Raw genomic sequence first — 52,087 nt, 5'->3', positions numbered from 1 at the left:
AGCCGCCCCCGGTCGTCGGACGAGCCTGTCACCTCGGTCGGACGGGCACGAGATCGATCGAGTTGTTCCGCAACCGTCATCGGATGGAGCTTGGGCATGGACATGAAGGAAGCCGCGGCAATGACGGAAGCCTCCGGGCTGACGGACGATCAGGGCGGCATGGAGCGGACTTCAGGCCCGCGGCCGGGTTCCGGAGAGCAAGGAGGAGCTTTTGCTCCGCAGGCCCGCACGCCGTCGCCAGAGCCGGCGAAGCGATGGGCCGACCAGTTGCGCGAGGTGACAGTGAAGGCGCCGTTACGGTCCTTGCTCGTCGCTTTCCTGGCCGGAGCATGGATCGCTCGCCGCCGCTAGGAACTGTGACAAGAAGCAGCGGTTTCAGGCGCTGGCATAGGAAAGGGTGGACGATGAGGGTTCTGGTTTTGATGGCGACTGTCCTTCTGGGCACCATCTCGTTTTCCATGGCGCAAAGCTCAGGAGGCGGTTCAGGAGGTGCTTCCTCCGCTGGAGGGGCGGGCGCAACCGGTTCGGGCGGCGCTGGTGGCTCGACGCTCTCGAACGGGACGACGCTGAGCGGAACCGGCGGTTCGCCGGGGCCTAACACGCTCAATGCAAAAGGGCAGGGAACGACGGGCCAGAGACTCGGCGTGACCCCGTCCGGTCAGGAAGCCGGCGGATCTCGACCGTCTTACAACACGCCAGCCGCCGACGCCGCCATCCAGCAGCTTGGAAACACCAACACGGGTATCCTTAAGAAGTAGCGGTGATCAAGGCGGCGTGCCCACTCGCTGTGGCGGCGCTTTGGTCGACGTTCCCTCGCAGTGGACCAGGAGCAGGCATCTGTGTTGATCGGCCGCAAGGGCTGCTCACCTGCATTGCAACTCGAGCCTTTTGAATCGGCCTGTGCAATTTCGGGCCTAATTGAGAAGGTGTTGGCTTCGCAGGAAGCCAATCGCGCTTGCGACGCCGTCTTCGACGCGGATCGCTTCGCCAAGGCGGTTCGCTCGCTGCTGAATCAACGGATTTCCGGTGGCCTCTGCGATCGCGGCGGCCAGCCAATCGGCTGAAAGGTTCCTCACTCCTCTTGATCTTGGTCCGACGCCCAGATCATCGATCCGCCTTCCCCAGAATGGCTGGTCGCCAAAGAAGGGACAAATGATATTCGGCTTGCCAGCTCGAAGCGCAGCCCCCGTAGTGCCGGCCCCGCCGTGATGGACGCAGGCCGACATCAGCGGGAACAACTGCGCATGCGGTGCGCCTTGGATGAAATGGGCGTGACTGGCTCCGAGATCGCCTCGAAGAGCACCGCCGCCGACCGCTAGAACGCCGCGTTTCCCAGCCTTGGCCAATGCCTCCAGTACGAGTTTCGTCAGGGACGTCGGGTCGACACCTGGCATGCTGCCAAAGCCCACATAAACAGGCCGCTCATCGCCCTCTACGAAGCGCTGGAGTTGCGGGTCAGGCAGCCAAACGTCGTCGCCTCCCAGGAACCAGTACCCAGTCACCGCGACAGTATTCGGCCAGTCCGGCGGAACGGGCACGACATGCGGACTATAGGCGTAGAGCGTCGCGCGAGGCCGCGGCTTCTTCTCCGGCATGTTTGCGAGGTGGAGTTCGGTGGCCCGCCATTCCCCGATCATCCCGCGAAAGAGGGCGTAGGCGCTGTGAGCCATCGCGCTGTGCGTAAGTCTGTTGAGGGGGCCAAGCGAGCGGAACGGCACGAGCGGGCTCGCGAACGCTGCTGTCGGTGTGAAGCCAGGCAGGGGAGAAGCCAGAACGGCAGGGCAGGATAACTTTTCTGCGATATGCGCCGCGGCGATGGCCTTCGGGTGATAGATGATCAGTTCTGGACGAAATCGTCGGGCGGCTTGCCATTCGGCGCTGAGCTGTTTGCGGCCGATCGGCCTGAACTCCTTCAGCATCCTGAAGCCAGCCATAAATCCCGCACCGCCCGCCATTGCCGCCTTGGCTTCCGGGGTTTCCAGGAGGGCGAGATATTCACTCGGAAGATGCGCGAAAGCGATGCCGCGGCTCACGACGAACGATTCGAACTGCGAGGGCGCGGCGATCAGCACTTCGTGCCCGGCCTGCTTCAGACCGAGCGCCAAGGCGAGATAGGGTTGCACGTCGCCGCGGGTGCCTAGTGTATGGATTGCGACTCGCATGTTTCTGACCATTGAGAAATGGATTGGGACGACAACCGCTGCTCAGACAAGCCGCTTCTGATGAAGCTTTGATCTCCCGGAAGGATCAAACTTGCTGGCGGCTCGATAGTTGTTTGTCCCTCCCCAGTTCACTGACCACACCCCACCCATGTGTCGCAATCGGGCGCGAGCTTCTGCTCACTGGTCAGACGCTCGGGTTTCGGGAGATCGAGAGATCGGCCGATAGTGTGACGGCCCGCCAGGCTTTATGTTTGAGCCTCATCGTTCAGCGACGCCAATGAGTGCGGTCGAGCTTATCGGCAGCACCGGACGACCATCGGCTCTGGCCCGCACCTCGGCAATCACCGCAGCCTTTTCGATGTCGTCCAGGCTGGTCCAGTCGGGCGACATGCCAAAGAGCGTGTCAGGCGCGTCGAGCGCCGCCACGTCGAGCAGATAATCATGAGTCACCGTGTCGATCCGGGGATTGCGATAGCCGGCAGCGACGAGGGCGCGGGCGAAATCGTCCGGATCGCTCAGGGCCTGAACGGCTTCAGGCATTGCCATGCCCGGCCGATCAGGGAACAGCTTTTGCCGCACTTCGCCCAACAGGAGGAAGGTCGCCGCGCCGCGATCCTGCCAGGTCGCAACCACGCCATGCCCCCCGGGTCGCGTCACCCGTCGCATCTCGGCCAAACCCTTGCGCCAATCGGGGAACATGATGACACCGAAGATCGAAAAGACGGCATCGAAATGCGCGTCAGGCAGGTCCAGCGCCTGTCCGTCCATGACCCGCGCCTCCACATTGGGCAGACCAGCAGCTGCGATGCATCCCACCATGCCGGGCGAGAAGTCGGTCGCCAGGACTCGTGCGCCGGTGCGCGCGGCTGCGAGGGCGAGCGCGCCGGTGCCGGCTGCCACATCGAGAACATGACTCTGAGGCGTCAGGGTTACGCGCGCCAGCGCCGCCTCCGCAAACAGGGCGGTGAAGGGGTGCGCGGTCTCTCGATAATGCCTGGCTGCGCTGTCCCAGTGGTCTGGATCCTCAAACTGTTGCACGTCGGATACCTCACGAGTCATGTAACTTTATATGTATCATGACTGCGTGCCCTTGCCAATGATGGGGTGCATGCGAAAGATCAGCCGATGCGAAACGACAGCCGCCTTTCCCGAATGCTGCATGTGCTGCTCCACATGGCGCGACATGACGGCCCCATGACCTCGGAGGCGATCGGCACGATGCTGGGGACCAATCCGGTCGTCGTTCGCCGCACATTGGCGGGGCTGCGCGATGCGGGCTATGTCCGGTCGGACAAAGGGCATGGCGGCGGCTGGGTCATCGCGTGCGACCTCGAGCGCGTGTCACTTCTCGATGTCTATCGTGCGGTGGGTGGTCCCCGGCTATTTGCAATCGGGAACGAGCATTCCAATCCAGACTGTGCGATCGAGCAACTCGTCAACGCAGCGGTGGACGATGTCCTTCGCGATGCCGAAGCATTGCTGGTCGAACGGTTGGGCGCGGTGAGCCTCGCAGACTTGAGCAAAGGTCTCGACGCGCGCTGCGCAGGCGATCCCAGGTGGCAGCTCGAACGGGTTGGCCGCTAAAGCTCTCTTCTTGTCGTAATTCCGGCTGCTCCGGCCAATGCCGAGAAGTGAAGCGTCTTCTTGCCATGGGGCATTCAGCGAGGCGCGCCGTTCGTCCGCAGGGATCGCACGAAATCGATCACGGCCAGCACCACGACGCAGACAACGATGATGATGAGCGGAATGGCCTTGATCCAGACCAGCAGGATTCCAAGAAATGCGATCATGAGCGCGAGGCCGATGAGTCCGGTGATCAGATTGGTCATCGCACTTTCCTTTTCTCCGCGCCCGGAGCCGAGTTCGATCCGGCGCTCGGGGCGTTGCGCCGACCGCTACCACGCATGCGCCCGATGCTCTTGATCAGCCAGTGCGCCGTGCGCAAGAGGCGGGCGTCGTTGCCGCGGCGGCCGACGAGCTGGACGCCCAGCGGGAGGCCCGTTTCCGCGCGCATCAAGGGCAGGCTGATGGCGGGGACGCCGAGATAGGTCCAGAGCGAGCAGAAGACCGGGTTGCCCGTCGTTTCGATTCCGGGCGCCGCGCCCGGTGCCGCGGGCGTCAGGATGGCGTCGTATTCATCGAAAACGTGGTCCAGGGCCTGGTTGAGCGGCGCAATCCCGGCCAGAGCGTTGCAATAATCCGCCGCAAGATGCGCGCGGCCGCGCGCGATCGCCTCACGCAGGCGCGTGCTCAGCCTGTCGCCGCCGCGCTGGTCATCGCGCCGCAGATTGTGCGCCATATCAACTTCCATGATGATGCGGTGCATATCGACGGCCCCGTCGAAGCTCGGCCCAAGCTCGACTTCGCTGCACGCTTCGCCCAAAGCGTCGACGAGCTCGGCAAAGGCTTCACGCATCTCCGGCTCGGCCTGATCCCAGACCGGAGAGCGCACGAAGGCAAATCGCGGCGGCAACGGCGGCTCGCTCGCCGCGACCGCAGAGAATGGCGGGCGCGCAACAGGCCGGGTGTCCGGATCCTCCGGGTCGAAGTCGACCATGACCTCCGCCAGCAGGGCCGCGTCCTCGACGCTGCGCCCGAACACGCCGACATGATCGAGCGTGCGCGACAATTGGAGCGCGCCGCTGCGTGGAATGAGGCCGTGCGTGGGCTTGAAGCCGACCACGCCGCAGAAGGCGGCAGGGCGGATCACCGAACCGTTGGTCTGCGAGCCGATGGCTCCCGGCACCATCAGCGCCGCGACGGCCGCGGCGGAGCCCGAGGACGATCCGCCGGGGGTGTGATTTGGGTTGTGCGGATTTCGGGTCTTGCCCGGATTGTAGTACGCGTACTCCGTGGTCACCGTCTTGCCGAGGATCACCGCTCCAGCCGCCCGCAGACGCGCCACGGCCGTCGCATCGCGCCGCGGCGTGCGTCCGGCCCACAGCTCTGATCCGAATTCCGTCGGCATGTCGCCGGTGTCGAAGATATCCTTGATGCCCACGGGCACGCCATGCAGCGGGCCTGTGGCCTTGCCGTGCTTGCGATGATCGTCGGCCGCCTCGGCCTGCCGCATCGCGTGGTCGCGATCGAGAAACGCCCACGCCTGGATATCGCGGTCGACCTCATCGATGCGCCTGAGGCAGTCGCCGACGAGCTCCACCGAGCTGAGCCGGCCGTCGCGGATGCCGGCCGCGGCGTCCGCGAGGCCGAGCGCGTTGAGACTCATGCGCAGCCTCTCGTCGGTTTGCCGGGTCCGCTCATCGCGCCCCATAGAGATAGCTCGGCAGCCACAATGCGATCCCCGGGAAGATGTAGACCAGTGCCATGGTGAGGAAGACCAGGCCGACGAACGGAAGCGCGCCGGAGAAGATGTCGGTCAGCTTCACCTCAGGCGGCGCCACGCCCTTCAGATAGAAGGCGGCCATCGCGACCGGCGGCGTGTTGAAGGCCGTCTGCGTGTTCAGTGCGACCAGGATGCCGAAGAAGATCGGATCGATGCCGTATTGCGGAAGCAGCGGCAGGAAGATCGGCACAAAGATGATGATGATCTCGGTCCATTCCAGCGGCCAGCCGAGCAGAAAGATGATGATCTGGGTCAGCAGCAGGAACTGGATCGGCGAAAGGTTCATCGAAGTGAAGAACTGCTCGACCACCGATTGTCCGCCAAGGACGGCAAACACCGCCGAAAACGTCCAGGATCCAATGAAGAGGTAGCAGACCATCGCCGTGGCGCGCACGGTCAGGTACACGGATTCGCGTATCATCTCGTAGTTGAGCGAACGATAGGCAGCCGCCAGCACGATGCTCATGAGGGCTCCCACCGCGGCCGCTTCCGAGGGCGTCGCCAGCCCAAACAGGATCGCGCCGAGCACCGAAACGATCAGCAACGCGAGCGGCAGGAACGACGTGGCAAGCGCCCAGATGACCTTCGAGGTCGGCACGTCGGTCTGCTCGCGCGGCAGCTTCGGCGCGAGCGCGGGATTGATGATCGCGCGCGTCATCGCATAGAGGACATACAAGCCGGCCAGCATGAACCCCGGAAAGAACGCCGCCGCGTAAAGCTTGACCGCCGAGACGCCGGCAGTCGCCGCATAGACGATCAGGAGAATGCTCGGCGGAATCAGGATGCCGAGGCAGCCACCGGCGCAGACGACGCCCGCCGACAGCTTGGCGTCATAGCCGGCTCGCAGCATCGCCGGCAATGCCAGCAGCCCCATCAGCGTGACGACGGCACCGACGATGCCGGTGGCGGTCGCGAACATGGCGCAGGTGATCAGCGTGGCCACGGCAAGTGCGCCCGGCACGTTCTTCATCGACAGCTGCAGCGAGTAGAACAGGCGATCGAGGATGTTCGCGCGCTCGATCAAATAACCCATGAACAGGAATAGCGGAACTGCCACCAGCACGTCGCTGGATGTGACCTCGAACGTCTTCTGCACCAGAAGCGTGAAGATGCGGTTCTGGAAGAAGTCCTGACCGGGGGTGTAGTAGGCATAGTAGCCGAACGAGACGCCCATCGCCATCAGCGTGAAGGCGATCGGGAAGCCGAGCATGATGATGAAGATGAAGAGGCCCAGCATCAGCATGCCGAGTTGAGGATCGGTCATGCGCCTGGTCCCTTCTCGCTCTGCGGCTCAGCCGCGTGCTGCTGATGTTCGCGGATGACGAGGCTCTCGGTCTCCTCCACGTCGTGCAGACGTTGCGGCCATCGGCCGGTGCGGATGCACAGCACACAGCGGATGATCTCGGCGACCCCTTGCAGGAACAGAAGGAAGCCGGTGAGCGGGATCAGCGCCTTCAGCGGAAACACCGGAACGCCGGCCGGACTGAAGATGCTGACTTCGCGGAAGCGCACCGACATCTGGGCGTAGTTCCAGCCCGAATACATCAGCGCCGCGATCGCCGGCAGAAAGAAGAGGATATACAGGACGAGGTCCATCGTCGCCTGGGTGCGCGGCGACCAGAGGCGGTAGACCACGTCGGCGCGGACATGGCCGTTTCGCGAGAGCGTGTACGCGCCGGCCATCAGGAACATCGCGCCATAGGTGATGTAGCTGATGTCGAAAGCCCAGGTGGTCGGCGCACGCAGCACGTAGCGCACGAACACCTCGTAGCTGACTCCCAGGGTGAGGACGAGGATCAGCCAGGCGAACGCCTTGCCCACCCACGTGCTGAGCTCATCGATGAAGAACAGGAATTTCGTCATGCGAGCTGAACTCGCTGCGAGCAGTCCATCCGGATGTCCCCCTCCAACTCGTGGGCGGCGCTTCAATTGCGCCGCCCTCGCGATAAGACCTGACGCGATCCCCCGCGACAGCCGTCAGACCTTGAGCACGCCCGGGAAGTGATGCTCGAAGGCGCCGCGGTAGTCCGTCGCGTTGTTCATGTTGTAGTAAACCACGCGGCGCACCCATTCCTTCTGCGAATCCATCACCTTCTTCATGAACGGATCCGAGCCGAGCTGGGCGATCAGACCGTCCCACGCCTTGATCTGCGCGTCGAACACCGACTTCGGCGTCCGCTGGACGTTGACCTTGTCCTTGTTGATCAGCTCCTGCAGGTCCTTCGAATAATAATCCATGGCCTTCCATTCGTTGGCGGAGGACACGGCTTCGGCGGCGTATTGCAGGATCGCCTGCTGTTCCTTCGGCAGCGCGTTGAATTTCGTCCGGTTGAACATGATCTCGAAATATTCCGTCGCCTGATGATGGCTGCCCATCATGTAGTTCTTGGCGACATCCTGCGCGCCGAAGCGCCGGTCCGAGGTCGGATTGTTGAACTCGAACCCGTCGATCACGCCGCGCTCCATCGCGGGTACGATCTCGCCGCCGGGCAGCTGCGCGACCGATGCGCCCATCGCCTGGAAGAGATCGGCGGCCAGACCCACCGTGCGATATTTCAAGCCCTTGAGATCGGCGTCGCTGGTGATCGGCTTCTTGAACCAGCCGAGCGGCTGGGTCGGCATCGGCATGGCGAAGAAGCTCTTGATGTTGACGTTCATGATCTTGGTCTGGAGCTCCTCGAACAGCTCCTTGCCGCCGCCGTTGTGGATCCAGCCAAGGCCTTCGTTGGCGTTGAAGCCGAACACCGGGCCGGTGCCGAACAGCGAGGCGGCCTTGTGCTTGCCGTACCAGTACACCGTCACCGTGTGTGCCGCGTCGATCTGGCCGCCATGAACGCCGTCGAAGACCTGGAACGGATGCACGACCGAGCCGCCGACCAGATAGTCAATGCGCAGCCGGCCTCCGGCCATATCGTTGACGCGCTTCACATAATCTTCGGCCATCTCGTTGAAGACATCGGCCTTGCCCCACGAGCCCTGCATCTTCAGGGTCGCTGTCTGCGCCCGGCTGACTTGCGGCATGGCGATGGTGGCAGCGCCGGCCGCGCCGGCGGTCAGCAGGAATTTGCGACGAGTTGTTCTGGTCTTCTCGGACTTTGCAGTCATGGACGTCCTCCCTGGCGGCCTGATTGTTCGAACGCGTTTCGACGCGCTTGTCGTTGTGAACCGCTGGAGGTATGCCGCATTCCAGCGACTTTGATCACACTTTGGACGCATTGCCGGCATCCGACAAGCCCCGGTGTCGCATTATTGGTCTTAGACGTTCGACTCCAAGCAGCCGGATATTCACGCGCATGTCGCGGCGCAGCAAAGATGCAGCCGGACTTCTGCCAGTGGTGCCCGCCCGATGCGATTCTGGAAAATTTCGCGGCTCCTCAGGGCTCGCGTGCCGTCATAGGATCGGATCATCCGGGCTTCATTTCCAAGCCCGTTCGTTGTGAACTCGACCTTGGCGGCGGAAGCAGATCTGGACATCCAGCCCGGCCGTTGCCGCGAACAAAAGCACAGAGGGGCGATCATCATGCCTGCGTTGTCACGCCGCGATTTCCTGGCACTCTCGACGGCGGCCGCCGCCGTCGGCCTCGCCGCGCCCGCGCGCGGGGCGATGGGGCCGAACGACAAGTACGATCTGGTGATCCGCGGCGGCGAGGTGCTCGACCCCAGCCAGTCGCTGCGCGCCAGGCGCGATGTCGGCATCCGCTGGGGCACGATCGAGGCGGTCCAGGAGGCGATCCCGGCGGAGCGCGCGCTGAAGAGCATCGACGCCTCGGGCAAGCTGGTGATGCCCGGCCTGATCGATCTGCATTGTCACGTCTATCCCTACGGCTCGGCCATCGGCATTCCCGCCGACGAGCTGGTCCAGTTCCAGGGCACGACGACCGTCGTCTCGGCGGGCGATGCCGGCGTCAACAATCTGGCGGCGTTGCGCCGCTTCATCGTGGCCCAGACGCGAACGCGGATGTACGCCTTCGTCCACATCGCCAATAACGGCCTGTCGGCGTTCCCGGTCGCCGAGCTCCACAACATCGATACAGCGCAGACCGAAGCCTGCGCCATGGCACTGGCCGAGAATTCGGACTTCCTGCTCGGGGTCAAGGTGCGCATGTCGGAAAACGTCATCTTCAAGCATGGGCTCGAGCCGCTCAAGCGCGGCATCCAGGCGTGCGAGATGTGCGGCTGGCCGGCGAAGATGATGGTACATATCGGCGGCGTCGAATCCAAGGAGCTGATGTCGCAAATCCTCGACCTGATGCGCCCGGGCGACGTGCTGACGCATGCCTATTCGGGCGCCCCGAACATGTCGAGCGTGTTCACGAATATCGTTCAGGACGGCAAGCTGCTGCCTGCGGCTCTCGCGGCCAAGCAGCGCGGCGTCATGTTCGACGTCGGGCATGGCGGCGGCAGCTTCGATTTCACCGTGGCGGAAGTGGCGATCCCCGGCGGATGCGCTCCTGATACCATCTCTTCGGATATCCACGTCTTCTCCGGCAATTCGCCGGGGATTCCCTTCCTGCCCAACGTCATGAGCAAGTTCATGACGCTCGGTTTCACGCTGGAGCAGGTGGTCGCAATGGCAACGACCGCGCCGGCGAAGATCATCAGCCGCGCGCCGAAGATCGGCACGCTGCAGGTAGGTGCGCCCGCCGACGTCGCGATCATGGAGCTGGTGGAGGGACCGGTCAGCTTCGTCGACACGCGCAACAACAGGAGGGAAGGGAAAGCGCACCTCAAGCCGATCCAGACCGTCATCAACGGCGTGCCGTTCGGGCGGCCGTATCAGGCGCCGTTCTCAGTAAGATAGAGAGGCGGCGCCGGTCTCAGGTCTCTTCGAGATTCGGCGAAAAGTTCTTACAGGCCGAGCGTTGATCTCCGGGCCTTCGACCCAGCCGATGGAAAAGCCGACATATCCGGCAAGCGAAGCATAGATGCCCGTGCCGGACGCAGTTAGCCCGACCCATTTGCCCGTAGGCCCCGCACCGAGCGGTCACGAGCGAATGGGCTGAATCCCGGCCTGTCCCGGGCTTCCCCTCACGCCCCGCATGGCCTATGACGCTGCAACGCAAAAATCCCCCAAAAGACACGCATGATCCGCCTCGACAACGTCAGCAAGCAAGCCGGCCACCAGATCCTGTTCATCGAAGCCTCCGCGGCCCTCAACAAGGGGGAGAAGATCGGCCTTGTCGGGCCGAACGGCGCCGGCAAGAGCACGCTGTTCCGGATGATCGCCGGCGAGGAACTGCCCGACGAGGGCCAGGTCTCGACCGATCGCGGCATCACCATCGGCTATTTCAACCAGGACGTCGGCGAGATGTCTGGCCGCAGCGCGGTGGCCGAGGTGATGAACGGCGCGGGGCCCGTCAGCGAGGTCGCGGCCGAATTGCGCGAGCTCGAGGCCGCCATGGCCGACCCCGACAAGGCCGACCAGATGGACGAGATCATCGCCCGCTATGGCGAGGTGCAGCACCGGTTCGAGGAGCTCGACGGCTATGCGCTCGACGGCCGCGCGCGCGAGGCGCTCTCCGGCCTCGGCTTCAGCCAGGAGATGATGGACGGGGATGTCGGCAAGCTGTCCGGCGGCTGGAAGATGCGTGTGGCGCTGGCGCGCATTCTCCTGATGCGCCCCGACGTCATGCTGCTCGACGAGCCGAGCAACCATCTCGATTTGGAAAGCCTGATCTGGCTGGAAAAATTCCTGCACGATTACGAAGGCACGCTTCTGATGACCTCGCACGACCGCGAGTTCATCAACCGCGTGATCTCCAAGGTGATCGAGATCGATTCCGGCTCGCTCACCACCTACACCGGCGATTACGAATTCTACGAGCAGCAGCGGGCGCAGAACGAGAAGCAGCAGCAGGCGCAGTTCGAGCGCCAGCAGGCCATGCTCGCCAAGGAGATCAAGTTCATCGAGCGCTTCAAGGCGCGCGCCTCGCATGCGGCCCAGGTGCAGAGCCGAGTCAAGAAGCTCGACAAGATCGAGCGAGTCGAGCCGCCGCGGCGCCGCCAGAGCGTGGCGTTCGACTTCCTGCCGGCGCCGCGCTCGGGCGAGGACGTCGTCGCACTCAAGAACGTGCACAAGGGCTATGGCTCAAAGCGCATCTATGACGGGCTGGACTTCATGATCCGCCGTAAGGAGCGCTGGTGCGTGATGGGCGTCAACGGCGCCGGCAAGTCGACGCTGCTCAAGCTGGTTGCCGGTGCGAGCGAGCCGGACGAGGGCACCGTGGCGCTCGGAGGCAGCGTCAAGATGGGCTATTTCGCCCAGCATGCGATGGATCTGCTCGACGGCGAGCGCACCGTGTTCCAGTCGCTGGAGGACGCGTTTCCGACGGCGGGGCAGGGCTCCTTGCGCGCGCTCGCCGGCTGCTTCGGCTTCTCCGGCGACGACGTCGAGAAGCGCTGCCGCGTGCTCTCGGGCGGCGAGAAGGCGCGCCTCGTCATGGCCAAGATGCTGTTCGACCCGCCGAACTTCCTGGTGCTGGACGAGCCCACCAACCATCTCGACCTCGCCACCAAGGAAATGCTGATCAATGCGCTGTCGGATTTCGAGGGCACCATGCTGTTTGTCTCGCACGACCGGCATTTCTTGGCGACGCTGTCGAACCGCGTGCTGGAGCTGACGCCTGATGGCATCCACCAATATGGCGGCGGCTACACCGAATATGTCGCGCGCACCGGCCAGGAGGCGCCGGGGTTGCGGAGCTAGTGGTGGGCGGTAGCCCGGATGGAGCGAAGCGCAATCCGGGATCAGTGTGCGACGTCGGCGCTCGTGTCGTGCCGCGGGACCATCCCTGGATTGCGCTGCGCTCCATCCAGGCTACGGGCGGCCGTGATGGACCGGTAGCCCGGATGGAGCGTAAGCGTAATCCGGGATCAGTCTCCGCGTTCACCAAAGCTGCCGCTTATCTCGCCGGCGCCTCCCCAATCGGGAGGTAGAATACCAGCGCGAACGTAGTGATGGAGCGAGCTGTAGGGCCACTCAATCGCCGCTGCAACGAGCCCGTGCTTGACCGGATTGTAGTGAATGTAATCGGCGCAGCGCTCGAAATCCGCATCGTTACGAATTGTGTGTTCCCAAAATCGCCGCTGCCAGAGCGCGTACTCGCCGCGATGATTGCGGCAGATCGGTGCGCCGGAAGCTGCCAGCCGGTGTGTGAAGGCACTCTTGATGCGCTTCCAACGACCCGAGAAGTCCGAGTCACTATCGGGGAGCCTCATAATGACATGCAGGTGATCAGGTAGGATCACGATCGCATCGATCTCGAATGGTCGTTCGGCACGCGTTACGCGAAATGCGCTGCGGAGCTCGTCGACATCATCAACCAGCACGGATGACATTCGATCGTCCAGCGTGACGGTGAAGAAGAACATCCCGCCGGGTACGAAATTTCGCCGATAGCGAACCATGCGAGGGACTTTCCCGGATTGCGCTTCAGTCGGGCGAAGGATGGGCCGAAGCCCGGATGCCGCGCAGGGCAATCCGGGGAGTGCTACAGGGACAGTCGTGCCGGTGCTTGGTCTGCCCCGGATTACGCTGCGCTTCATCCGGGCTACAACTAGGGCGGCCCTCCGGGTCCGGATCATGCTCTAATAGGCGTAGAACATCCGCTGAATGTCCTTGGTGTCGGTCGTCTTGGTCAACGCCAGCATCAGCAAGATGCGCGCCTTCTGGGGATTGAGCGTATCCGAGACGACGAAGTCGTGCTCATCGTCCTTGGCCTCGCCATTGCGCGCGACGATGCCGTTGCCGACACGGCTGCTGCGAAGGATCACCACGCCCTTCTTGCGGGCATCGTCGAGCGCCGGCTCGACCGCCGGGCGGGCGAGGCTGCCGTCGCCTACGCCGGCATGCACGATCCCCTTGGCGCCGGCGGCGACAAAGGCGTCGATCGCGACCCGGTTCATGTTGGCGTAGCCGTAGACGATGTCGACCTGCGGCAGGACATCGAGCTTGGATACGTCGAATTCGGAATCCGCCGTGTGCCGGCGGGTCGTTTGGCGATAGAAATACGGCTTGTTGCCCTGCATGTAGCCGAGAAAGCCGAGTTCAGGCGTGCGAAAGGTGTCTGCCGTGGACGTGTTGTTCTTGGTGACGTCGCGTGCCGCGTTGATCTGATCGTTGAGGGCGACGAGCACGCCCTTGCCGACGGCCTCTTCACTGCCTGCGAGGATCACCGCATTGAAGAGGTTGATCGGGCCGTCCGCGCTGATCGCGGTCGACGGCCGCATCGCACCGACGACGACCACGGGCTTCTTGCTCTTGACGACCAGATTGAGGAAATAGCTGGTTTCCTCGATCGTGTCGGTCCCGTGCGTGATCACGATCCCGTCGACGTCGTCCTGCGCTAGGAGCGTATTGACGCGCTTGGCGAGCTTCAGCCAATAGTCATTGTTCATATTCTCGCTGGCGATCTGGAAGACCTGCTCGCCCTTGACGTTGGCCACCGTCTTCAACTCGGGGACGGCGTTCAAGAGGGTCTCGATGCCCACCGTGGCTGCGGTATACCCGATGACGGTGGTGCTGCTCGCCCCGCTGCCGGCGATCGTGCCGCCGGTTGCGAGAACCATGACGTTGGGCAGGCCGGGGCCTCTTGCGTTGGCAACGTCAACAATCATGAGCAGCGTAAAGAGCACGCCCATTATCGCCATCATGTGATCACGCACGCGGAACTGCAACATCTCGTCCATCCTTTGCTGGAAGCCTCGTTGATGCGCCCCGGTTCGCTCAGCGTCGCATCATCTGTCAGCCGCTGCGTTCTGTCTAGGGTCGCGGCGCGTTTGCTTTACGCGCTCGGCGCGTGTCGGAAACTGGCGGCGGGGAGGCACAAAAAGCAAATGGCCGGGACATTCTCGCGCGAAGACGCGCTTCTGCCCGGCCATGACGGCATTTCGCTTGTGGCTTCGCTGAAAAAGCCGGGAACGGACTGCGCGTTTACGCGCTGGTCTCGCACTTCTTCATGAAGCTGTTCTTGGCGGCGCCGGCGAGCGGCTTGCCGTCGGCGCTGACGGCCTTGGGCGCGCAGGCGTCTTCCTTGCACTTCTTCAGAAACGAGGTCTTGGCGGCGCCGGCCAGCGGCTTGCCGTCCTTGCCGACGGCCTTGCTCTCGCAGGTTTCTTGCGCAAGGGCCGAGCCCGCTGCGAAGGTGGCAACGATCGCAGCGAGGAAAATCCGTTTCATCATGGGGGTCTCCTGAACCAGAAATGGCCGGGAGAGTGGAGCCGGGAATCGTGGCGCAATCAAGCAGGATGAGCACTGGGCCGCCCGGTCGCCCGTTGATTTTTGCGCGCCAGCTCGGAACATGTCGCCTCTCTTGCAGTGCTCGCTGACCGCATCGGGCGATCCTGCTAGCGTCGGTCCCTTGAGATGGAGAGGAAGCATCGTGATGGACGCCGCGATCCCGCACGACCAGGCAGCCGATCGGCATTCCCACCTGGTTCGACCCCAAGACATGGATTGGCAGAAGACGCGCTTTCCGGGCTGCGAGGCCAAGACGCTACTGTTCGATCGCCGTACGGGGCTGATGACCGCCTTGATGCGTTTTGCGCCAGGATCGGTGCTGCCCGATCACGAACATGTCGGCATCGAGCAGAGCTGGGTGATCGAAGGCGCGCTCGTCGACAAGGAGGGTCCGGCCAAGGGCATTGCCTGCAAGGCCGGCGAATTCATCTGGCGCGAGGCGGGGAGCCGGCATGCCGCCTGGTGCCCCGACGGCGCGTTGATCCTGGCGATCTTCCAGGTGCCGAACAAGTTTTTCGAGGCCGACGGCCGCGTGGTCGATGCCGCTGGCCAGGACTGGGATGAGACCTGGGGGCACACCGCGGCGCAGCGGGCGCAGAGCGCCTGATCGCCTTCACGCGCCGCGCATCAGCAGCGCCTTGAAGTCGGCCCGCGCGCGCTGCGCCTCAGTGCGCGCGACGTCGGAGGCGTCGCCCATGCCGAAATAGCCATGGATCAGGCCGGGACCCTCATGATGCTTGACGCGGACGCCGGCGGCCTCCAGCGCGCGCACATAGGCGGCGCCTTCGTCGCGTAGGGGATCGAACCAGGCGGTGGTCACGACCGCGGGCGCGAGGCCGGCCAAGGAGGCAGCCCGCAGCGGCGAGACGCGCCAGTCGCCGGCGTGTGCGGGATCGGCGAGATAATGGCCGCAAAACCATTCCATCGTCGCCCGCGTGAGGAAGTAGCCCTCGGCGTTCTCGCTGCGCGAGGGATAGCGCGCGTTCTCGCGCGCATCGGCATAAGCGCCGACGACGTCGGTGACCGGATAGACCAGCAGTTGCGCGGCGAGCTTGATGCCGGCCTCCCGGCAGGCGATCGCGCTCGTCGCTGCGAGATTGCCGCCGGCGCTGTCGCCGGCAACGCCGAAGCGCGTTGCGTCACCGCCAAATTCCGCGACGCGGCCAAACACGTCGCTGACCGCGGCGAAAGCATCCTCGAAGGCGCCGGGAAAGCGCGTCTCGGGCGGGCGGCGATAGTCGACGGAGACGACGACCGCGCCGGTCTCGATCGCAAGGTTGCGCGCCTGCCGGTCGTGGGTTTCGAGATCGCCCGCAACCCAGCCGCCGCCATGGAAGAACACCACCGTCGGTGCCGGCGCGGCGCCGACCCGATAGACCCGTGCGGGAAGCAGACCGGCGCCGCCTTTCACCCTGATATCCTCGACGCTATCGACCGGCGGCGGCGGAATGGCGGCACGCGAGGCAGCGAGTGCGCGCAAGGAATCGCGGGCGCTCTGTGGCGTCATGACCGTGGGATCGCGCATCGGCATGAGCGGAATGATCTGGGCGATGACGGGATCGAGCGGTGCGGCCATGGGCTTTCCTCACAGGGTTCTTGGTCTTGCTTGGTCATTAGCATAGGTTTTGCGGGCCGCATCGGCAACCGGCGTGCGTCGCAAGGCCGGACGAACGGGCAGGGAGGTTCACGAGGTGGAATTCGAGACGCTGGTCCAGTCGCGCCGCAGCGTGCGTGGCTTCAAGAACGAGCCGGTGCCGCGCGCGGTGATCGAGGCGATCATCGAGAGCGCCAAGCGCGCGCCCTCGTCGATGAACACCCAGCCCTGGCATGTCCATGTGCTCACGGGTCATCCGCTGGAGGAGGTGCGTCGCCGCAACATGGCGGAGATGGCCGGCGGCGCCAAGGTCAAGCGCGACATCATCAGCCATGGCGAATACCAGGGCGTGCATCGTACCCGGCAGGTCGACATCGCCAAGAAGCTGTTCGGCGCGATGGGAATCGCGCGCGACGACAAGCCGATGCGGCAGGACTGGGTGCTGCGCGGCTTCCGCCAGTTCGACGCGCCGGTCTCGCTGGTGCTGACCTATGACCGCGTGCTCGATCCCGGCGCGGTCTGCCACTTCGATCTCGGCGCGCTCTGCTACGGCATCGTGCTCGCGGCGTGGGACCGCGGGCTCGGCTCGGTCATCAACGGGCAGGGCATCATGCGCTCCGACATCGTGCGCGAGGTCGCCGAGATTCCGGAAGACGAGGTCATCATGACCTGTGTCGCGATGGGCTATCCCGATGACGGCTTTGCCGCGAACGCCGTGCGCTCGGACCGCGAGCACAACCACCAGTTCGTGCGTTACGTGGGTTTTGCCGATTAGCACGAGCAAGAGGAGATTATTCTCTGGCGGAAAATTTTTGGTGCGGTGTCGCGAGTGGCCTCTTGCAATCTCGAAGTCGCGGGAGGAACAATATGCGGACTGAGAGGTTTGTTGCTGGCGCGAGGGAATTGATATGCGGCGGCTGGCTAGCCTGGTTCGGCGGTTCTTCGGTCCGCGACTGCGGCCCAAGATCGATGATGATCCAAGTCTTCCTTTCACACCCGAAGAGTTCGGCCGGCTGATTCGCAGCGGCCGGCACGAGGACATGAAGCTGCTGGCCGACGGGCTGGCCTGCCGCTCCATCCCGCGCCGCGCCAGCCATCGTGCGACGCATTAGGCTGCGCTCGAGACGGGTCACAGCGCTCACCGCGTGAGCGCGACCTGCTTGAACGCGCGGACTAGCGCCTTCTCCAGCTTGCCTGTCATCTCGCACAGAACGTCGTAGGCCTCCGCGCGCGGCATGGTCGGCTTGTAGTGCCGGTGCTCGATCAGGGCTGCGAAGATGTCCGAGATCGTTAGAATCCTGACGATATCGCCAATGTTCTCGGCGCAGAGCGCATCGGGATAGCCGCTCCCGTCGAGGTACTCGTGATGATGGCGGACGGCATCGAGAATCTCCGGCGAGATCCCGTCATGGTCCTTGAGAAACGTATGGCCGGCGGCGGGATGCGTTTCGATCAGCGTGCGCTCGGCGGCATCGAGGCGGCCCGGCTTGTCGAGGATGGCGAGCGGAATCTGCGCCTTGCCGATGTCATGGAACATGGCCGCCGAGTAGAGACGTTCCAGGTCGGCCCTGCCGACGCCGAGGCTCAGTCCGAAGTCGATGGCGACACCGGTGACAAGCAGGCAATGCTGATAGGTTCCTTCGTGGTGCCGCCGCACCGTCATGAGCCACTCCGTCAGGCCATGCCGGGTGATGCGATCGGCGATCTGGCGCCCCGCTTCCTTGGTGGCGTTGACGTCAAGCGGCTGGCCCAGGGTGACGGAGGTAAACATGGATGCGATCGCGGTCGCGGCGGTCTCGACGGCAGTGTCGGCCTGCGCGCTCTCGCGCGACGCGGCCGAGAGCGGATCAGGCGGATCGGACAGCGCCGCCAGCAGCCTCGCCCGGTTGATGGTGCCCGGAAGGACCAGTGTCGCTCCAAGCGCATAGGCCTGCGAAACGGCGACATGCGAGGTGTGCTCCAGCAGGAAAATCCGCTTCTTCGCCTTTGCGAGCTTGCCCGCCCGTTTCTTGATCGCCGCGATATTGTCGACATCGCGAAGCTCGGCGCGAATGACGATGGCGGACGGCACCTCTGACAGCTTGGCCTCGGCGTCCAGCCGCTCGCCCGCGACGGCGAAGCGTTGCTCGAGGAGCGAGCACACACCGGCCAGCTTGTCGGACGTGTCGGCCAGCACATGAACGAATGGGCGCGGCGCTGCAGCGACCGCGACGCCGCCAAGGCTGGTGGGTTTGAGTGTGGTTTGCGCGTTCTGCACGGATATGCCCCGGAATAGCGCGGGCTCCAATCGATGGGTCGAATTCTCGGTCTATTTGGCCTGATCGGAGCTCTGCGCTGCGGCAGCCGGCGCAATCGCCTGCTTCTTCTTGCTTTGTGCGGTGACGAAGTGGATGCCAGCGGTGGTGCCGTCGATCCAGACCAGCTCGCAGCGCCGGTAGGCCAGGCCCGTCGACGACAGCAGCATGAAGAATTCCTTGGCCTGGAGCACGTCCAGCGTGCCCTCGACCTCGACCTTCGCGCCCGTCTGCGAGACGTCGAGCAGGACGCAGCTGCGCCGCCAGGTGCCGTCGGATCCCATGAGATTGACCGGCTGCCTGTGGTCCATTTTCACGCGAAAGGCTTTGCGACCGTCGAACTTCATCGGCTAACCCCCATCTTTTTTGCGTCGCGATGTCCCCGACCGCACTCCTTGGCGTTTGCGGCAATTTCGCCCCACCGCACCGTCCACTGGCTGGTCGACAGCAGCAGCGTCTCGAAAATGTGCTGCGCGCGTTCGCGCTCGGCGAAAGAAAGCCGTGTGCCGCAGCGGTTGCTCAGGATGGCGAGCGTGGTCTGCCAGTTCAGCCGCGAGGCGCGGCAGGCCATGACGAGACCCTCGCAATCCTCGTCGGTCATGACATGTTCGACGATCTCGATGGGAGCGCCTGAAAGCACCGACAGCGCGGTGATGAGATTGGCGCTCTCGCCGCGGATGGCGAAACGGTTCACCGTGGAATCGTTCAGCTTGCCGATGCGGCTGAGTGCAACGATCTCCGGTCGCGCGATCGCATAGGCCGCCGCGGAGGGTAGCTTGGTGACGATGGGTGCGGCCGTTGCGGCTTGAAGCGAGACGGTGGCGTTCGGGCCGATGCCGGATTTCGGCGCCGGTGAGGCCGACAGCAACTTCCGCATGACTGCGTCGGGCGTGTCGGGCCTGAGCGCCAGTGGCTTGGTGAGTTCGTCATCCACCAGGCACCTCTCAACCAGCGCAACGTAAGCGGCTTCGGAGAACCTTGCCTCGCTGTTGCGGATCAGCGCAAGACAAACGCTGGAAGTGCCACCCTTGATCAGCGTCTCCATCACCCGTGGATCGATCGGCGCGCGGCCGGCGATGGCACATTGCTGCCTTACGCCCCTCGCGGATGCGATCAATGTGAGATCGGCCGTGGACAGTGACTGCGAGCGGAGCAAGACAGGGCAGGCGACTTCCGGATCGTGGTGCGAAGCGAGACGTCGGACGGTGTTCCGCGGAGCCACTTTGAGCTCTGCGAGCGCCGCGCTGACATCGATCAGCGTGCTGGCCTCGACCCGCTCGATCAGTCGCAGCAGGACGCCGTCGACCACACCGGCGAGCAATTCCTGGGACCGACCGCGGCTGCTTGTGAGCAGTTGCAAAAGGCCGAAGAGAATGCGGGCGCACCGGTCCAGCGGACACGTTGCGACCGCGTTCTCCAATTCGGCCAGATTGTCGGCAGGCGAATTTGCCGTCATGGCAGGAGCCTGAAATGAAATAAATTGCACAATCAAACGACGGTTATTCCGCCGCAAAGGCGTTAATTTGAATCTTAAATGGCAACGGCTTCGGTATTGGCGCACCGCCTCAATCGCAGGAAACGCTATCGAAATTCGGCGAGACAGGGTTGTCCCGGATTGTTCTTTCAACCGGCCCGTCTCCAATTGATCAGGGCACGTTAGGATCGATTCTAACGAAATAACCGAAGGAGGCAGCGAACGGCACCCCGCGGCCGGACGCACATTCAGAGCGGCGCGGCATTTTTCGTATTTCCATGAACAGCATTGACGATGTGCCGAGGTCGGCACTCAAAACATTTCGTTTTTCAGACGTCGACGAATTTCGAAGCGCTATACGCGGGCTGAATTTCGAATTCACCCCTTTTGTGCGGAAGATTTCGGCTGAGCAGACGATCTTGGCCTTACCGGGCTGCGACGTGAATTTGACGCGCGCGTTTCCGCGGGTGGTTGACGCACAACTCGTGGAGAATTGCACGGCGATCGGCTTCACGATGGATGATCTCAACGTGCCAATTCGCTTTAACGGCTCGCAACGGGCGCGACCCGCCGTGGTCATTGGCAGCGGCGGGGCGGCCTACACCACCATCGAGGAGGTGCAGCGGCAAATCGCCTCGGTGGTTTTCCGGCCCGAGGTGAGGGATCGTGGCTGGCCGCCCACGCTCTCGAGCTTCAAGATTTTTGAAATCTCCACGGCCGGCTTGCAGCGGTTGCGCGGCGTGGTTAGGGAGGTGCTGGCCGAGGCGGCCGGGCCGATTTCGGCACCGGAGCTCTTGTTGAAGGGCGCGGCGATGAAGGAGTCCCTGCTCGGAGCCGTTGACGAGGCCTTTGCGACGATCGTTCCGGCCCGCTGGACCTTTGCACCCAACGACGGACGGAATTTCAGGCTATTCCAGGACATCCGCGCGCTGCTGTCTGACGACCTGTCGGAGCCGATTTATAGCGACGAGATCGCGCGCAGGCTCGGACTGTCCGTTCGCACCATGCACGACGTCGTGCGCCGCTATCGCGGCATGAGCCTGCACCGCTATTTGCGTCTGCATCGGCTGTGGCTGGTGCGTCGGCGCCTTCTCGCCGGGGCCGATAGCGTCAAGGCGGTCGCGCTGGCGTATGGCTTCTGGCACCTCAGCGATTTCTCCAGAAGCTACCGCGACCAGTTCGGCGAGACGCCGTCGCAAACACTGGACCGCGGTCGCGGAAGGTAGAACGATAAATCGGGTAGGGCTGGGCGCCGGTTTCGTGCTACCGTTCGGCCATGAGCAATCGCATTCTCGTTCTCTACGGTTCTTACCGTTCCGACCGCATGGGCATCCGCCTTGCGAATTTCGTCATCAACCGGCTGCGCGGCCGCGGCGAGGACGTCGAATTGATCGACGCCAAGGCGATCGGGCTGCCGATGCTGGACCGGATGTACAAGGAACATCCCAAGGGCTCGGCGCCGGAGGCGCTGGAGAAGCTGGCCGGGCAGATCCGCGGCGCCGACGGATTCGTCTTCGTCACCGGCGAGTACAATTGGGGCATGCAGCCCGGGCTGAAGAACCTCACCGACCATTTCCTGGAGGAATGGTTCTGGCGCCCGGCCGCGATCGTGAGCTATTCGGCCGGCCGGCTGTCCGGCGCGCGCGCAGCGACCGCCTGGCACGGCACGCTCTCGGAGATGGGCATGGTGGTGATATCGAGCACCATCGGTGTCGGCCCGATCGCGCAGACGCTGTCGGACGCCGGCGAGCCGATCGGCGACGGCGGCAAGGCTCTGGAGCGCTCGTTTCCGCGCTTCGCCGACGATCTGACCTGGTGGATCGAGGCGGCGAAAGCACAGCGCGCGCGCAAGGCGCCGCCGTATTGAGGTCGCGTAGCCTGGATGGAGCGACAGCGTAATCCAGGGTCTCGCGCGTCAACGGCACTGTCCCGGATTGCGCTGCGCTCCATCCGGGCTACGACTTCGCGTGCTACGCCGCCCGGACCTCACCGAGGAAGCGCTCGAACTGGCCGGCGAGATCGCGCGACTGGGTCGAGAGCTGCTCGGCCGCGCCCAGCACCTCTCTTGCCGCGGCGCCGGTGTCGTCGGCGGCGCGCTGCACGCCGGAGATGTTGCTGTTGACCTCCTGGGTGCCGCGGGCAGCCTCCTGAACGCTGCGGGCGATCTCCTTGGTCGCCGAGCCCTGTTCCTCGATCGCCGCGGCGATGGCGGTGCCGATCTGGTCGATCTCGGCGATGACGTCGGCGACGTTGCGGATTGCCGCCACCGTCTCGTCGCTCGCGGTCTGGATCGCGGTGATCTGCTCGGAGATCTCGGTCGTGGCCTTGGCGGTCTGCCCGGCCAGCGACTTCACTTCGGAGGCGACCACGGCAAAGCCGCGGCCGGCCTCGCCGGCGCGGGCGGCTTCGATGGTCGCATTTAGCGCAAGCAGGTTGGTCTGTTCGGCGATGCTCTGGATCAGCGTCACGACGTCGCCGATCTTCTGGGCGCCCTCGGCGAGCGTCCGCGCGGTGTCGCCGGTGCGGCGGGCATTGTCGACGGCACGGGCCGCGATCTCGGTGCTTTGGGCGACCTGACGCCCGATCTCCGCGATCGAGGAGGTCAGCTCTTCGGTGGCGCTCGCGACCGTCTGCACGTTGGTTGAGGTCTGTTCGGAGGCGGCGGCGACCACGGCGGCCTGGCTGTTGGTCTGCGCCGCCGTCGAGGTCATCGACTGTGCGGTGCTTTCCATTGCAGCAGAGGCCCGCGACAGGCCGCCGACCAGCTCGGTCACCTTGGCCTCGAAGGCGCGGGTGAGATCGTCGAGCGCCTGGGCGCGGCGCATCTTGCCGTCGTTCTCGGCCTGCTTCTCGGCCGCGAGCCGATCGGCGCGGATCATGTTGTCCTTGAACACCTGAACGGCCGCGGCCATCGCGCCGATCTCGTCGGAGCGCTCGGCGCCCGGAATGCTCTCCGCAACCTCGCCGTCGGCGAGCCGCGACATGCGCGTCGTCAGGCCGACGATCGGCGCGCAGACGCGGCGGCGAACCGTCACGATGAGGCCGGCGCTGGCGATCAGCACGGCGACAAGGCCGACGAGCGCGATCGTGAAGCTGGTGTGCGCGGCCGACGAAGCGCCGGCGAGAATCTGCTCGGCGTTGTCGTAGAAGGCGTCGCGGACGCCGATGATGGTGCCGAGGCCGCGCTGCGTGGCGGCGTAATAGGTGTCCATGTCGTGTTCGTACTTGCCGGTGATCGCGCCGTCCTTCACCAGCTTGAGCTCGCGGCCGAACTCCTCGACATAGATCGCGTTGAACTTCTCCAGGGCCTCCGCGACGTTCGCCGGCGTTGTTGGATTGCCGCGCAATTCCTGCAGCGACATCACGATCTGATCGTTGCGGCCCTGCGAGCGGGCAATGTCGGCCTTCTCGGCGTCGGTCGCCGGCTTCTTTCCGCCGAGGAGGTTCTTGTGCAGGCTGGAATTGAAGCCGCCGACGTCGCGCAGCGTCATCGCGACATTGGCGTAGCTGGCCTGCCGGTAGGCGTCACCGTTCAGGATCGCCATGCGGCGGACCTGCTCGTTGAGCAGCGCAGTCACGCCGCCGTTGAGCACGGCATTGTCGGCGACGATCTTCTTGGCCGCGTCTTTGCGCGCCTCGGCGGGACCCGCCAGCGCCTTGTCGATGGCCTCGCGCAACGCGGTGAACTTCGCGTTGATGCCGTCGATGTTGCTGCCGATCGTGGTGCCGTCGTCGAACGGGCCGGGCAGCTCCTTGCGCAGTGCATTCATCTTGTCGCGGGCGCGGTCGGTCTGCTTGCGCAGCTTGTCCTGCTCGGCCAGCAGCGCAGGGTCGATGGCCGCGGGTCCGTAAAGGATGTTGGTGGAAAAGCCGCGCTCCGGATTGAGATAGCGCGGGATGTCGCTGACCGCACGGACGATTGCGAGCCGCCCCTGCGCTTCAGTGATCCGTTCCATGGTCTGGTACTTCGTCGCGGCGACGTAGACGGCGAGACCGCCGCCGACGGTCGAGAGCGAGACGATGGCGCTGGTCAGGAGCGTACCGATTTTCATGATCTGTCCGGCAAATAACGGAGAAGTATTTTGCCCGGACGATAGGGCGGCCATGTTAATCTGCGGTTTACGCTCCCTGGCTGGCTCAGCTGTAGGTCGCGCTGACCGATCCCAGCGGACCAACGTAGGTCTCGCCAGCCTTGGGCCGGAGCATACCGGTAAGCGTACCCGTGCTGATCGTCTGGCCGGCCTTGAGACCGATGCCGGTCCGCGACAGCTCGTTGGCAAGCCAGGCCAGCGGCACCAGCGGATGGTCAATCGCCTCTGCAGCGGAGCCGCGGCGTCTCTCGATGCCGTTGCAATTCAGGACGACATCTTGAGTGGCGACGTCGCGGCTACGCCAGTCGGCGATGGGCTCTCCGAGCACGATCGTTCCTGATCCGGAGCCGTCGGCCATGATCGCCGGGATCGGCGGAAACGCCGCATCGTGAATGAAGCGGCACTCGGCGAGCTCGATGCCGGGATGCAACGAGACCACGGCGTCGCCGACCTCGTCCACCGTATAGGGCTTCGCGCGCGGCGGCAGATCGGCGCCGAGACGCGCCTGGAACTCGACTTCAGGGATCGGGCTGCATTGTCTGGCATGCTCGACGCTGGCGGGCGAACTCTTGATCAGGGGCGCGAACACCCGCCCATAGATCGGCGCGGAGATGCGAAGCTGACGCTGAAGCCCGGACTTCATGCCCGCGATCTTCCAGCCGACAACATCCCAGCCGAGTTCTTCTTCCACCATCTGCGCGACTTGGTACGCCGTGTCCGCATCCGGTGGGACCAGCCGTTCGTCGAGGCCGCTCTGTTGCCGGCCCTCGCGACGCAAATCGGCGAGCTGACGGGCGAGTTCGCGTTGCCGGGATAAGTCCATTGCGCGTCTCCAATCTATTTTTTTGTGCAGGCGAGGGCGGTTGCGAGGACGATCTCCAGTTCCTCCTGAACCTGATCGAGCGCGTCGGCGCTGCGGCTGGCGCGACACATCGCGACCGTGCCTTCGATCGAGGCGACGACGAGCGTTGCAAGCCGCTCGGCGCGCTCGGCAGCCAGTCCTTCGCGCAACAAGGCTGCCAGCATGATCCGCCGCCAATCGGCGAACACGCCTTCGGCGAGATCGAGCAGGTGCTGCTGCGCGGCCGCGTCGTCCTTGTCACTGGGCTCACCGACATAGCGATCGACCGCCACGGCGAGCACAGGGCAGCCGGCCTCGAAGCCGGTTGCCTCCAACTGGCGGCGCCATGATGCGACAAAAGCCTTGAGGCCGCCGATCACGCCGCGTTCGTTCATGGCTTTCTCCAGAGGAATGGATACCTGCCGGCCGGCGAAGGTCACGGCTTCGGCGATCAATTGCGGCTTGCCGTCGGGGAAGTGGTGGCTGATCGAGCCGCGCGGCGTCGCTGTGTGGCGGACCACGTCGCGCATGCTGGTGGCGTTGACGCCGCGGCGGCTCATCAGGTCGGCGGCGCCGGCGATCATCCTGTCGCGTGTGGTGGCAGTCATCGGGAATCCTGCAATTGGCCATCTCCATCTAGACTATGACACTTGACATAGGCAAGCCGTGCTGAGATATGACGAGTGTCATATTCCTGGAGAGGTGCCGATTTGACCATCATTACCGTCACCGCACCGGCCGGACGGCTCGGCCTGCCGCAGCGCCGGCAGCTTGCGGAAAGCCTAACCGACGCCGTGCTCGAGCCCGAAGTCGGCCAGAAGGCGCCGGCGGCCCGAATGGGGTTCCAGGTGCATTTCCACGACCTGCCGCCCGACAGCATGGCCATCGGCGGCCGGTTGCTGTGCGACCAGGACAAGCCGCGCGACATCATCACCGTCAACATCGCCGTCATGAACGCGGCCTGGCCGGCGGAGGTGCGCGCCGAGGTGATCCGCAACGTGCTGGCGCGACTTGCGGAGGCCTGCGGCATGCCGGCGCCGTCGCCGACCTGGTGGGTCAATTTCGAGATCATCGATGAGGGAAGCTGGGGATCGCGCGGCGGGGTGCTCTCGATCCTTCAGCTGCTGGATTCCGGCGTGTTCACGCCGGCCCGGATCGAGGCGATCCGCGCGGCGCTTCAGCAGCCGGCCTGACTTGCTGCCAACACCAACAATCGGGAGACGAGCACATGAGCGAAGGTCAGATCGGCACCGAGGTGCACGGCCACGTCCTCAAAATCATCATCGCCAACGCCGCGAAGAAGAACGCGTTCACGCCTGCGATGATGGAGCAATTGTCCGATGCACTCACCGAATTGCACCACAACGAGGCCTATCGCGTCGGCGTGGTCTGCGCCGAGGGCGGGGATTTCACTGCAGGTCTCGATATGCCCAAATTCTTCGGTCCCACCGCGGAGAAGCGCAACACCAAGGACGGCAATGTCGACCCGTTCGGGCTCAACAAGCGCTGCCGCAAGCCGATCGTGACGGCAGTGCAGGGTATCGTCTACACCATCGGCATCGAGCTGATGCTCGCCGGTGACATCGTGGTTGCGGCCGACGATGCACGTTTCTGCCAAATGGAGGCGAGGCGCGGCATCGCACCACTGGGCGGCGCGCATTTCCGCTTCCTATCGCGGGCCGGCTGGGGCGATGCGATGTATCATCTGTTCCTCTGCGACGAGTTTTCGGCGCAGCGCGCGCATGCGATCGGTCTCGTCCAGGAGGTCGTGCCTGCAGGCGAGCAGATCGAGCGGGCGATGACGCTCGCCGCCATGATCGCGCGCAATGCGCCACTCGGCATCCAGGTGACCAAGGAAGCGGCGGCGAACTATGTCGAAGCTGGCGAAGCGGCTGCGATTGCCTACATCCCGAAAATTCGCGATCGTGTGCTCGGCAGTGCCGACGCCAAGGAGGGCATCCAATCCTTCATCGAGCGTCGCGCGGCCGTCTTCCAGGGACGTTGATCGGCGCCTGCTAATGCCGGGCCTGATCGAGCCTTTCAAGGATATCCAGCGTAGCGCCATCGCGTTCGCCTGCGAAATATCGGGCGAGCGCCTGATCGAAGACGGGCTCGTCGGAGACCGCGCCGAACAGCGTCATCGACGAGCGGAATTTGGCGTCATCCGGCGCGCCGAGGATCGCGTTGATGGTCCGGCCCTCGACCGCGAGCACCAGCCTGGTGCATTCGATCAGCCGGCCGCCCAGGATAGGGTGGACGAGATAGGCCTCGGCCTCCGCGCGGGAGCCGATGGCATATCGCTGCGACATGGCGCTGGCGCCGAGACCTGCGACCTGGGGGAAGATGAACCACATCCAGTGAGTCTGCTTCCGGCCCCTAGTCAGCTCGCCCAAGATGTCGCCATAGACCGGGTCTTGGGCCTGGACAAAGCGATCGAGATCGAACGGATCGGTCATTGGATACCTTAGGGGATACCTTTGGAGGGCCTTGGCGGCCCCGATTATGCCTAACTTTTGGCTCCCAATGTGGTAGCTGGTATAGAGTCTCTCCGGGTGGGGGTGGGTAAGCCCCCGGGGGTCGATTTGGGGATCTGATGGTTTCCGACGCAGCACACGCCGAGAGGCTGTTGTCGCGCCGCCGTGTCGGGCGGGCTGAAACGATTCTGCTGTCTGTGGCCGCGATGGCGCTGGCGCTCGGCGCCGCCGCGTGGGTCGCCGATATCAGCGATTCGACCCCGCTGGTCTCCGCGGCGTTGCCGCCGGCCAATGCCCCCTCTTTCGAGGACCGTTTCGCTTCGGCCTCGGCTGGCCCGTCGCCGCGCGAGCTTGGTCTGCGGGTGCTGGAGCGCTCCGCGGTGAATGCGGCCCAGCTCAGGCTGCGCGACGCCAAGGCGATGCTGGCTCAGAAGCTCCAGGGCGACGACTGGCGCTCGATCCTGACCGAGGACGACCGGTACATGACCGAGGAGGCGAGGCGCTCGCAGCGCGCCGATGCCATCCCCATGCCGCGCGCGCGTCCGGTCCAGGCGGACTTCTCCGCTCAGATCGCCTCCAGCCAGGCCTACGCGGACACCAATCTCAGGGTCGACAACCGCAATTTCTTCGAAAAATTCACCGACAAGATCAAGCTCGCCTCGCTGACGCCCGGCGACGGCCTGCTCGGCAGGGGGCCGGACCTCGCCGCGCTCGGCTACGATTCGCGCACCGCGGTCTATGACATCTCGGCCAAGGCGGTCTATCTGCCGAGCGGCGTGGCGCTGGAAGCTCATTCCGGCCTGGGCGCCCTGATGGACAATCCTGACCATGTCGACCGGCGGATGGTCGGCGCGACGCCGCCGGCGATCTACGATCTGAAGCCGCGCGAAAAGCCGTTCCACGGCGTCCGTGCGCTGCGCATGACCCCGGTCGAAGGCACCAGCGCGCTGGGCCGCGTCGGGCTGCTCACGCACAATTACCTGCTCGGGCCGCGCGGCGATTCCAACGGCTGCGTCTCGATCAAGGACTATGATCGGTTCATCAAGGCCTACGACAATGGCGAGTTCAACCGCCTGGTCGTGGTGCCGAGTCTGCGCGGCGCGGCGACCGCCTCGCAGCGCGCGAGCACCGATTCCTGATATTCGCCTGCGACGGCGGGGCTGCCGTTTCCCCTTCGTTAAGCCGTCCTCGTCCAGAAGCAGCCCATGAGCGATCCATCCAATTCCGAGACCCCGCTGCGCACGACGTTCAAGATCAAGCTGAACGGCGACACGCTGGCGATCGCGACCGTCGGTCAGGCCTATCAATTCCTGACCAACTTCAAATCGGTCGAGTGGATGGAATTTCGCTCGCTGCACGAGGACGCCGTCGCGGCCCTGGAAGGCGCCGCCGGTAACGCCATGCTGGCGGTGCAGGCAACCAACGCCGTGCGCGCGCTGTTCGTCAGCGCCAAGCTGCTCTGAGAGAATCTCTCCCTCTGGCCTGATCCGTTGCCCTCGAACCCACTGCAAGGCGGGTGCGACGAAGGCTTGCGCGTCCGCGCCAGGGAGAGGGAATATGAAATTGGCAGAATTCATTGCAGGCATCGACGTTGGCGCGGAGCAACCAACCGAAGCCGCGCTCACCGCCTTCGAGACGTCCATCGGCTGTCGCTTGCCGGACGACTATCGCCGCTTCCTGCTGGCCTGCGCCGGCGGCTATCATCAGGGGGGCGCCGACTTCAACTGGCCGCATGGGGACTGGGCGGGTTCGGTGCAGGAGGTCCTGGGATTGCGGTCCGACGAGTGCTCGCTGGTGCAGACGCGCCAGACGCCGCAATGGCCGACCGTCGATGAGCTGTTGTGGATCATGAGCGACCACGGCGGCAATCCGATCTGCATGACGATCGACAAGGCCCATTTCGGCGAGATCTGGTTTATGGACCACGAGATGGCCGAATACGAAAAGCCCTGGACACTGGCGCAGGCGATGTCCGATCAATGGGGCTATGTCCTGCCGCTAGCACCGACGTTCAGCGATTTCATCGCCGGCCTGTACGAGGAAGCAGCGGCCGCCTGAGGCGAGGCCGGGCGGAGCGGGCGGGTCCGCCGCGACATGCTGGGTCCAGCTGGTCCACGGTATCGGGTGCAGGCCCGACCTTTCTTTTCCGTCGCTTGAACTCCGCTCCCGGAACGGGCAAACGGTTCGCCAAGAAACCGTGGCCCAGGCCATCCATTCGACGCTGAGTTCAAGGGAGAGACTCCATCATGAAACGCCGTACATTCCTCCAAGGTGGTGCGGTCGCCGGCGCGACCACGCTGGTTGCGGCCCCTGCGATCGCGCAGAGCATGCCCGAGATCAAATGGCGCCTGACGTCGAGCTTCCCGAGATCGCTCGACACCATCTACGGCACGGCGCAGACCTTCGCGAAATATGTCGCCGAGGCCACCGACAACAAATTCCAGATCCAGACCTTCTCGGCGGGCGAGCTCGTGCCCGGCCTGCAGGCGCTCGATGCGGTCAGCACCGCATCGGTGGAGATGGCGCAGACGCCGCTCTATTTTTACATCGGCAAGGAGCCGGCGCTGGCCTATGCCACCGGCGCGCCCTTCGGCATGAACCATCGGCATCAGGAATCATGGTGGCACTTCGGGGGCGGCGCCGACCTCACCAACGAAGCGCTCAAACCCTTCAAGGCGCACGCCATCCTCTGCGGCAATTCCGGCACCCAGATGGGCGGCTGGTTCCGCAAGGAGATCAAGTCCGTCGACGACCTCAAGGGCCTGAAATTCCGCATCGCCGGCATGGGTGGCCATGTGCTGGCAAAGCTCGGGGTCGTCCCGCAGCAGATCGCGGGAGGCGATATCTATCCGGCGCTGGAGAAGGGCACGATCGACGCGGTCGAATTCGTCGGTCCTTATGACGACGAGAAGCTCGGCTTCTACAAGGTCGCCAAATACTACTACTTCCCCGGCTGGTGGGAAGGCGGTGCCATGTTGCACATGATCGTCAACGACGAGAAATGGAATTCGCTGCCTAAGCAATATCAGGCGATCGTCAACCAGGCGGGCGCGGCGGCCGGTGCGTGGATGCTCGAGAAATACGACAGCGTGAACCCCGGTGCGCTAAAGCGGCTGATTGCGAACGGCACCGAGCTGAAGGCGTTCCCGCAGCCGGTGCTGGAGGCCTGCTACAATGCGACCCAGGAGCACCTGAACGAGCTCGCCGCCAAGAGCGATCTGTTCAGGCGCACCAAGGAGAGCCACGACGCGTATATGAAGGAGGTGCTGTTCTATACGCAGATCGCGGAGAATTTCTACGACAACTATCTGCTCAGCAAGACGCGCAACAAGAGCTGAGCGGAAGAGGCGAGGGCGCGGTGTTTACGCCGCGCCCAGCTTCGTAGCCCGGATGGAGCGCAGCGCAATCCGGGAGAGTGCCGGGTGATGCGCGAGACCCGGATTGCACAAACGGGCGGCGCTTTCGCGCCGACCGTTGGCTCCATCCTGGCTACGGGACCGCGCATCCACTCACGTAACTGCACGGAGACATTAACCAGCCATTAACCATATCGGCCGCATCGTTAACCATTCAATAACAGGGAACGAGTCGGCCGCCATGGAGGCTGCAGCAAAGGTCCAACGTCAGATGGTGCGCCTGCGCGGGCGCTCCTATGTGGCTTTCGTGTTCACGCCGACGGTTCCGGTCCAGGACTGGCTGCACGAGATCGACGCCACGATTGCGCGCTCGCCCGGCTTTTTCGCCGGCCGGCCGGTGGTGATCGACCTGTCTTCGGTCGATCTCAGCCAGGCCGGCATCGGCCATCTGCTCACCAGCCTGCAGGACCGCAACATCCGCGTGCTCGGCATCGAGGGTGTGGAGGAGGGAAGGCTGACGCCGATGATGCCGCCGCTGCTGTCGGGCGGACGCAGCTGCGTGGTCGAGCCGAGCGCGCCGAAGAAGGCCGACGCGAAGGCCGAGGCCAAGCCGACCTCGTTGCTGCTGGAACACCCTGTGCGCTCTGGCCAAACCGTGATCTTCCCGGAAGGCGACGTCACCATTCTCGGCTCGGTCGGCTCGGGCGCCGAGGTCGTCGCCGGCGGCTCCATCCACGTCTACGGCGCGCTGCGCGGCCGCGCCATGGCGGGCGTCAATGGACACACCAGCGCGCGCATCTATTGCCAGAAGATCGAAGCCGAACTGCTTGCAATCGACGGATTTTATCAGACCGCCGAGGACATCGACGAGGCCCTGCGCGGCAAGCCGGCGCAGGCCTGGCTGCAGGGGAATACCATGCGAATTACAGCACTGAACTGACCAGCAAAGGAGACATTTCAGATGAGTAAGGTACTGGTCGTGACATCAGGCAAGGGCGGGGTCGGCAAGACCACGACCACCGCCGCGCTGGGAGCAGCGCTCGCACAGCGCGGCGACAAGGTGGTCGTCGTCGATTTCGACGTCGGCCTGCGCAACCTCGACCTCGTGATGGGCGCCGAACGCCGCGTCGTGTTCGATCTCATCAACGTGGTGCAGGGCGTCGCCAAACTCCCGCAGGCGCTGATCAAGGACAAGCGGCTGGAGAATTTGTGGCTGCTGCCGGCGTCCCAAACCCGCGACAAGGACGCGCTGACGGAGGAGGGCGTCGGCAAGGTCATTGCCGAGTTGCGCAGCCGGTTCGACTGGGTGATCTGCGACAGCCCGGCCGGCATCGAGCGCGGCGCTTCCATGGCGATGCGCTTTGCCGACGAGGCCGTGATCGTCACCAATCCGGAAGTCTCCTCCGTGCGCGATTCCGACCGCATCATCGGCATGCTCGATTCCAAGACGGTGCGGGCCGAGAAGGGCGAGCGCGTCGAGAAGCATATTCTCATCACCCGCTACGATCCCTCCCGCGCCGCGCGCGGCGAGATGCTGACCATCGCCGACATCCTGGAGATCCTTGCCACGCCCTTGCTCGGCATCATCCCCGAGAGCCAGGACGTGTTGAAGGCCTCCAACGTCGGCACGCCTGTGACTCTGTCGAATGCCGATGGAGCGCCGGCACGAGCCTATATGGACGCCGCTAAGCGCCTCTGTGGCGAGAACGTGACAATGCACGTTCCTGCCGAGCGCAGAGGATTTATGGACCGGCTGCTGCGACGGAGGGCTGCATGAGCATGGGTCTGCTTCGACTCCTCCGCGGCAAGAAGGCCACAGCACCCGTCGCGCGCGAACGGCTGCAGATCCTGCTTGCCCATGAACGTGGAATGCGCGGCCAGCCCGATCTGCTCGGTGTGCTGCGCGAGGAAATTCTCGCGGTCGTGTCCAAACATGTGACGCTGGACCCGACCAAGGTCATCGTCCGGCTCGAACGCGGCGACGAGGTCTCGACCCTCGAGGTCGACATCGAGGTGCCCAACGATTTCGAGGGCAAGAAGGTGGCGGTCGCGTAGGGGACGCGGCCCGCAGACTCCCGTTTTGGGGTGGGTGAGAAGGCGGTCCGCCGGGCATGGCGGGCCGCCTTTGTCTTGCCGCTCACATCGATTGGACGGAACGCGCCCCGCGCCTCGACCGTTGTGAACCACCCGCGGCAGCGTTGCACCGCGGCTGGTCAGACGGGAGAGCGCCCATGATGTCCGAGGTCCAGGTCCATACACTTGCCCGGCAGATGCTCGAACAGCACGGCTTTGCTGCGATCGCGAAGGCCGCTGAGCAGGCTCAGGCCTGCGAGGGCCGCGGCGAGGCCGATGAGGCCAGGGAATGGCGTCACATCGTGGACGCCATGAAGATCATGCGCGGCCCGCATCAGAGCTGACACTCGAACGCGCCAGTTTCAACGCTCGCCGCGATCGGCGCCTTGGGACGAATTGCGGTTCTGTGTCTGCGGCTGCGCGCGCTCGCCCGATTCCTTGCAGGGCAGGGGTTCCCACGAGCCGTCCGGCGCCTGCTGATAGGCACTGCAGGACGGCGAGGTGGACTTTTCCCCGCCCTTCTGGGCGTCGGAATTTCTCGCCAGTGCGGGCGCAGTCAGCACCGCGGCGGCTGCAATCGCGCCGGCGAAAACGAAATGGATACTCCGCATGAGGACCTCCTGTTCGAATTCGGAAAGAGGCCGCATGCTGTGAAAAATTATGACGATTTTGGGCCGCGGCAGAGGTTCCGTCGCGGCGTGCTTAACGGGGCGGCGCGTTAGCCGCCTTTGCTGCGGATCAGGCCGGCGAGATTGGTCTTCTGGGCTTCGCACCAGCCGGACATGCCGAGGCGGCGCTGGTCCATGTCGGTCGCCTGGGTCGCGATCGCGACCTCCGCCATCAGGTCATCGTCCTGCTTCTCGCCCATCTTGCCGCCGGTATGCAGCCAGGCGATCGCCTTGCGCACCTTCTCGGTGGTGCCGTCGGGCAGGTGCATCTGCTGCGCCCTCTGCACGAGGTCCTGATAGGCGAGATCGGTGTCGGGGCACTCGACCTTGGCGGCGAAGGCCTGCAAGACCATCGTCACATAGGTCGATCGCGGCGGCGCATCGCCCGCGAGGGCCGGCGCGGCCAACAGCAACAGGCCCGTCATCAGAAAACCGGTGCGCATCCCTGGGACCTCCTCCATTCTATCGAGAGGCTAGCGTCCGGCGCGCCGCTCGGCAATGGGATCGGGACACAATTGTCGCCGATCGGCCCAGTAGGCTAACCTGCGCTCCCCAGCATCGGAGCGCGATATGAGCCTGTTCAGCACGCCGTTCGATCCCACACGCGACACCGCGCTCGTCACCGGCGCAGGCAACGGCATCGGCCGCGCGATCGCGCTCGGCCTGGTCGGCGAGGGCGTCCGCACCGTGTTCGCGGATGTCAGCGCGGAGCGGGTGCGTGCCGCGATCGGCGCGAGCGAGAGGCCAGGTCTCGCCGTGCCCTGGGTCGGCAATCTTGCCAGCCTCGAGGCCTGCGATGAGCTGCTGACATCAGCGCATTCCGCGCTGGGCGAGGTCACGCATTTGGTCCACAGCGCCTCGCCGCCGCGGCGCGAGGCGGATCACTTGCTCGCAGTCGATCGCAACACCTGGCAGGAGATGCATGCCGTCAATCTCGATGCCGGCTTTCACCTGGCGCGCGGGCTCGCCAAGCGGCTGATCGCGGCGAAGCGGCCGGGCTCGTTCCTGTTTCTGACCTCGCTACATGCGGGCACGCCGCGCAACCTGGCGCATTACTCGACGGCAAAGGCCGCCATGGCGATGCTGGTGAAGGAGCTGGCCAAGACGCTCGGACGCTACGACATCCGCGTCAACGCGCTGGTCCCCGGCGCGATCGCAGCCGGCGGGTTCGTCGCCGATCCCGCGCTGGCGCGGCACATTCCGCTCGGACGCCTCGGTGAGGCCGGGGATCTCGCACCGATGGCGCTCACGGTGCTGTCGAACAAGCTGTCCGCTTACGTCACCGGCGCAGCCTTCGTCGTCGACGGCGGATTGTCGCTGACGAACTGGTTCGAGGCGCCGGTGCTGGATTAGCCTAGCGCTGCCAGGCCGGCACCGGATCGAGCGGCGTGCGATAGACCTCGTTGTGATCGCGATCGGTGACGCGCACCGCGCAACCTTTCTGCTGTAGTTCGGGCTTTACCTGCGACAGCTCGCAAGCCAATTGGTCGGCGCGATCGGAGGCAACCTCGATGTCTTCGAGGATGATTCCACCCTGGTTCTTGAACTCACCACCAACCACGAGATCGAAAGAATAGTAGGGCATCCGAATTCCCCGGTGTGACGATCTGAGCTTCAGTGCAAGTCTCAACACATGTCGGATGGTACCACTGAGTCGACATCTATCGAATGAACAGAGCGCGCAATCTCTGGGCTTATGGCGCAGAAATGATGTGCAACGTGCGGGCTCGTTAAGAGTTTATTAAATATACCCGCGCGATCATTAGGCATGGAATTGCAGCAGAACCGGGCTCCGGGAACCGGCAGCTGCAAGAGAAGGCCGCCGGCATAGATCCCGACGGCCTTTTCTCTTGAGCGAGACGTCGCTCACCGTAATCGCCCGGAGTTAACGCTTCACATCGACTCGGACAGCGTGCGTGAGCGCGTGACAGCAAGGCTGCGTCGCTGCTCTAAAGCGCGATGCGATCAGGATGAATCGTCATCGCGCTTCAGGTTGTTGTTGTTTGAGCATGATCGTTTCGGAAAACCGCTGCGCACTTTGCGCTTACGCGGCCCTTCGGGTTCGGATCATGCTCTAGCGCAGCGGCATCGGCGGACGCACGATAGGTCCGTCGTCATCAGCAACGGCTTGCGTCGTCGTGGTCGGCGCAGCCGGCGGCGTGGCGGCGGCGGCCTGCGATAGCGGCGGCGGAGGCGCGAGCGGTGCGGGCGAAGAGGCCGGCGTGTAGGTCCGCGTTACAGGCGGCTTGGGCTTGCGAACCGGCGCCGCCGCAGGCTGCGGCGGGAGCGCGGCTGCGCGTGGGCGCGGATCGACCGGCGGCCTCGCCTCGGTGACCGGCTTCGGTGCGGGAGGCCTCGCCATCTCGCGCGCCATCTGCTCCTGTCCGGCCTTCAACTCGGCGATGTTGGCCTTGAGCTGCTCGATCTGCTGCGCCATGGCGGCAAGATCGCGTGTCATCGATTGCACCGATTGCGCCGCGTCGACCGACTGTGGTGCCGCGGGCGCAGCCGCAGCAAGCTGAGCTGCGGGCGGCGCAGCAGCTTGATCTGCCGTTTGGTTGGGCGCGGCTTCCGCTGCGGTGGGCGCAGCCTGGGCGGCGGCGACCGGCGCGCTTTGCTGCGGTGTCGCAGACAGCAACGAGGTCGTCGGGAGCAGCGAGGTCAGCGCCGGCGTCCATTCGGCCAGCAGCTGCTTTGCTGTGTCGCCGTGCTTCTCCCAGGCGATGCTCGCGGCCACGCTGGCGCCGGCAAGCAGGAACGTGACGAACGCTCCGCGCAGCCACTTGCCGACGGAGGACCGCTTCTTCATCACGGGACCATCGCTGGACGTGACGCGGACAGCGGTGTCGATCGACGGTGCCGCAGTGGATTTTCCGTAGACGACGTTGATGCTGGGCTCGGGCGCGCGCGCCGGCTCCAGACTGAACTTCGGCGTGACCTTGGGCTGCGGGGCAAACTTGGGTTCCGGGGCAAACCTGGGCTCCGGACGCGGCGCGATCTCTGGCGCCAGCGCAGGCGACACGCTGGCGGGGCGCGAGGCCCGCACGATCTCGGGCGAGATCTGGACCGCGTCGTGAGGATCGTTGTCCTTGACCGTGTCTTTCACGATCTCATCGACGATTTGCTTGGCGTTCAGCGTCGCGAGCATCGCAGCTCCTTTGAAGCCCAGTGTTCGAGGTTAAGGCATCCGCATTGGCGCGGGGCTGATCCGAGGGGAGGCCATACCCGGTCCCCATGTCGCACGAGTCCAGCCGGGTTTGACCAAAGCAAGGCGAGGGGATGGAGATGATGCGACACTCTTCCGCCCTTTGTGGTGATGGAACCCAATTTGCCGAACACGCGCATGTGTTCCTGCACCGCCTTGTTTTCAGCACGATTTTGGCAATATCTGGTGACGGCGGGGGCGTCGTTATTCCGCTATCGGGGGGCCGGCGGTGCCAAGATCTCTACTCGTTTTGTTCGTCGCAGCCCTGCTGCCGCTGGGCGGCTGCATGCAGACGACACTTTCGCCATCGACGGATGCGAGCATGACGCCGCGCGACCGTCAGTTGCTCGCGCACGCGCCTTACGCCAAGGCGAACGTGCCCCAGCAATATCTGCGTCACATCGTCGATTACCACCGCAAGGAGCAGCCGGGCACGATCCTGGTCGATACCGACGCGCGCTACCTCTATTACGTGCTGCCCGAGGGCAAGGCGATCCGCTACGGCGTTGCCGTCGGCGAGGAAGCCATGGCGTTCTCCGGCGTCGCGCGGGTCGGTCGCTTGGCGGAATGGCCGGACTGGGTCCCGACCGCGGATATCCAGGCGCGACTCGGTCCCTATCCCGCGCGCGTTCCCGGCGGTCCCGCCAATCCGCTGGGCGCGCGGGGCATCTATCTCTATGCCGGGAACAAGGACACGCTCTACCGCATCCACGGCACCAACCAGCCCGAATATATCGGTCAGGCGATCTCGTCCGGCTGCATCCGGATGCGCAACGAGGACGTCATCGATCTCTACGACCGGGTGAAGCTCAATTCGATGGTCGTGGTGCTGCCGCCAGGGCAGAGCGCGCAGGCCGAGGCGGGTGGACGCTGGCGCGGCTGAGGTCTGCGCCGGTCAGTTCGAATTTAGGTGCGTTGTCACGCTCTAGTTCTCAGGCCGGGCGACCCGCCATTGCAGCGTCGTGGCGTTGCCGTTGGCGTCGCCCGGCGCCTTGTCGGCGGGCGAGGTGTAGAGCGGGCGATAACGGTAGGCCCACATCTTGCTGCCGTCGTTGCGGTTGATCACGGTGAAGTCGCCGACGGCCCTGGCGTCGGCCGTTGCGGCGAGCGGCACCCAGCTCTCGATGCACTTGCCGTTGCAGTTCGACGTCTTTCCCGTGGTGTCGCGCTCATAATAGTAGAGCGTCATGCCGTTGAGATCGACGAGCTTGGGCCCCTGCTTGGTCAGGATCACCTTCGCGGGAGCCGTTGGCGCCTCGACCTTCGGCGGAGGAGGATCGCCGCCGCCATGGCCCCCTGCGACCGCCTGAACGGTCGAGAGCGCGACGGCCGCGGCCACAACGAGGAACCTGAACATCCGAAACTCCGCCCCGCAAAGTTAATCGCGCGTTAAGCGCCCCAATGCGGCCGACGTTAGCAGCCGAAGGTTAGTTCCTGGTTTCGTGCGCTGCGACAATTACGGACATGGTCCGAGATCAGAGCTGCGCATCGCGCAGCGGCGCGCGGCTGAGCTCGTTGCCGGCGGCGATCGCCTTGCGCAGCAGCCGCATCAGCTCCTCACTCTCTTTCGCGCTGAGGCCGCGCAGCATGATGCGCTGCGCGGATTCGACGGCCGGGGTGATCTTGCGCAGCGTGCGGCGGCCCTCGTCGGTGATCTCAAGCTCACGCGCGCGGCGGTCGCGGCTGGAGGGGCGCCGCTCCGCGAGGCCCTTCTGGACGAGGCGATCGATCACGCCGGTGATGGTGGTGCGATCGTAGGCGATCAATCCGGCGAGCGTCACCTGATCGAGCCCCGGATTGGCCTTGATGGTTGCAAGCGCGGCGTATTGCACCGGAGTGAGATCGAAGCCGGCGTCCTCGACCTCGGCCAGGAACACCGCGACCGAGATCTGCTGGAAGCGGCGTGCCAGATGTCCGGGCATGTCGTTGTTGTCTTTCACCGAAATCTCCTCCGGGGCAGAGCGGTGCGGATCATTGACAAGTATACTGATAGTCAGCATACTGATCAATAACCAAACAGAATTTGGCGGGAGAGGTGCTCATGCAGTTCCATCTCAATGGATTTCAGCCGGGCGACCCTGAAATCGCCGATCCTGCCGCGCGCGTTCAGGCATCGGGAGCGGCGGGCGCCGTGCCTGGCGAGGTCGATGTCCTCATCGTCGGCTGCGGGCCGGCCGGCCTGACGCTCGCCGCCCAGCTCGCGCAATTCCCCGACATCAGAACCTGCATCGTCGAGCAGAAGCCGGACCGCCTGCTGGTCGGTCAGGCCGACGGCATCGCCTGCCGCACCATGGAGATGTTCCACGCCTATGGCTTCAGCGAGCGTGTGCTGAAGGAAGCCTGTTGGGTCAACGAGACCACGTTCTGGAAGCCGGATGAAGCGGCGCCGGAAAAGATCGTCCGCAGCGGCCGGGTGCAGGACGTCGAGGACGGGCTGTCGGAATTCCCGCACCTCATCTTGAACCAGGCGCGCGTCCATGATTGCTTTCTCGACGTCATGCGCAAATCGCCGGCGAAGCTCGCGCCGTACTACAGCCGGCGCGTGCTTGACGTGAATGTTGATCCGGCCGCCGGCGCCGACCATCATGCCGTGACCGTGCGCCTCGAACGCGTCGATGCCGCGAACGAGGGCAAGGTCGAGACGATCAAGGCCCGCTACGTCGTCGGTTGCGACGGCGCCCGCAGCACGGTGCGCAAGTCGATCGGGCGCGAGCTGCACGGTGATTCCGCCAACCACGCCTGGGGCGTGATGGACGTGCTGGCCGTGACCGATTTTCCGGACATCCGCTTCAAGTCGCTGATCCAGTCGGCCAAGGACGGCAGCCTGCTGATCATTCCGCGCGAAGGCGGCTACATGGTCCGCATCTATGTCGAGCTCGCCAAGCTCGATGTCGGCGAACGCGTTGCCAATCGCAACATCACCGCCGATGACGTGATTGCGAAAGCGCAGCGGGTCCTGAAGCCGCATCGGCTCGAGGTGAAGGAGATCGCCTGGTGGTCGGTCTACGAGATCGGCCAGCGCCTCACCGACAAGTTCGACGACGTGCCGGAGGGCGAGATCGAGACGCGCCAGCCGCGCATCTTCATCGCCGGCGATGCCTGCCACACCCACAGCCCGAAGGCCGGGCAGGGCATGAACGTGTCGATGCAAGATGCCTTCAATCTCGGCTGGAAGCTCGCCGCCGTGCTTCGGAGGCAGTGTGCGCCAAGCCTGTTGCATTCCTACTCGGACGAGCGCCGGGCAGTCGCGAAGGAGCTGATCGATTTCGATCGCGAATGGGCTGATATCCTCGCCTCCGCCGCCAAGGCCGGCGGCGCCGATGCCGCCAAAACGCAGGACTATTTCGTCCGGCACGGTCGTTTTACCGCGGGCACGGCAACGCATTACAGGCCCTCGATGCTCACCGGCGCGGCCACGCATCAGCACCTCGCGCAGGGCCTCATTATCGGCACGCGCTTCCATTCCGCGCCGGTGATCCGGCTGGCGGACGCCAAGCCGGTGCATCTCGGCCATGCCGCACGGGCCGATGGCCGCTTCCGCATCTACGCGTTCTCGCCCGATGAGAACCCGGCAGCGTCGGGCTCGGCCATTCGTGCCTTGTGCAATTTCCTCGCGGAATCCCGGAAGTCGCCTATCCGTCGATATACGCCTGTTGGAGCTGACATCGACAGCGTGATCGATCTGCGCGCGGTGTTTCAGCAGGACCATCGCGAGCTCGCCATCGAGGCAATGCCGCCGATGTTGCTCCCGAGCAAAGGCCGTTACGGCTTGTACGACTACGAGAAGATGTTCTGCCCGGATCTCAAGAGCGGCCACGACGTTTTCACGATGCGCGGCATCGATCGGGCGGCCGGCTGCATGGTCGTGGTGCGGCCCGACCAGTATGTCGCGACCGTGCTGCCGATCGACTATTTTGCCGGGCTCGCCTCGTTCTTCGACGCATTCATGCTGCCGGCGAGGTGACGCCGAAAGCGCCGCGCGCGCCGTGCTGCCGGCGATGCCGCATGCGGCGCAGCCGAGCTAGCACTGGCTGCAACGAAAGCCCGGCCCTCGTGCCGGGCTTACCGCTTGCGCGCGCCCTCCGGTTCCGTGCGCGTACAATTTAAGAAAGTTCTTCGCGGGCAGATTTCATCGATCGTAATATGTCTATCCAAAGCTGTAAGCATCCACTCGGGGCAGCGGGGCACCGGAGGATGACGATGAGACAGAACCAAGCGGAGACGCGCCGTCAGCAAAATGTCGCGAAGCGGTCGATGACCAAGGAGGCCAAGCAGCTGGCCGGCCTGATTGCCGGACTGCGCGAATCCCTCGAGGAGATCCACAAGGAGCGGGCGGGCACCAAGCTGTCGGGCGCAGAAATGGGACTACTCGATGAGCGTCGCAACAATCTGCTGCTCACCATCGCAGCCCTCAATGACCGCCTTTCGGCGGTGCAGGGCCTGATCAATCTCGGCCGCCCGCATATTATCCGCGTGCACTAGCGCTGATCCGAGGCAACGAGATCGGCTCTGTTGCGACGGCACGGGGCCGGCCACAGGCCTCGTGGATGGCACCAAATTGCCACGCTCCCGGCGAATTGCCGCCAAAGCCCGCTGCCACGACAAGGCCGGGTGCAGGGCGACGCAAGGGGATGCGAATTGGCCTACAAGATGGTCGCAGAACGCGACAACGAGAAGTACAGTTTCGCCCGCGAGAGCCGGTTGCTCATCGTAGCGAAGGCGAAAGTGTGGGCAAGCGAGGGGTGGCGGGTGGTCGTCACCGACCAGGATGGCAAGGCCTACGCGCCGTCCGAGCTCGATCAGCTGTCCGCAGCGTGATGGTGGGGCGCGACCTCTTGCTCAGAGTCGGCACCGCGCGCATCACCGCACGGTGGTCTCCGAGAACAGGTTGATGATCACCACCCCTGATACGATCAGCGCGATGCCGACGAAGGCTGCGGCGTCCAGGATCTGACGGAACAGCACGAAGGAGACGGTGGCGGTCAGGATGATGCCGACCCCGCCCCAGATCGCATAGGCGATGCTCAACGGGATCACCCGAATCGCCACCGAGAGCGCGTAGAACGAGGCGACGTAGAACAGCACCATCGCCAGCGTCGGCCAGGGACGGGTGAACTGCGCGGACTGCTGCAGGAACGCCGACGCGGTGACCTCGAACACGATGGCGAGGGCGAGAGCCGTATAGGCGTTGAAGGCGGAAGTCATGCGGAGGCTGTGTCCGGGCCGACGGATGGCTGACGTGCGACCGGAAATATCACGCGGGAATGACGAGTCCGCGACAGGACGCAGCGCTTGCGTCGCCTGACGTTTGACTCTACGGACCTCTTTCATGCTCGTCATCTCCATCCAGAGCCAGGTGGTCCACGGCCATGTCGGCAACAGCGCGGCCGCCTATGCCATGCAGGCGGAGGGCGTGAACGTCGCTGCGGTGCCGACGACGCTGCTGTCCAACCATCCGCGCTATCCGAGCCTGCGCGGACGGGTGCTGGAGACCGAGCTCGTCGCCGATCTCCTGAGGGGAGTCGAGGAGCGCGGCCTGGTCGACGAGGCCGCGGTGGTCGTCACCGGCTATCTCGGCTCGCCCGGCAATGCCGCCGTCATCGCCGATTTCGTCGAGCGGGCGCGCACGCGCAATGGGAAGCTCGTCTATCTCTGCGATCCCGTGATCGGTGACGACGGCCGCGTCTATGTCGCGGACGGCATCCTGGACGTGCTCCGCCACCGGCTGCTGCCGACGGCGAACCTGACGACGCCGAACCAGTTCGAGCTCGAGCTGCTCTCTGGGGTCGCAATTGCCGACGCCGAGAGCCTCAGCGCGGCCTGCGCGGTGCTGGCTGGGGCAGGCACCGACGTCGTCGCCACCGGCTGCACCCTCGCTGACACGGCGGCGGGGCAGGTGGAGACGATCCTGTGCACTGATGGCCGATTGTCGCGCTTTGCGACGCCGCGCCTGCCGATCCGTCCCTACGGCACCGGCGATCTCCTCACCGGGTTGATCGCGGCGCATCTGGCCAAGGGCGAAGCGATGGAGTTGGCGGTACGTCGCGCGGTCGACACGGTCTTTGCCGTGCTGGTGCGCACGCAGGACGCCGGCTCGGCCGAGATGCGGCTGGTGCCGCTGCCGACGGCAGAGCGCAAGCCGTAAACCGTCAGGTCGCGCGCTTGCCGGCCGATTGCGCCGACTTCTGCGGCTTGGTCGCCGGGCCCTTCTGCTCGCGCGCGACGTCGGCCTTCGGCGGCTTGGCGCTCGCAAGGCCTTGTGTCTTCTTCGGCTTGGCTCCGGCAACGTCCTTGCGGTCGGAGGTGCCGCGCTTCGAGATATATTCCTGGCCGTCGATCGGGCCGACATGGGGCGGATCGCGGCCGAGATAGGGTCGGCCGATGCCGTACGCCTTGCCGTTGGCATCGACCCACTTCCACAGGATTTCGGTCGAGACCCAGCGCTGCGCCCTGTTGCTGCCTTGCGTGCTGACGATGTCTGCCGCCATGCCGTGACCGTAGCCGCCGCGCGTGCTGCCGCCGTGATAGGAGCGGTTGGAGGCGGCCTTCAGGCCGCTCGCGATCGACTGGCGATAGTCGTCGCGGAACGCGCTGGTGATGCCCGGCGACAGGCCGGCGGCTTCGGCCGCGAGCATCATGCGGAACAGCTTCTGCTTGAAGCTCTTGTCCATGCCGCCGATGACGTAGTCCATCATCGACATGCCGGCGCGCTCGGCCGCATGCGGATCCTTCCAGGTGAAGTCCTGATCGACCAGCTTGGTGAAGCTGCGCATCACCGTGACGGTCTTGCCCTTGCGCTTGATGGTGACTGCGCGCCGCTCCTGCACCTTCATCGTGTCTTCCTTGGCGGTGCGCTGATAGAGCGCCCAGAGGTAGCGGTCGATGCAGGCCTCCATGACGAAGCATTCGTCGAGCACGGCGATGTTGTCGGCAGGCGGTGACGCCTTGCGCGCAGGCGCAACGGGGTCGCTCGCGATCGCCGCGGCCGACAATGTGTCCGTCGTCACGATCTCGGTGGGATCGGTGGATGCGAGCTTGACGGGCTCCGCCACAGGGGCGGGGGCAACCTCGCTGACGACGGGCTCCGGTTCAGGCAAGATCGGCGGCGCGGGCACGGCTTCCACCGGCAGGATCAGCGCCGGGTCGGCCGAGGCAAGCTTGATGGTGGAGGCGGGCTCTTCCGGCGTTGCCTCTGCCGGCGCGGGAGGGTCGGGCAGCGCAGTGACGGTGGCTGCGATGTCGGCGGTCAAGGCGAAGCGGTCCTCAAGGGTCGCAGCGCGCGGCACGTCGGCGAGGTCGATGCGGCCGAGATCCTTGGCATGATCCTTGGCACGATCCTTGGCGCGCGAGATGGCGGCCGCATTGGCGGCGCTGTTTTCGATGAGCGCAGGCGCATAAGCGGAGAGAGACAATGCCAGCCAGCCGGCGAGAACGGCCGAGGGACACGACACCGCCACCAGAAGAGACCGCCGATCGTTCATGATCCCTGCCTCCAAACGGTCTGCTCGAACAATCTTGCCCGAACAGTGATGATGCAAACAGTCTGACGAAACAGTCGCACGGAAAGGCACGCAGCACGTCGATTGTTCGGGCCACGGTGTGGCGGCGCAATGGCGCAAATCGGGGAGTGCGGGCTTTTCGGGGCAACTGTGGCCGAGGTGCAACGCCCGGTTCCATTTGACGTTGCCGCAACTTTGTTGCGGCTGGTGCGTTGGAGGCGCCATGACGCATCCCTCGCTTCGTCCCATGGACGCCTTCGACCCCTCCGAGCCCGCCATCCTGCACGATCGTCTCTCCGACACGATCATCACCTGGACCGCCGACCAGGCCGAGGACTACCGCCGCGCCAGCCGGCCCGGCGCGGATGGAACCGTGGCCTGGAAGACCTATCTCTTTGACGGCTGGGGCAACGTGCTTGGTGGCTGAGCGGCTCCTCTGGAGGCGCCGCGTCGCAGCCGGCGTGATTCGCCCAAATCCCTGGACGCATTAGGCATAACGTCATGCATTGCATGCGATGTTGCAATGCGGCGGTGTATGTCGCACTGCAGCAAAATGCGCCTAAATAGGCTCCGACTCTCAAACCTCGGAGCATCACCAATGAACAAGAAGACCTTGTCGATCGCCGCCTTCCTGACGATCGCGGGCGGTACCGCGGCTTTCGCCGCCGAGCTGCCGACCTATGAGGCCAACGGATTTCCGGTTTCCCCGCTGCAGGTGCACGTGCTCGGTGCCGCACATGTCGAGCAGCAGGTCGCAGCGCCAAGCGCAATCGCCTCGGTCCACCAGGCGAAGGTGCTCAGCCCGCGCAAGGTGAAGACCGCGAACGTGATCACTGGCGCGGGCCGCTAAGCTCGCCGCGCGCGCAGGCTTGACGGCGAGCGGCCGTAGAGTTCGGCGAAGGCGGCGTTGAACCTGCGCAGGCTGCCGAACCCGGCCTGGAATGCGATAGCGGTCATGCTGTCATCGCCGGCATCGAGCAGGCGCTTGGCGCGCTGGACACGCAGTGTCTTGGCGAGCTGCTGCGGCGTAGCGCCGACATGGCGCTCGAACAGGCGCGCCAGGTGACGCGACGAGATGCCGAGCCGCGTCGCGAGATCGACCACCGAGCCTTCATCCAGCGCGCCGTCATCGATGAGCCTCATGGCCCGGGCCACCGTGGAGCGCGTGCCGTTCCAGGCCGGGCAGAAAGGAGCGGTCTCGGGACGGCAGCGCAGGCAGGGCCGGAAGCCGGCGGCCTCGGCAGCCGCAGCCGTCGGATAATAGACCACATTGCGCGCCAGCGGCTGCTTGGCCGGACAGACCGGCCGGCAATAGATGCCCGTGGTCTTCACCGCCGTGAAGAAGCGGCCGTCATAGCGGGGATCGCGGCGCAGGCGCGCGGCGTTGCAGACATCAAAGCTCAGCATGATCGCATGGTAGCGCATGAGGTCGGCGGCGGAAGGGCTGCCGGATGACCGAGTCTGATTGTGGCGAGCCGCGGCTCGCACCGCGGCCTAGAAGGCGGTTCTGATCGCAACACGGCCGGAGACCCCATCGTGACCAGCCCGAGAGACGTCGTACTGAACGCCTGGAAGACCTTTTCGTCACGCGATCCCGAGCGCATCGCAGCACTCTTCACCGACGACGCCGAATGGATCGCGCCGAAGGGAAATGCCACCGCCGTCGCGCTCGATCATACCGATCACATGGTGGGAGCGCACCAGATCGCCCGCTTCATCGCCAAGGAAATGCACAGGCTGTTTTCGAGCATCGATATCACGTTCCGCGGCGTGTATGTCGACGGCGATGTCGTGATCGTGGAGGAGCGGATGCGCGCCACGCTGCCCGGCGGCAAGCCGTACGAGAACGAGTATTGCTTCGTGTTCGAGGTGGTGGGCGACCGGATCAGGCAAGTGCGGGAATACATGGATACGCGCAAGGGATGGCGGATGGTCTTCGATGAGGGGCTGTAACACGCGTAGTCGGCATCGCCCTCGCGTGACAGCCCTGCAGCCGCGTGGGTTGAGCGGCTCAGCGCGCCGACTTATCGAGTGATCCATGGATCAGCGGACGAGCGGCGCCGACGCTCAGAAGAAGGATACCGCGCCGGCACTGCTCGGCGTGGTCTGCGGGCTTGCCGCAGCGCTGTTCTGGGCGCTCGGCTTTGCCGCCACGCGGCACGGCCTCAAGGCCGGCTTCACGCCGGTCGATCTGCTGGTGCATCGCTATGTCTGGTCGGGGATCGCATTCCTGCCCCTGGTGTTGCGCGCCGGACTCTCCGATCTCTGCGGCATCGGCTGGGGCAGGGGGCTCGTGCTGATGGTGCTCGGTGGTCCCGTGATGTCGCTGATCTCGTACATCGGCTTCCTGTTCGTCCCGCTCGGCCATGGCAGCGTGATCCAGCCCTCTTGCGCCACGCTCGGCGGCCTCCTGCTCGCGGCGGTCGTGCTGAAGGAGCGGATCTCCGCCTCGCGCCTGACCGGCGCGCTCGTCATCGTCGGAGGCCTCGGCGTGATCGGTGCGGAATCGATCGGCCACATCGGTGCCGACGGCATTCAGGGCGATCTCATCTTCGTGCTTGCCGGATTCATGTTCGCCGGGTTCGGCGCGATGCTGCGCCGCTGGCGCGTCTCGGCCGTGCCGGCGGCGCTGGTCATCAACGTGCTGTCGCTGCTGCTGGTGCCGGTCTACGTCGCCACGGTGGGCCTCGCCCACATTGCGTCGATCGGCATGACCGAGAACGCGATCCAGGCGCTGGCGCAGGGCGTGCTTGCCGGCCCCGCCGCGCTCTATCTCTACGCCGTCTCGGTCCAGCGTCTCGGCGTCGCCCGCGCCGCGGTGTTTCCGGCCTGCGTGCCCGCGCTGACGCTGCTCACCGGCTGGCTGCTGCTCGGCGAGCCGCCCACGATGCTGCAGACGGCAGGCCTCGTGACGGTGCTGTGCGGGTTCTACCTGGCGCAGCGGCAAAGCTAGCGGACCTCACGCCTTCTTCACGAACTCCGACTTCAGATTCATCGCGCCGATGCCGTCGATCTTGCAGGCGATGTTGTGGCCGTCGCTGGCGTCCTGCAGGCGGATATTGCGCACCTTGGTGCCGCCCTTGACGACCGAGGACGAGCCCTTGATCTTGAGATCCTTGATCACGATGACGCTGTCGCCGTCGGCGAGCACATTGCCGTTGGCATCGCGCACGCCCGCATCCTGCGCCGCGTCCGCGACCGCCTCCGCCGCGCCGCTCCATTCATGGCCGCACTCCGGGCAGACCCAGAGATCGCGGTCCTGATAGGCGTGCTCGGAATTGCAGGTCGGGCATTTCATCGTGTCGGTCATGACGGGTCTTGTCTCGCGCGTTCGTTCGCGGCGCGACCGTAGAGGCGGGAACCGGGAAAGCAAGCAAAAGCTGCGAGCAGCGCGGGCTGGCCGCGCCTGCGGGTGCGATATCACCGGGCGATGCTTGCCGACGCTTTCAATGAGGCGACATCGCCGGCGCGCGTTGAGCTGCATCAACGGCACTGCGCGCGGGGATCGTATCGTGTCTTCAGGAATGACCGCCGGAGGCAGCGATGGACGACACACTCAGACGAAAAATCCAGACCTTGCTGGACCAGCACCGCACGATGCGGATCGCGACGCTTCGCGCCGATGGCTGGCCGCAAGTGACGACCGTCGGCTATGCCAACGAAGGTTTCACCATCTACTTCCTCTGCGGCCCCGACAGCCAGAAGGCACAGAACATCTCTCGCGACGACCGCGTGTCGCTGGCGATCGATGACGATCCGGCGCAAGTGATGGAGATCACCGGCCTGTCCATGGCGGCGCGGGCGGTGGCCGTGACCGATCCAGCCGAGGCCGAGAAGGCGATCGCGCTTCTGATGGCGCGCTATCCCGAGCAGAAGGCCATCGGCCTCCCCATGCCGAAGCCATCCGAGGTGCGGCTGATCCGTCTCACGCCGACGGTGATCTCGCTGCTCGATTATTCCAAGGGATTCGGCCACACCGATCTCGTGACGTGCTGAGGACGCGAGCTGCGAGCTGGCTTGACGCAGATCAAGCTGGCGTCGTGGTGCACATCTAAGCTGCTCCACGATTCAATGCCGTGAGGTCGGGCGATGTCGCACAATGTTCGAATCTCCATCGGCATCGCCGTCCTGATCGCGCTGTCGGTGCTGTTTCTCTTCAGCGTCGTTCACACCGCCGCCGGGGCGCCGAGGCCCGGCTCGCGCGCGGTCGCCGCAGGTCATCGCCTGGCGCAGGCGTGGTGCCAGTCGTGTCACGCGATCGAGCCGCACATGGCCGGCTTCTTCGACGAGGCACCGAGCTTCCAATCCATCGCCGACCGCAACGGCACCACCGCGCTCTCGCTCAAGGTGTTCTGGCGGACCAGTCACCAGACCATGCCGAATCTCGTGATCTCGCCGGAGCAGGCCGAGGTGCTATCGGCCTATATCCTGAGCCTGAAGCGCAATTGAGGGCCGGCCTAAGCAAGTGTTGCGAAAACAACCCCATGCACAGTAGCCATCCCCATGGAATTGCTCGGGGTTTTCCTGACTTCGGCAAAATCGAACAAGAGTTGACCCGTCGGGCAAAACAATGGCATGATGACATCGTGGGACGCGGTCGGGGGCGTCAGGTGCGGCACCATCCCGGATTACGCTTGCGCTCCATCCGGGCTACGCTCGCTTCGCAACTTGCGACGAGTTCCCTCATGAGCTTTCTCCTCAACATCGACGTTCCCGACGTGGCGAAAGCCACGACGTTCTACACCGAAGCCTTTGGCCTCTCGGTCGGCCGTCGCTTCGGCGCCGACTTCGTCGAGCTCAACGGCTGGCCCGCGCCGGTGTATCTCTTGACCAAGCAGGCCGGCACCATCGGCGCCGGCGGCGACCGCCGCCGTTATGAGCGGCACTGGACGCCGATGCATATCGACGTCGTCGTCGACGATGTCGACGCCGCTGTCGCGCGTGCGCTCGCTGCCGGGGCGATCCTGGAAGTGCCGGCGAGCGATGCGCCCTATGGGCGGATCGCGATGCTGGCCGATCCGTTCGGGCACGGTTTTTGTCTGTTGGCGTTCAGCGCGCAAGGGTATGACGCGTTGCTGGAAGGTGCGTAGCCTAATCCGGGCCGAGCGTGCTGAGCCACCCGGATTGCGCTTTGCTCCATCCGGGCTACGATCGCCTGCGGAAGGCTGCGCCGACATCGGAGCGACATGCCAAAGAAGCTGAAGACCTACCAGACCTCGCTCGGCTTCTACGATCAGGCGATCGCCGCGCCCTCGATGAAGGCGGCGCTTGCTGCCTGGGGCGCCAGCTCCAATCTGTTCCATCAGGGTGTCGCCAGGGAGACCGACGACCCTGATGTCGTCGCTGCAACCATGGCGAAGCCGGGCGTGGTGCTGAGGCGTCCGGTGGGTTCGAACGGCCCGTACACCGAGAGCGCTGAGCTGCCGACAGATCTCGGCGAGGACGAGGCCAAGCCCAAGCGCAAGTCCAAGAGCAAGGCCAAGAGCAAGCCGACGTCAAAGACGCGTCCCGCCAGGACGGCCCGGAATGCATCCCGCGAGATCGATGCTGCGGCCGCGCGCAAGGCCGCTGCAGCTTTCGAGAAGGAGGAGCGGCGGCGCGAGGCAGCGCGTGCCAAGGAGGAGGCCGCTCGCGCCAAGGAGCGTGCGCGGCGCGACAAGGCGGTTGCCGCGGCGGAAGCCGCACTCGACAAGGCAAGACGCGAGCACGACGCGAAGGCCGGGGCGATCGAAGCCGAGCGGGCCGCGCTCGAGGCGCGCGCCGAAGCGGAGCAGGAGCGCTGGGACAAGCAGAGGCAGAAGCTGGATCAGGCGCTGCGCCGCGCGCGCGAGTGAGGGGCAGGTGCCGACGTCCGGGAGTTCTGTTGCTCATCCAGACCACTCTTGCGTCATACTCGCCGTCATTGCGAGCGGAGCGAAGCAATCCAGGCTCCCTCCGCGGAAGGACTCTGGATTGCTTCGTCGCAAGTGCTCCTCGCAATGACGGGGAGAGGTCGGAGCGCCAAAGCGCACAGCGCTTATGTCCGCACCTCGCGCGAAATTTGCTTGCCTCGCCTGGCATCCTTTTGCACTCTTGAAGCGAAGGAGACCAACGCATGACCAAGATGACTGCCGCCTGCGCGCTCGGAACCGCCCTGGTGCTGAGCGGCCTTGCAACCTCGGACGCCGAAGCCCGGACGCGGAGAGCCGTCGTCGTTCGCGCGCCGCAAGAGCGGCTCGTCATCACGGCGCCGGTGCTGAGGCCGACGCCTTGGGATTACAACATCGTGCCACGCTATCGTTACCGCCCCGAGCACGACCGGGTCGATCCCTACGGACCGCCCTTGGTGCCGTCCTATGTGCGCTATGAGGGATGGCGCTGGCCGTATTGGTGGTGAAGGCCGACGGACGCCAAACTGATCGGCGCATGAGGGTGGGTGAGCTGAGCAGAGGCACGACGTGCACCTGCTCGTCATGATCACCACTCTCTATCGGCAGAGAAGCGAAAGGGGCGGGGCTGCGCCGCCCGTGCTCCTACGGCCGCTCCGGTCCTTGCCTCTGATAACCAGGGGTTGTACGCTGCACTGCAGAAAAGTGTAGTGTAAATGGATCGGCTGAAATGAGCGTGGTTGAGAGCGTGGCATCCGAGCAGCTTGCGGAGCCGAAGATGCCGCCGGGCGTGCTGACCGAAGGTCCGGTGGTCGAGGCCAAGTTTCGCGATTCCTACATCTCGTTCGCCATCATGGTCGGCGGCTCGGTCGCGGCGCTGGTCTGGGCCTTCTGGCAAGGCATCGGCTGGGTCGAGGTTTCGGTCTTCGCCGGCACGTTCATCATGTCCACGATCGGCATCGGCTTCATGCATCGCTACTTCGTGCACCGCAGCTTCCGCTGCGGTCCGGTGATGCGGACGATCTTCGCCGCGCTCGCGACCATGGCGGTGCAGGGCTCGATCCTGAAATGGGTGAGCAACCATCGGCGGCACCATCTGCACTCCGACCGGCCCGGCGACGTGCACAGCCCCTATTACGACGGCGGCGGCCATCCCTATACCAGTTTCGCCAAGGGCATGACGCATGCGCAAGGCGGCTGGGTGTGGGACCGCGAGACCACCGATGCCAGCTACTACGCCAAGGACATCCTGGCCGACCCGATCGCGATGTTCTTCACCAGGACGCGCTGGTACTGGTATGCGCTCTCGGCGCTGATCATTCCGGGCGCCATCGGCTATGCCTTCGGCGGCGCGCGCACGATGATCGGCTGCATCCTGTTCTCAGGCCTGTTCCGCAGCTACCTGATGACGATGGCGACCTCGCTGGTCAACTCGGTCTGCCACAGCGATGGCCGCTGGGGCTACCGCCGCTTCGAGACCCATGACGGCACGACGAACGAGCTGGTGACCACGCTGCTCACCTTTGGCGAAGGGCTGCACAACAACCATCACCGCTTTCCGCGCGATGCCTACATCTCGCACGCTTGGTACGAGGTGGACATCAACGGGTTGATCATTCTGGGATTGGGGAAGCTCGGGCTGGTGCATGATATTTTCGCGGCGGGCGGTGCCGGCCGCCAACGTGCGGCGGATGCAGGGCCGGGCGAGCCTGCGCCAGCCGCCGTCGGGAATGCCTTCGAGGGCGACGACCTTCGCGCCCCCGGAACATAATCGTGCCCGCCAATGGCGGGCGCGATGCGGATTTCCGCTGCGCAGGCGGTTCGCCGGACGTTGAGGTTGACGACAGTGCCGGTCGAACTCGTTGTCAGGTTCGCGCGTTCGAACAGGTGCACGGAAAAATTGAAGTT

The 52,087-nt window shown here is 64.8% G+C and carries 64 protein-coding genes; 36 read left to right on the top strand and 28 right to left on the bottom strand.

Annotated elements, in window-relative coordinates:
* Positions 1 to 96 precede the first annotated feature (96 nt).
* Positions 97 to 351, top strand: coding sequence for a hypothetical protein (locus tag ACTEK7_RS04825; RefSeq protein ID WP_128261937.1), 255 nt, complete (start codon positions 97 to 99; stop codon positions 349 to 351).
* A 53-nt stretch (positions 352 to 404) separates the two neighbouring features.
* Entirely contained in the window at positions 405 to 758 is a 354-nt protein-coding gene (locus ACTEK7_RS04820) for a hypothetical protein (RefSeq protein WP_225146693.1), read from the top strand.
* 156 nt (positions 759 to 914) lie between these two features.
* On the opposite strand, the gene ACTEK7_RS04815 is transcribed toward ACTEK7_RS04820, so the two are convergent.
* Together ACTEK7_RS04815 and ACTEK7_RS04810 are read right to left on the bottom strand one after the other, a co-directional pair.
* Positions 915 to 2,162 carry a glycosyltransferase gene (locus tag ACTEK7_RS04815; protein ID WP_225146694.1) on the bottom strand — a complete coding sequence of 416 codons (1,248 nt, stop codon included), beginning with the start codon at positions 2,160 to 2,162 and terminating at the stop codon, positions 915 to 917.
* Between the two features lie 258 nt (positions 2,163 to 2,420).
* On the bottom strand, positions 2,421 to 3,200 hold the full coding sequence (locus tag ACTEK7_RS04810) for a class I SAM-dependent methyltransferase (RefSeq protein WP_463671654.1): 780 nt from the start codon (positions 3,198 to 3,200) through the stop codon (positions 2,421 to 2,423).
* A gap of 87 nt (positions 3,201 to 3,287) precedes the next feature.
* Here ACTEK7_RS04810 and ACTEK7_RS04805 point away from each other — a divergent pair, with 87 nt between their 5' ends.
* Positions 3,288 to 3,746, top strand: coding sequence for an Rrf2 family transcriptional regulator (locus tag ACTEK7_RS04805; RefSeq protein WP_036000430.1), 459 nt, complete (start codon positions 3,288 to 3,290; stop codon positions 3,744 to 3,746).
* A 74-nt stretch (positions 3,747 to 3,820) separates the two neighbouring features.
* Here the strand turns inward: ACTEK7_RS04805 and ACTEK7_RS04800 are convergent, their stop codons facing one another.
* The 5 genes from ACTEK7_RS04800 to ACTEK7_RS04780 form a co-directional block, all read right to left on the bottom strand.
* A complete protein-coding gene (locus tag ACTEK7_RS04800) occupies positions 3,821 to 3,991 on the bottom strand; it encodes a hypothetical protein (RefSeq protein ID WP_157284651.1) in 171 nt (56 codons plus the stop codon).
* Positions 3,988 to 5,433, bottom strand: a complete 1,446-nt coding sequence (locus ACTEK7_RS04795; protein WP_225146696.1) for an amidase — start codon at positions 5,431 to 5,433, stop codon at positions 3,988 to 3,990. Before ACTEK7_RS04795 ends, ACTEK7_RS04800 begins: the two co-directional genes overlap by 4 nt.
* Positions 5,420 to 6,769 (bottom strand): TRAP transporter large permease, encoded by a 1,350-nt coding sequence (locus ACTEK7_RS04790; protein WP_036000352.1) that lies wholly within the window; start codon positions 6,767 to 6,769, stop codon positions 5,420 to 5,422. The genes ACTEK7_RS04795 and ACTEK7_RS04790 overlap by 14 nt, the downstream gene beginning before the upstream one ends.
* On the bottom strand, positions 6,766 to 7,368 hold the full coding sequence (locus ACTEK7_RS04785; RefSeq protein ID WP_025035930.1) for a TRAP transporter small permease subunit: 603 nt from the start codon (positions 7,366 to 7,368) through the stop codon (positions 6,766 to 6,768). Before ACTEK7_RS04785 ends, ACTEK7_RS04790 begins: the two co-directional genes overlap by 4 nt.
* Positions 7,369 to 7,482: 114 nt before the next feature.
* A complete protein-coding gene (locus ACTEK7_RS04780) occupies positions 7,483 to 8,610 on the bottom strand; it encodes a TRAP transporter substrate-binding protein (protein WP_036000349.1) in 1,128 nt (375 codons plus the stop codon).
* 415 nt (positions 8,611 to 9,025) lie between these two features.
* On the opposite strand from ACTEK7_RS04780, the gene ACTEK7_RS04775 reads away from it, so the two are divergent.
* Positions 9,026 to 10,306: an amidohydrolase family protein gene (locus ACTEK7_RS04775; protein ID WP_225146697.1), complete on the top strand. Its 1,281-nt coding sequence runs from the start codon at positions 9,026 to 9,028 to the stop codon at positions 10,304 to 10,306.
* 282 nt (positions 10,307 to 10,588) lie between these two features.
* Entirely contained in the window at positions 10,589 to 12,211 is a 1,623-nt protein-coding gene (locus ACTEK7_RS04770; RefSeq protein ID WP_225146698.1) for an ABC-F family ATP-binding cassette domain-containing protein, read from the top strand.
* A gap of 167 nt (positions 12,212 to 12,378) precedes the next feature.
* On the opposite strand, the gene ACTEK7_RS04765 is transcribed toward ACTEK7_RS04770, so the two are convergent.
* The 3 genes from ACTEK7_RS04765 to ACTEK7_RS04755 all read right to left on the bottom strand — a co-directional run bounded on the left by ACTEK7_RS04765 (position 12,379) and on the right by ACTEK7_RS04755 (position 14,686).
* Entirely contained in the window at positions 12,379 to 12,912 is a 534-nt protein-coding gene (locus ACTEK7_RS04765; RefSeq protein ID WP_225146699.1) for an REP-associated tyrosine transposase, read from the bottom strand.
* Positions 12,913 to 13,092: 180 nt separating this feature from the next.
* Positions 13,093 to 14,184: a type II asparaginase gene (locus ACTEK7_RS04760; RefSeq protein ID WP_275945306.1), complete on the bottom strand. Its 1,092-nt coding sequence runs from the start codon at positions 14,182 to 14,184 to the stop codon at positions 13,093 to 13,095.
* A gap of 253 nt (positions 14,185 to 14,437) precedes the next feature.
* Positions 14,438 to 14,686 carry a hypothetical protein gene (locus ACTEK7_RS04755; RefSeq protein WP_036000331.1) on the bottom strand — a complete coding sequence of 83 codons (249 nt, stop codon included), beginning with the start codon at positions 14,684 to 14,686 and terminating at the stop codon, positions 14,438 to 14,440.
* Positions 14,687 to 14,888: 202 nt separating this feature from the next.
* Between ACTEK7_RS04755 and ACTEK7_RS04750 the strand changes: the two genes are divergently transcribed.
* Positions 14,889 to 15,350, top strand: coding sequence for a cupin domain-containing protein (locus ACTEK7_RS04750; protein ID WP_036000328.1), 462 nt, complete (start codon positions 14,889 to 14,891; stop codon positions 15,348 to 15,350).
* A gap of 6 nt (positions 15,351 to 15,356) precedes the next feature.
* Here ACTEK7_RS04750 and ACTEK7_RS04745 read toward each other — a convergent pair whose 3' ends face one another.
* Positions 15,357 to 16,319: an alpha/beta hydrolase gene (locus ACTEK7_RS04745; protein WP_225146700.1), complete on the bottom strand. Its 963-nt coding sequence runs from the start codon at positions 16,317 to 16,319 to the stop codon at positions 15,357 to 15,359.
* A 115-nt stretch (positions 16,320 to 16,434) separates the two neighbouring features.
* On the opposite strand from ACTEK7_RS04745, the gene ACTEK7_RS04740 reads away from it, so the two are divergent.
* Entirely contained in the window at positions 16,435 to 17,112 is a 678-nt protein-coding gene (locus ACTEK7_RS04740) for a nitroreductase (RefSeq protein ID WP_074447943.1), read from the top strand.
* A 133-nt stretch (positions 17,113 to 17,245) separates the two neighbouring features.
* Positions 17,246 to 17,449 (top strand): hypothetical protein, encoded by a 204-nt coding sequence (locus ACTEK7_RS04735; protein ID WP_036000317.1) that lies wholly within the window; start codon positions 17,246 to 17,248, stop codon positions 17,447 to 17,449.
* A 26-nt stretch (positions 17,450 to 17,475) separates the two neighbouring features.
* Here the strand turns inward: ACTEK7_RS04735 and ACTEK7_RS04730 are convergent, their stop codons facing one another.
* The 3 genes from ACTEK7_RS04730 to ACTEK7_RS04720 are packed head-to-tail and all read right to left on the bottom strand — an operon-like array spanning position 17,476 to position 20,087.
* Positions 17,476 to 18,594 (bottom strand): HD-GYP domain-containing protein, encoded by a 1,119-nt coding sequence (locus tag ACTEK7_RS04730; protein ID WP_036022820.1) that lies wholly within the window; start codon positions 18,592 to 18,594, stop codon positions 17,476 to 17,478.
* Positions 18,595 to 18,645: 51 nt separating this feature from the next.
* Positions 18,646 to 18,978: a PilZ domain-containing protein gene (locus tag ACTEK7_RS04725; RefSeq protein ID WP_036000311.1), complete on the bottom strand. Its 333-nt coding sequence runs from the start codon at positions 18,976 to 18,978 to the stop codon at positions 18,646 to 18,648.
* Complete coding sequence (locus ACTEK7_RS04720) at positions 18,975 to 20,087, bottom strand: DUF2336 domain-containing protein (protein WP_225146789.1); 1,113 nt, start codon at positions 20,085 to 20,087, stop codon at positions 18,975 to 18,977. The genes ACTEK7_RS04725 and ACTEK7_RS04720 overlap by 4 nt, the downstream gene beginning before the upstream one ends.
* Before the next feature lie 296 nt (positions 20,088 to 20,383).
* Here ACTEK7_RS04720 and ACTEK7_RS04715 point away from each other — a divergent pair, with 296 nt between their 5' ends.
* Both ACTEK7_RS04715 and ACTEK7_RS04710 read left to right on the top strand, forming a co-directional pair.
* Complete coding sequence (locus ACTEK7_RS04715; RefSeq protein ID WP_225114110.1) at positions 20,384 to 21,331, top strand: AraC family transcriptional regulator; 948 nt, start codon at positions 20,384 to 20,386, stop codon at positions 21,329 to 21,331.
* Positions 21,332 to 21,381: 50 nt separating this feature from the next.
* Entirely contained in the window at positions 21,382 to 21,972 is a 591-nt protein-coding gene (locus tag ACTEK7_RS04710; protein WP_225146701.1) for an NADPH-dependent FMN reductase, read from the top strand.
* A 103-nt stretch (positions 21,973 to 22,075) separates the two neighbouring features.
* On the opposite strand, the gene ACTEK7_RS04705 is transcribed toward ACTEK7_RS04710, so the two are convergent.
* The 3 genes from ACTEK7_RS04705 to ACTEK7_RS04695 form a co-directional block, all read right to left on the bottom strand.
* Positions 22,076 to 24,157, bottom strand: a complete 2,082-nt coding sequence (locus ACTEK7_RS04705) for a methyl-accepting chemotaxis protein (protein ID WP_036022825.1) — start codon at positions 24,155 to 24,157, stop codon at positions 22,076 to 22,078.
* An 85-nt stretch (positions 24,158 to 24,242) separates the two neighbouring features.
* A complete protein-coding gene (locus ACTEK7_RS04700; protein WP_225146702.1) occupies positions 24,243 to 25,019 on the bottom strand; it encodes a 2-keto-4-pentenoate hydratase in 777 nt (258 codons plus the stop codon).
* A 14-nt stretch (positions 25,020 to 25,033) separates the two neighbouring features.
* Complete coding sequence (locus tag ACTEK7_RS04695) at positions 25,034 to 25,621, bottom strand: TetR/AcrR family transcriptional regulator (RefSeq protein WP_225140308.1); 588 nt, start codon at positions 25,619 to 25,621, stop codon at positions 25,034 to 25,036.
* 126 nt (positions 25,622 to 25,747) lie between these two features.
* On the opposite strand from ACTEK7_RS04695, the gene ACTEK7_RS04690 reads away from it, so the two are divergent.
* Positions 25,748 to 26,230: a tautomerase family protein gene (locus ACTEK7_RS04690; protein WP_225125615.1), complete on the top strand. Its 483-nt coding sequence runs from the start codon at positions 25,748 to 25,750 to the stop codon at positions 26,228 to 26,230.
* Positions 26,231 to 26,265: 35 nt separating this feature from the next.
* Positions 26,266 to 27,042 (top strand): crotonase/enoyl-CoA hydratase family protein, encoded by a 777-nt coding sequence (locus ACTEK7_RS04685; RefSeq protein WP_036000278.1) that lies wholly within the window; start codon positions 26,266 to 26,268, stop codon positions 27,040 to 27,042.
* 10 nt (positions 27,043 to 27,052) lie between these two features.
* On the opposite strand, the gene ACTEK7_RS04680 is transcribed toward ACTEK7_RS04685, so the two are convergent.
* Positions 27,053 to 27,493 carry a DUF1810 domain-containing protein gene (locus ACTEK7_RS04680; protein ID WP_036000275.1) on the bottom strand — a complete coding sequence of 147 codons (441 nt, stop codon included), beginning with the start codon at positions 27,491 to 27,493 and terminating at the stop codon, positions 27,053 to 27,055.
* Between the two features lie 206 nt (positions 27,494 to 27,699).
* Between ACTEK7_RS04680 and ACTEK7_RS04675 the strand changes: the two genes are divergently transcribed.
* From ACTEK7_RS04675 to ACTEK7_RS04640, 8 genes are all read left to right on the top strand, one after another.
* The gene (locus ACTEK7_RS04675; RefSeq protein ID WP_036022844.1) at positions 27,700 to 28,650 is read left to right on the top strand and encodes a DUF2778 domain-containing protein; all 951 of its coding nucleotides are present in this window, start codon (positions 27,700 to 27,702) and stop codon (positions 28,648 to 28,650) included.
* A 66-nt stretch (positions 28,651 to 28,716) separates the two neighbouring features.
* Entirely contained in the window at positions 28,717 to 28,974 is a 258-nt protein-coding gene (locus ACTEK7_RS04670; protein WP_036000273.1) for a hypothetical protein, read from the top strand.
* Between the two features lie 94 nt (positions 28,975 to 29,068).
* Entirely contained in the window at positions 29,069 to 29,569 is a 501-nt protein-coding gene (locus ACTEK7_RS04665; RefSeq protein WP_036022833.1) for an SMI1/KNR4 family protein, read from the top strand.
* A 188-nt stretch (positions 29,570 to 29,757) separates the two neighbouring features.
* Complete coding sequence (locus ACTEK7_RS04660) at positions 29,758 to 30,849, top strand: TRAP transporter substrate-binding protein (protein ID WP_225146703.1); 1,092 nt, start codon at positions 29,758 to 29,760, stop codon at positions 30,847 to 30,849.
* A gap of 259 nt (positions 30,850 to 31,108) precedes the next feature.
* Entirely contained in the window at positions 31,109 to 31,807 is a 699-nt protein-coding gene (gene minC, locus ACTEK7_RS04655) for a septum site-determining protein MinC (protein ID WP_225146704.1), read from the top strand.
* Positions 31,808 to 31,828: 21 nt separating this feature from the next.
* Positions 31,829 to 32,644: a septum site-determining protein MinD gene (gene minD, locus ACTEK7_RS04650; RefSeq protein ID WP_225146705.1), complete on the top strand. Its 816-nt coding sequence runs from the start codon at positions 31,829 to 31,831 to the stop codon at positions 32,642 to 32,644.
* The gene (gene minE, locus ACTEK7_RS04645) at positions 32,641 to 32,922 is read left to right on the top strand and encodes a cell division topological specificity factor MinE (protein ID WP_036033781.1); all 282 of its coding nucleotides are present in this window, start codon (positions 32,641 to 32,643) and stop codon (positions 32,920 to 32,922) included. The genes minD and minE overlap by 4 nt, the downstream gene beginning before the upstream one ends.
* 176 nt (positions 32,923 to 33,098) lie before the next feature.
* Positions 33,099 to 33,284 carry a hypothetical protein gene (locus ACTEK7_RS04640; protein ID WP_036000257.1) on the top strand — a complete coding sequence of 62 codons (186 nt, stop codon included), beginning with the start codon at positions 33,099 to 33,101 and terminating at the stop codon, positions 33,282 to 33,284.
* Positions 33,285 to 33,302: 18 nt separating this feature from the next.
* On the opposite strand, the gene ACTEK7_RS04635 is transcribed toward ACTEK7_RS04640, so the two are convergent.
* Together ACTEK7_RS04635 and ACTEK7_RS04630 are read right to left on the bottom strand one after the other, a co-directional pair.
* Positions 33,303 to 33,551 (bottom strand): hypothetical protein, encoded by a 249-nt coding sequence (locus ACTEK7_RS04635; RefSeq protein WP_025035957.1) that lies wholly within the window; start codon positions 33,549 to 33,551, stop codon positions 33,303 to 33,305.
* Positions 33,552 to 33,658: 107 nt separating this feature from the next.
* A complete protein-coding gene (locus ACTEK7_RS04630) occupies positions 33,659 to 34,051 on the bottom strand; it encodes a hypothetical protein (protein ID WP_225146706.1) in 393 nt (130 codons plus the stop codon).
* Positions 34,052 to 34,178: 127 nt separating this feature from the next.
* Between ACTEK7_RS04630 and ACTEK7_RS04625 the strand changes: the two genes are divergently transcribed.
* Positions 34,179 to 34,961: an SDR family NAD(P)-dependent oxidoreductase gene (locus ACTEK7_RS04625; RefSeq protein WP_036000254.1), complete on the top strand. Its 783-nt coding sequence runs from the start codon at positions 34,179 to 34,181 to the stop codon at positions 34,959 to 34,961.
* A gap of 1 nt (position 34,962) precedes the next feature.
* Here ACTEK7_RS04625 and ACTEK7_RS04620 read toward each other — a convergent pair whose 3' ends face one another.
* Both ACTEK7_RS04620 and ACTEK7_RS04615 read right to left on the bottom strand, forming a co-directional pair.
* A complete protein-coding gene (locus tag ACTEK7_RS04620) occupies positions 34,963 to 35,193 on the bottom strand; it encodes a DUF6894 family protein (protein ID WP_057029028.1) in 231 nt (76 codons plus the stop codon).
* Positions 35,194 to 35,682: 489 nt separating this feature from the next.
* Complete coding sequence (locus ACTEK7_RS04615; protein WP_225146707.1) at positions 35,683 to 36,756, bottom strand: hypothetical protein; 1,074 nt, start codon at positions 36,754 to 36,756, stop codon at positions 35,683 to 35,685.
* A gap of 343 nt (positions 36,757 to 37,099) precedes the next feature.
* Between ACTEK7_RS04615 and ACTEK7_RS04610 the strand changes: the two genes are divergently transcribed.
* Positions 37,100 to 37,696, top strand: coding sequence for a L,D-transpeptidase (locus tag ACTEK7_RS04610; RefSeq protein ID WP_193760261.1), 597 nt, complete (start codon positions 37,100 to 37,102; stop codon positions 37,694 to 37,696).
* 42 nt (positions 37,697 to 37,738) lie between these two features.
* Here the strand turns inward: ACTEK7_RS04610 and ACTEK7_RS04605 are convergent, their stop codons facing one another.
* Positions 37,739 to 38,170 (bottom strand): COG4315 family predicted lipoprotein, encoded by a 432-nt coding sequence (locus ACTEK7_RS04605; RefSeq protein WP_036000243.1) that lies wholly within the window; start codon positions 38,168 to 38,170, stop codon positions 37,739 to 37,741.
* 118 nt (positions 38,171 to 38,288) lie between these two features.
* Complete coding sequence (locus ACTEK7_RS04600; RefSeq protein ID WP_225125612.1) at positions 38,289 to 38,753, bottom strand: MarR family winged helix-turn-helix transcriptional regulator; 465 nt, start codon at positions 38,751 to 38,753, stop codon at positions 38,289 to 38,291.
* 101 nt (positions 38,754 to 38,854) lie between these two features.
* On the opposite strand from ACTEK7_RS04600, the gene ACTEK7_RS04595 reads away from it, so the two are divergent.
* The 3 genes from ACTEK7_RS04595 (at position 38,855) to ACTEK7_RS04585 (ending at position 41,631) form a co-directional block, all read left to right on the top strand.
* Positions 38,855 to 40,777, top strand: a complete 1,923-nt coding sequence (locus tag ACTEK7_RS04595; RefSeq protein WP_225146708.1) for an FAD-binding monooxygenase — start codon at positions 38,855 to 38,857, stop codon at positions 40,775 to 40,777.
* A gap of 236 nt (positions 40,778 to 41,013) precedes the next feature.
* Positions 41,014 to 41,295, top strand: coding sequence for a hypothetical protein (locus ACTEK7_RS04590; protein ID WP_036000293.1), 282 nt, complete (start codon positions 41,014 to 41,016; stop codon positions 41,293 to 41,295).
* A gap of 129 nt (positions 41,296 to 41,424) precedes the next feature.
* Positions 41,425 to 41,631 (top strand): hypothetical protein, encoded by a 207-nt coding sequence (locus ACTEK7_RS04585; RefSeq protein ID WP_036000235.1) that lies wholly within the window; start codon positions 41,425 to 41,427, stop codon positions 41,629 to 41,631.
* A 42-nt stretch (positions 41,632 to 41,673) separates the two neighbouring features.
* Here ACTEK7_RS04585 and ACTEK7_RS04580 read toward each other — a convergent pair whose 3' ends face one another.
* Positions 41,674 to 42,018 (bottom strand): DMT family transporter, encoded by a 345-nt coding sequence (locus ACTEK7_RS04580; protein ID WP_025035970.1) that lies wholly within the window; start codon positions 42,016 to 42,018, stop codon positions 41,674 to 41,676.
* A gap of 124 nt (positions 42,019 to 42,142) precedes the next feature.
* On the opposite strand from ACTEK7_RS04580, the gene pdxY reads away from it, so the two are divergent.
* Positions 42,143 to 42,958 (top strand): pyridoxal kinase, encoded by an 816-nt coding sequence (gene pdxY / locus ACTEK7_RS04575; protein WP_057029030.1) that lies wholly within the window; start codon positions 42,143 to 42,145, stop codon positions 42,956 to 42,958.
* Positions 42,959 to 42,962: 4 nt separating this feature from the next.
* On the opposite strand, the gene ACTEK7_RS04570 is transcribed toward pdxY, so the two are convergent.
* A complete protein-coding gene (locus ACTEK7_RS04570) occupies positions 42,963 to 44,294 on the bottom strand; it encodes a M15 family metallopeptidase domain-containing protein (RefSeq protein WP_225146709.1) in 1,332 nt (443 codons plus the stop codon).
* A gap of 241 nt (positions 44,295 to 44,535) precedes the next feature.
* Between ACTEK7_RS04570 and ACTEK7_RS04565 the strand changes: the two genes are divergently transcribed.
* Both ACTEK7_RS04565 and ACTEK7_RS04560 read left to right on the top strand, forming a co-directional pair.
* Positions 44,536 to 44,739, top strand: coding sequence for a hypothetical protein (locus tag ACTEK7_RS04565; protein WP_036022847.1), 204 nt, complete (start codon positions 44,536 to 44,538; stop codon positions 44,737 to 44,739).
* Positions 44,740 to 44,910: 171 nt separating this feature from the next.
* Positions 44,911 to 45,162 carry a hypothetical protein gene (locus ACTEK7_RS04560; RefSeq protein ID WP_036022848.1) on the top strand — a complete coding sequence of 84 codons (252 nt, stop codon included), beginning with the start codon at positions 44,911 to 44,913 and terminating at the stop codon, positions 45,160 to 45,162.
* Here ACTEK7_RS04560 and ACTEK7_RS04555 read toward each other — a convergent pair.
* Positions 45,159 to 45,719 carry a bifunctional transcriptional activator/DNA repair enzyme AdaA gene (locus ACTEK7_RS04555; RefSeq protein ID WP_074447944.1) on the bottom strand — a complete coding sequence of 187 codons (561 nt, stop codon included), beginning with the start codon at positions 45,717 to 45,719 and terminating at the stop codon, positions 45,159 to 45,161. The two genes, ACTEK7_RS04560 and ACTEK7_RS04555, sit on opposite strands and share 4 nt — an antisense overlap.
* Positions 45,720 to 45,779: 60 nt before the next feature.
* Between ACTEK7_RS04555 and ACTEK7_RS04550 the strand changes: the two genes are divergently transcribed.
* Positions 45,780 to 46,265, top strand: a complete 486-nt coding sequence (locus ACTEK7_RS04550; protein WP_225146710.1) for a nuclear transport factor 2 family protein — start codon at positions 45,780 to 45,782, stop codon at positions 46,263 to 46,265.
* An 85-nt stretch (positions 46,266 to 46,350) separates the two neighbouring features.
* The gene (locus ACTEK7_RS04545; RefSeq protein WP_036022852.1) at positions 46,351 to 47,265 is read left to right on the top strand and encodes a DMT family transporter; all 915 of its coding nucleotides are present in this window, start codon (positions 46,351 to 46,353) and stop codon (positions 47,263 to 47,265) included.
* Positions 47,266 to 47,271: 6 nt separating this feature from the next.
* Here the strand turns inward: ACTEK7_RS04545 and ACTEK7_RS04540 are convergent, their stop codons facing one another.
* Entirely contained in the window at positions 47,272 to 47,622 is a 351-nt protein-coding gene (locus ACTEK7_RS04540; RefSeq protein WP_225133099.1) for a zinc ribbon domain-containing protein YjdM, read from the bottom strand.
* A gap of 233 nt (positions 47,623 to 47,855) precedes the next feature.
* On the opposite strand from ACTEK7_RS04540, the gene ACTEK7_RS04535 reads away from it, so the two are divergent.
* From ACTEK7_RS04535 to ACTEK7_RS04510, 6 genes are all read left to right on the top strand, one after another.
* Positions 47,856 to 48,308, top strand: coding sequence for a pyridoxamine 5'-phosphate oxidase family protein (locus tag ACTEK7_RS04535; RefSeq protein ID WP_225133100.1), 453 nt, complete (start codon positions 47,856 to 47,858; stop codon positions 48,306 to 48,308).
* Between the two features lie 93 nt (positions 48,309 to 48,401).
* On the top strand, positions 48,402 to 48,761 hold the full coding sequence (locus ACTEK7_RS04530) for a c-type cytochrome (RefSeq protein WP_225133101.1): 360 nt from the start codon (positions 48,402 to 48,404) through the stop codon (positions 48,759 to 48,761).
* A gap of 236 nt (positions 48,762 to 48,997) precedes the next feature.
* The gene (locus tag ACTEK7_RS04525) at positions 48,998 to 49,402 is read left to right on the top strand and encodes a VOC family protein (RefSeq protein ID WP_057029035.1); all 405 of its coding nucleotides are present in this window, start codon (positions 48,998 to 49,000) and stop codon (positions 49,400 to 49,402) included.
* Between the two features lie 96 nt (positions 49,403 to 49,498).
* On the top strand, positions 49,499 to 50,146 hold the full coding sequence (locus tag ACTEK7_RS04520; RefSeq protein WP_225133103.1) for a cell envelope biogenesis protein TolA: 648 nt from the start codon (positions 49,499 to 49,501) through the stop codon (positions 50,144 to 50,146).
* Between the two features lie 260 nt (positions 50,147 to 50,406).
* Positions 50,407 to 50,688 carry a hypothetical protein gene (locus tag ACTEK7_RS04515; RefSeq protein WP_109143935.1) on the top strand — a complete coding sequence of 94 codons (282 nt, stop codon included), beginning with the start codon at positions 50,407 to 50,409 and terminating at the stop codon, positions 50,686 to 50,688.
* Positions 50,689 to 50,909: 221 nt separating this feature from the next.
* On the top strand, positions 50,910 to 51,950 hold the full coding sequence (locus ACTEK7_RS04510; RefSeq protein ID WP_225146711.1) for an acyl-CoA desaturase: 1,041 nt from the start codon (positions 50,910 to 50,912) through the stop codon (positions 51,948 to 51,950).
* Positions 51,951 to 52,087 lie beyond the last annotated feature (137 nt).

The sequence above is a fragment of the Bradyrhizobium sp. JHI2711 genome (assembly GCF_056156565.1).
Note: the sequence above shows the minus strand (reverse complement) of the source record. Positions and strands in the feature narration are given on the sequence as shown.

What these genes read in the sequence shown, in the direction of transcription:
- ACTEK7_RS04705 (WP_036022825.1), bottom strand. Translation starts at nt 24,157, where the DNA reads ATGAAAATCGGTACGCTCCTGACCAGCGCCATCGTCTCGCTCTCGACC.
- ACTEK7_RS04805 (WP_036000430.1), top strand. Translation starts at nt 3,288, where the DNA reads ATGCGAAACGACAGCCGCCTTTCCCGAATGCTGCATGTGCTGCTCCAC.
- minD (WP_225146705.1), top strand. Translation starts at nt 31,829, where the DNA reads ATGAGTAAGGTACTGGTCGTGACATCAGGCAAGGGCGGGGTCGGCAAG.
- ACTEK7_RS04825 (WP_128261937.1), top strand. Translation starts at nt 97, where the DNA reads ATGGACATGAAGGAAGCCGCGGCAATGACGGAAGCCTCCGGGCTGACG.
- ACTEK7_RS04680 (WP_036000275.1), bottom strand. Translation starts at nt 27,493, where the DNA reads ATGACCGATCCGTTCGATCTCGATCGCTTTGTCCAGGCCCAAGACCCG.
- ACTEK7_RS04820 (WP_225146693.1), top strand. Translation starts at nt 405, where the DNA reads ATGAGGGTTCTGGTTTTGATGGCGACTGTCCTTCTGGGCACCATCTCG.
- ACTEK7_RS04800 (WP_157284651.1), bottom strand. Translation starts at nt 3,991, where the DNA reads ATGACCAATCTGATCACCGGACTCATCGGCCTCGCGCTCATGATCGCA.
- ACTEK7_RS04795 (WP_225146696.1), bottom strand. Translation starts at nt 5,433, where the DNA reads ATGGGGCGCGATGAGCGGACCCGGCAAACCGACGAGAGGCTGCGCATG.
- ACTEK7_RS04670 (WP_036000273.1), top strand. Translation starts at nt 28,717, where the DNA reads ATGAGCGATCCATCCAATTCCGAGACCCCGCTGCGCACGACGTTCAAG.
- ACTEK7_RS04605 (WP_036000243.1), bottom strand. Translation starts at nt 38,170, where the DNA reads ATGTTCAGGTTCCTCGTTGTGGCCGCGGCCGTCGCGCTCTCGACCGTT.
- ACTEK7_RS04555 (WP_074447944.1), bottom strand. Translation starts at nt 45,719, where the DNA reads ATGCTGAGCTTTGATGTCTGCAACGCCGCGCGCCTGCGCCGCGATCCC.
- ACTEK7_RS04725 (WP_036000311.1), bottom strand. Translation starts at nt 18,978, where the DNA reads ATGAAGTTCGACGGTCGCAAAGCCTTTCGCGTGAAAATGGACCACAGG.
- ACTEK7_RS04610 (WP_193760261.1), top strand. Translation starts at nt 37,100, where the DNA reads ATGCAGACGACACTTTCGCCATCGACGGATGCGAGCATGACGCCGCGC.
- ACTEK7_RS04635 (WP_025035957.1), bottom strand. Translation starts at nt 33,551, where the DNA reads ATGCGGAGTATCCATTTCGTTTTCGCCGGCGCGATTGCAGCCGCCGCG.
- ACTEK7_RS04660 (WP_225146703.1), top strand. Translation starts at nt 29,758, where the DNA reads ATGAAACGCCGTACATTCCTCCAAGGTGGTGCGGTCGCCGGCGCGACC.
- ACTEK7_RS04520 (WP_225133103.1), top strand. Translation starts at nt 49,499, where the DNA reads ATGCCAAAGAAGCTGAAGACCTACCAGACCTCGCTCGGCTTCTACGAT.
- ACTEK7_RS04565 (WP_036022847.1), top strand. Translation starts at nt 44,536, where the DNA reads ATGACGCATCCCTCGCTTCGTCCCATGGACGCCTTCGACCCCTCCGAG.
- ACTEK7_RS04790 (WP_036000352.1), bottom strand. Translation starts at nt 6,769, where the DNA reads ATGACCGATCCTCAACTCGGCATGCTGATGCTGGGCCTCTTCATCTTC.
- ACTEK7_RS04510 (WP_225146711.1), top strand. Translation starts at nt 50,910, where the DNA reads ATGAGCGTGGTTGAGAGCGTGGCATCCGAGCAGCTTGCGGAGCCGAAG.
- ACTEK7_RS04630 (WP_225146706.1), bottom strand. Translation starts at nt 34,051, where the DNA reads ATGCGCACCGGTTTTCTGATGACGGGCCTGTTGCTGTTGGCCGCGCCG.
- ACTEK7_RS04765 (WP_225146699.1), bottom strand. Translation starts at nt 12,912, where the DNA reads ATGGTTCGCTATCGGCGAAATTTCGTACCCGGCGGGATGTTCTTCTTC.
- ACTEK7_RS04685 (WP_036000278.1), top strand. Translation starts at nt 26,266, where the DNA reads ATGAGCGAAGGTCAGATCGGCACCGAGGTGCACGGCCACGTCCTCAAA.
- ACTEK7_RS04540 (WP_225133099.1), bottom strand. Translation starts at nt 47,622, where the DNA reads ATGACCGACACGATGAAATGCCCGACCTGCAATTCCGAGCACGCCTAT.
- ACTEK7_RS04515 (WP_109143935.1), top strand. Translation starts at nt 50,407, where the DNA reads ATGACCAAGATGACTGCCGCCTGCGCGCTCGGAACCGCCCTGGTGCTG.
- ACTEK7_RS04525 (WP_057029035.1), top strand. Translation starts at nt 48,998, where the DNA reads ATGAGCTTTCTCCTCAACATCGACGTTCCCGACGTGGCGAAAGCCACG.
- ACTEK7_RS04815 (WP_225146694.1), bottom strand. Translation starts at nt 2,162, where the DNA reads ATGCGAGTCGCAATCCATACACTAGGCACCCGCGGCGACGTGCAACCC.
- ACTEK7_RS04715 (WP_225114110.1), top strand. Translation starts at nt 20,384, where the DNA reads ATGAACAGCATTGACGATGTGCCGAGGTCGGCACTCAAAACATTTCGT.
- ACTEK7_RS04785 (WP_025035930.1), bottom strand. Translation starts at nt 7,368, where the DNA reads ATGACGAAATTCCTGTTCTTCATCGATGAGCTCAGCACGTGGGTGGGC.
- ACTEK7_RS04710 (WP_225146701.1), top strand. Translation starts at nt 21,382, where the DNA reads ATGAGCAATCGCATTCTCGTTCTCTACGGTTCTTACCGTTCCGACCGC.
- pdxY (WP_057029030.1), top strand. Translation starts at nt 42,143, where the DNA reads ATGCTCGTCATCTCCATCCAGAGCCAGGTGGTCCACGGCCATGTCGGC.
- ACTEK7_RS04750 (WP_036000328.1), top strand. Translation starts at nt 14,889, where the DNA reads ATGGACGCCGCGATCCCGCACGACCAGGCAGCCGATCGGCATTCCCAC.
- ACTEK7_RS04700 (WP_225146702.1), bottom strand. Translation starts at nt 25,019, where the DNA reads ATGGACTTATCCCGGCAACGCGAACTCGCCCGTCAGCTCGCCGATTTG.
- ACTEK7_RS04560 (WP_036022848.1), top strand. Translation starts at nt 44,911, where the DNA reads ATGAACAAGAAGACCTTGTCGATCGCCGCCTTCCTGACGATCGCGGGC.
- ACTEK7_RS04615 (WP_225146707.1), bottom strand. Translation starts at nt 36,756, where the DNA reads ATGCTCGCGACGCTGAACGCCAAGCAAATCGTCGATGAGATCGTGAAA.
- ACTEK7_RS04760 (WP_275945306.1), bottom strand. Translation starts at nt 14,184, where the DNA reads ATGTTGCAGTTCCGCGTGCGTGATCACATGATGGCGATAATGGGCGTG.
- minE (WP_036033781.1), top strand. Translation starts at nt 32,641, where the DNA reads ATGAGCATGGGTCTGCTTCGACTCCTCCGCGGCAAGAAGGCCACAGCA.
- minC (WP_225146704.1), top strand. Translation starts at nt 31,109, where the DNA reads ATGGAGGCTGCAGCAAAGGTCCAACGTCAGATGGTGCGCCTGCGCGGG.
- ACTEK7_RS04770 (WP_225146698.1), top strand. Translation starts at nt 10,589, where the DNA reads ATGATCCGCCTCGACAACGTCAGCAAGCAAGCCGGCCACCAGATCCTG.
- ACTEK7_RS04570 (WP_225146709.1), bottom strand. Translation starts at nt 44,294, where the DNA reads ATGAACGATCGGCGGTCTCTTCTGGTGGCGGTGTCGTGTCCCTCGGCC.
- ACTEK7_RS04640 (WP_036000257.1), top strand. Translation starts at nt 33,099, where the DNA reads ATGATGTCCGAGGTCCAGGTCCATACACTTGCCCGGCAGATGCTCGAA.
- ACTEK7_RS04545 (WP_036022852.1), top strand. Translation starts at nt 46,351, where the DNA reads ATGGATCAGCGGACGAGCGGCGCCGACGCTCAGAAGAAGGATACCGCG.
- ACTEK7_RS04775 (WP_225146697.1), top strand. Translation starts at nt 9,026, where the DNA reads ATGCCTGCGTTGTCACGCCGCGATTTCCTGGCACTCTCGACGGCGGCC.
- ACTEK7_RS04625 (WP_036000254.1), top strand. Translation starts at nt 34,179, where the DNA reads ATGAGCCTGTTCAGCACGCCGTTCGATCCCACACGCGACACCGCGCTC.
- ACTEK7_RS04595 (WP_225146708.1), top strand. Translation starts at nt 38,855, where the DNA reads ATGCAGTTCCATCTCAATGGATTTCAGCCGGGCGACCCTGAAATCGCC.
- ACTEK7_RS04755 (WP_036000331.1), bottom strand. Translation starts at nt 14,686, where the DNA reads ATGATGAAACGGATTTTCCTCGCTGCGATCGTTGCCACCTTCGCAGCG.
- ACTEK7_RS04720 (WP_225146789.1), bottom strand. Translation starts at nt 20,087, where the DNA reads ATGACGGCAAATTCGCCTGCCGACAATCTGGCCGAATTGGAGAACGCG.
- ACTEK7_RS04535 (WP_225133100.1), top strand. Translation starts at nt 47,856, where the DNA reads ATGGACGACACACTCAGACGAAAAATCCAGACCTTGCTGGACCAGCAC.
- ACTEK7_RS04580 (WP_025035970.1), bottom strand. Translation starts at nt 42,018, where the DNA reads ATGACTTCCGCCTTCAACGCCTATACGGCTCTCGCCCTCGCCATCGTG.
- ACTEK7_RS04530 (WP_225133101.1), top strand. Translation starts at nt 48,402, where the DNA reads ATGTCGCACAATGTTCGAATCTCCATCGGCATCGCCGTCCTGATCGCG.
- ACTEK7_RS04780 (WP_036000349.1), bottom strand. Translation starts at nt 8,610, where the DNA reads ATGACTGCAAAGTCCGAGAAGACCAGAACAACTCGTCGCAAATTCCTG.
- ACTEK7_RS04735 (WP_036000317.1), top strand. Translation starts at nt 17,246, where the DNA reads ATGCGGCGGCTGGCTAGCCTGGTTCGGCGGTTCTTCGGTCCGCGACTG.
- ACTEK7_RS04745 (WP_225146700.1), bottom strand. Translation starts at nt 16,319, where the DNA reads ATGGCCGCACCGCTCGATCCCGTCATCGCCCAGATCATTCCGCTCATG.
- ACTEK7_RS04695 (WP_225140308.1), bottom strand. Translation starts at nt 25,621, where the DNA reads ATGATCGCCGGCGCCGCCGACCTGATGAGCCGCCGCGGCGTCAACGCC.
- ACTEK7_RS04665 (WP_036022833.1), top strand. Translation starts at nt 29,069, where the DNA reads ATGAAATTGGCAGAATTCATTGCAGGCATCGACGTTGGCGCGGAGCAA.
- ACTEK7_RS04620 (WP_057029028.1), bottom strand. Translation starts at nt 35,193, where the DNA reads ATGCCCTACTATTCTTTCGATCTCGTGGTTGGTGGTGAGTTCAAGAAC.
- ACTEK7_RS04590 (WP_036000293.1), top strand. Translation starts at nt 41,014, where the DNA reads ATGAGACAGAACCAAGCGGAGACGCGCCGTCAGCAAAATGTCGCGAAG.